Source organism: Paraburkholderia bannensis NBRC 103871 (assembly GCF_000685015.1).
Classification (GTDB): Bacteria; Pseudomonadota; Gammaproteobacteria; order Burkholderiales; family Burkholderiaceae; genus Paraburkholderia; species Paraburkholderia bannensis.
In genome coordinates this window covers 1-56,027 of record NZ_BAYA01000003.1, presented here as the reverse complement: position 1 = coordinate 56,027, position 56,027 = coordinate 1, and the positions used below count along the sequence as shown (strand labels likewise).

At 65.6% G+C, this 56,027-nt stretch carries 56 protein-coding genes (1 of these 56 running past the window's edge); 33 read left to right on the top strand and 23 right to left on the bottom strand.

Annotated features, from left to right (window positions below; translation table 11 throughout):
* The 16 genes from BBA01S_RS03360 to BBA01S_RS45710 all read left to right on the top strand — a co-directional run.
* A protein-coding gene (locus BBA01S_RS03360) for a hypothetical protein (RefSeq protein WP_042295857.1) crosses the window boundary here: on the top strand, window positions 1–59 show its end. Its footprint begins 742 nt before the window's first position; only the last 59 of its 801 coding nucleotides appear in the window; its start codon lies off the left edge, out of view; it ends in the stop codon at window positions 57–59.
* Window positions 56–241 (top strand): hypothetical protein, encoded by a 186-nt coding sequence (locus tag BBA01S_RS03355; protein ID WP_027815188.1) that lies wholly within the window; start codon window positions 56–58, stop codon window positions 239–241. Before BBA01S_RS03360 ends, BBA01S_RS03355 begins: the two co-directional genes overlap by 4 nt.
* Before the next feature lie 15 nt (window positions 242–256).
* On the top strand, window positions 257–1,018 hold the full coding sequence (locus tag BBA01S_RS03350) for a hypothetical protein (RefSeq protein ID WP_027815187.1): 762 nt from the start codon (window positions 257–259) through the stop codon (window positions 1,016–1,018).
* A 44-nt stretch (window positions 1,019–1,062) separates the two neighbouring features.
* Entirely contained in the window at window positions 1,063–1,293 is a 231-nt protein-coding gene (locus tag BBA01S_RS03345; RefSeq protein WP_027815186.1) for a hypothetical protein, read from the top strand.
* Entirely contained in the window at window positions 1,290–1,865 is a 576-nt protein-coding gene (locus BBA01S_RS03340) for a hypothetical protein (RefSeq protein WP_156965849.1), read from the top strand. Before BBA01S_RS03345 ends, BBA01S_RS03340 begins: the two co-directional genes overlap by 4 nt.
* Window positions 1,866–2,008: 143 nt before the next feature.
* Entirely contained in the window at window positions 2,009–2,455 is a 447-nt protein-coding gene (locus BBA01S_RS03335) for a J domain-containing protein (RefSeq protein ID WP_174479157.1), read from the top strand.
* Complete coding sequence (locus BBA01S_RS03330; protein WP_027815183.1) at window positions 2,449–2,889, top strand: hypothetical protein; 441 nt, start codon at window positions 2,449–2,451, stop codon at window positions 2,887–2,889. The genes BBA01S_RS03335 and BBA01S_RS03330 overlap by 7 nt, the downstream gene beginning before the upstream one ends.
* Window positions 2,886–3,245, top strand: coding sequence for a hypothetical protein (locus tag BBA01S_RS03325; protein ID WP_027815182.1), 360 nt, complete (start codon window positions 2,886–2,888; stop codon window positions 3,243–3,245). The genes BBA01S_RS03330 and BBA01S_RS03325 overlap by 4 nt, the downstream gene beginning before the upstream one ends.
* Complete coding sequence (locus tag BBA01S_RS03320) at window positions 3,242–3,793, top strand: hypothetical protein (protein WP_027815181.1); 552 nt, start codon at window positions 3,242–3,244, stop codon at window positions 3,791–3,793. Before BBA01S_RS03325 ends, BBA01S_RS03320 begins: the two co-directional genes overlap by 4 nt.
* Entirely contained in the window at window positions 3,790–4,113 is a 324-nt protein-coding gene (locus BBA01S_RS47980) for a MerR family transcriptional regulator (RefSeq protein ID WP_245641409.1), read from the top strand. The genes BBA01S_RS03320 and BBA01S_RS47980 overlap by 4 nt, the downstream gene beginning before the upstream one ends.
* A 17-nt stretch (window positions 4,114–4,130) precedes the next feature.
* Complete coding sequence (locus BBA01S_RS03315) at window positions 4,131–5,021, top strand: tyrosine-type recombinase/integrase (protein ID WP_062863694.1); 891 nt, start codon at window positions 4,131–4,133, stop codon at window positions 5,019–5,021.
* A gap of 146 nt (window positions 5,022–5,167) precedes the next feature.
* Window positions 5,168–8,521, top strand: coding sequence for an ATP-binding protein (locus BBA01S_RS03310; protein ID WP_027815179.1), 3,354 nt, complete (start codon window positions 5,168–5,170; stop codon window positions 8,519–8,521).
* A 567-nt stretch (window positions 8,522–9,088) separates the two neighbouring features.
* Window positions 9,089–9,454, top strand: a complete 366-nt coding sequence (locus BBA01S_RS03300) for a DUF2946 domain-containing protein (RefSeq protein ID WP_027815177.1) — start codon at window positions 9,089–9,091, stop codon at window positions 9,452–9,454.
* Between the two features lie 225 nt (window positions 9,455–9,679).
* A complete protein-coding gene (locus BBA01S_RS03295; RefSeq protein ID WP_084161778.1) occupies window positions 9,680–12,055 on the top strand; it encodes a TonB-dependent receptor in 2,376 nt (791 codons plus the stop codon).
* A 50-nt stretch (window positions 12,056–12,105) separates the two neighbouring features.
* Window positions 12,106–13,629 (top strand): PepSY-associated TM helix domain-containing protein, encoded by a 1,524-nt coding sequence (locus BBA01S_RS03290; protein ID WP_027815175.1) that lies wholly within the window; start codon window positions 12,106–12,108, stop codon window positions 13,627–13,629.
* A 96-nt stretch (window positions 13,630–13,725) separates the two neighbouring features.
* Window positions 13,726–14,040, top strand: a complete 315-nt coding sequence (locus BBA01S_RS45710; RefSeq protein ID WP_176569464.1) for a hypothetical protein — start codon at window positions 13,726–13,728, stop codon at window positions 14,038–14,040.
* Between the two features lie 41 nt (window positions 14,041–14,081).
* Here BBA01S_RS45710 and BBA01S_RS03280 read toward each other — a convergent pair whose 3' ends face one another.
* Both BBA01S_RS03280 and BBA01S_RS03275 read right to left on the bottom strand, forming a co-directional pair.
* On the bottom strand, window positions 14,082–14,792 hold the full coding sequence (locus tag BBA01S_RS03280) for an SDR family NAD(P)-dependent oxidoreductase (protein WP_027815173.1): 711 nt from the start codon (window positions 14,790–14,792) through the stop codon (window positions 14,082–14,084).
* A 155-nt stretch (window positions 14,793–14,947) separates the two neighbouring features.
* Window positions 14,948–15,856, bottom strand: coding sequence for a sterol desaturase family protein (locus BBA01S_RS03275; protein ID WP_027815172.1), 909 nt, complete (start codon window positions 15,854–15,856; stop codon window positions 14,948–14,950).
* Window positions 15,857–16,215: 359 nt separating this feature from the next.
* Between BBA01S_RS03275 and BBA01S_RS03270 the strand changes: the two genes are divergently transcribed.
* The 5 genes from BBA01S_RS03270 (at window position 16,216) to BBA01S_RS03250 (ending at window position 20,781) form a co-directional block, all read left to right on the top strand.
* Entirely contained in the window at window positions 16,216–17,214 is a 999-nt protein-coding gene (locus BBA01S_RS03270) for a hypothetical protein (RefSeq protein ID WP_027815171.1), read from the top strand.
* Window positions 17,215–17,319: 105 nt separating this feature from the next.
* Window positions 17,320–17,646, top strand: a complete 327-nt coding sequence (locus BBA01S_RS03265) for an EF-hand domain-containing protein (RefSeq protein ID WP_027815170.1) — start codon at window positions 17,320–17,322, stop codon at window positions 17,644–17,646.
* A 70-nt stretch (window positions 17,647–17,716) separates the two neighbouring features.
* A complete protein-coding gene (locus tag BBA01S_RS03260) occupies window positions 17,717–18,430 on the top strand; it encodes a response regulator (RefSeq protein WP_027815169.1) in 714 nt (237 codons plus the stop codon).
* Complete coding sequence (locus BBA01S_RS03255; RefSeq protein ID WP_042295850.1) at window positions 18,430–19,839, top strand: ATP-binding protein; 1,410 nt, start codon at window positions 18,430–18,432, stop codon at window positions 19,837–19,839. Before BBA01S_RS03260 ends, BBA01S_RS03255 begins: the two co-directional genes overlap by 1 nt.
* Before the next feature lie 177 nt (window positions 19,840–20,016).
* Window positions 20,017–20,781: a DUF4410 domain-containing protein gene (locus BBA01S_RS03250; RefSeq protein WP_027815167.1), complete on the top strand. Its 765-nt coding sequence runs from the start codon at window positions 20,017–20,019 to the stop codon at window positions 20,779–20,781.
* A 66-nt stretch (window positions 20,782–20,847) separates the two neighbouring features.
* On the opposite strand, the gene dld is transcribed toward BBA01S_RS03250, so the two are convergent.
* The 3 genes from dld to BBA01S_RS03235 form a co-directional block, all read right to left on the bottom strand.
* Complete coding sequence (gene dld, locus BBA01S_RS03245) at window positions 20,848–22,596, bottom strand: D-lactate dehydrogenase (protein WP_027815166.1); 1,749 nt, start codon at window positions 22,594–22,596, stop codon at window positions 20,848–20,850.
* Between the two features lie 126 nt (window positions 22,597–22,722).
* Complete coding sequence (locus tag BBA01S_RS03240; protein WP_027815165.1) at window positions 22,723–23,622, bottom strand: LysR family transcriptional regulator; 900 nt, start codon at window positions 23,620–23,622, stop codon at window positions 22,723–22,725.
* Window positions 23,623–23,715: 93 nt separating this feature from the next.
* Complete coding sequence (locus BBA01S_RS03235; protein WP_027815164.1) at window positions 23,716–25,206, bottom strand: GntP family permease; 1,491 nt, start codon at window positions 25,204–25,206, stop codon at window positions 23,716–23,718.
* Between the two features lie 261 nt (window positions 25,207–25,467).
* On the opposite strand from BBA01S_RS03235, the gene BBA01S_RS03230 reads away from it, so the two are divergent.
* Complete coding sequence (locus BBA01S_RS03230) at window positions 25,468–26,082, top strand: uracil-DNA glycosylase family protein (RefSeq protein WP_322787807.1); 615 nt, start codon at window positions 25,468–25,470, stop codon at window positions 26,080–26,082.
* The gene (locus tag BBA01S_RS03225) at window positions 26,079–26,456 is read left to right on the top strand and encodes a DUF488 domain-containing protein (protein ID WP_027815162.1); all 378 of its coding nucleotides are present in this window, start codon (window positions 26,079–26,081) and stop codon (window positions 26,454–26,456) included. Before BBA01S_RS03230 ends, BBA01S_RS03225 begins: the two co-directional genes overlap by 4 nt.
* An 18-nt stretch (window positions 26,457–26,474) precedes the next feature.
* On the opposite strand, the gene BBA01S_RS03220 is transcribed toward BBA01S_RS03225, so the two are convergent.
* On the bottom strand, window positions 26,475–27,797 hold the full coding sequence (locus BBA01S_RS03220) for a TIGR00366 family protein (RefSeq protein WP_027815161.1): 1,323 nt from the start codon (window positions 27,795–27,797) through the stop codon (window positions 26,475–26,477).
* A gap of 296 nt (window positions 27,798–28,093) precedes the next feature.
* Between BBA01S_RS03220 and BBA01S_RS39890 the strand changes: the two genes are divergently transcribed.
* Window positions 28,094–28,816, top strand: coding sequence for an SH3 domain-containing protein (locus BBA01S_RS39890; protein WP_042295847.1), 723 nt, complete (start codon window positions 28,094–28,096; stop codon window positions 28,814–28,816).
* 163 nt (window positions 28,817–28,979) lie between these two features.
* On the opposite strand, the gene BBA01S_RS47490 is transcribed toward BBA01S_RS39890, so the two are convergent.
* From BBA01S_RS47490 to BBA01S_RS39885, 8 genes are all read right to left on the bottom strand, one after another.
* A complete protein-coding gene (locus tag BBA01S_RS47490; RefSeq protein ID WP_167335999.1) occupies window positions 28,980–29,141 on the bottom strand; it encodes a hypothetical protein in 162 nt (53 codons plus the stop codon).
* A 154-nt stretch (window positions 29,142–29,295) separates the two neighbouring features.
* Entirely contained in the window at window positions 29,296–29,520 is a 225-nt protein-coding gene (locus tag BBA01S_RS03205; protein WP_027815160.1) for a hypothetical protein, read from the bottom strand.
* 273 nt (window positions 29,521–29,793) lie between these two features.
* Window positions 29,794–30,540, bottom strand: a complete 747-nt coding sequence (gene phbB / locus BBA01S_RS03200; protein WP_027815159.1) for an acetoacetyl-CoA reductase — start codon at window positions 30,538–30,540, stop codon at window positions 29,794–29,796.
* Window positions 30,530–31,021, bottom strand: a complete 492-nt coding sequence (locus tag BBA01S_RS03195) for a hypothetical protein (RefSeq protein WP_027815158.1) — start codon at window positions 31,019–31,021, stop codon at window positions 30,530–30,532. The genes phbB and BBA01S_RS03195 overlap by 11 nt, the downstream gene beginning before the upstream one ends.
* Before the next feature lie 378 nt (window positions 31,022–31,399).
* Entirely contained in the window at window positions 31,400–31,864 is a 465-nt protein-coding gene (locus BBA01S_RS03190; protein WP_027815157.1) for a universal stress protein, read from the bottom strand.
* A gap of 128 nt (window positions 31,865–31,992) precedes the next feature.
* Window positions 31,993–32,979: a zinc-dependent alcohol dehydrogenase family protein gene (locus BBA01S_RS03185; protein WP_027815156.1), complete on the bottom strand. Its 987-nt coding sequence runs from the start codon at window positions 32,977–32,979 to the stop codon at window positions 31,993–31,995.
* A gap of 95 nt (window positions 32,980–33,074) precedes the next feature.
* On the bottom strand, window positions 33,075–34,046 hold the full coding sequence (locus BBA01S_RS03180; protein ID WP_027815155.1) for a hypothetical protein: 972 nt from the start codon (window positions 34,044–34,046) through the stop codon (window positions 33,075–33,077).
* 176 nt (window positions 34,047–34,222) lie between these two features.
* Complete coding sequence (locus BBA01S_RS39885) at window positions 34,223–34,618, bottom strand: transposase (protein WP_052391660.1); 396 nt, start codon at window positions 34,616–34,618, stop codon at window positions 34,223–34,225.
* Between the two features lie 154 nt (window positions 34,619–34,772).
* Here BBA01S_RS39885 and BBA01S_RS03170 point away from each other — a divergent pair, with 154 nt between their 5' ends.
* On the top strand, window positions 34,773–35,621 hold the full coding sequence (locus BBA01S_RS03170) for a DUF72 domain-containing protein (RefSeq protein ID WP_042295844.1): 849 nt from the start codon (window positions 34,773–34,775) through the stop codon (window positions 35,619–35,621).
* Window positions 35,622–35,652: 31 nt separating this feature from the next.
* On the opposite strand, the gene BBA01S_RS39880 is transcribed toward BBA01S_RS03170, so the two are convergent.
* Entirely contained in the window at window positions 35,653–36,228 is a 576-nt protein-coding gene (locus BBA01S_RS39880) for a TetR/AcrR family transcriptional regulator (protein WP_245641408.1), read from the bottom strand.
* Window positions 36,229–36,365: 137 nt separating this feature from the next.
* Here BBA01S_RS39880 and BBA01S_RS03160 point away from each other — a divergent pair, with 137 nt between their 5' ends.
* The gene (locus BBA01S_RS03160) at window positions 36,366–36,689 is read left to right on the top strand and encodes a darcynin family protein (RefSeq protein ID WP_042295840.1); all 324 of its coding nucleotides are present in this window, start codon (window positions 36,366–36,368) and stop codon (window positions 36,687–36,689) included.
* Window positions 36,690–36,761: 72 nt separating this feature from the next.
* Here BBA01S_RS03160 and BBA01S_RS03155 read toward each other — a convergent pair whose 3' ends face one another.
* Window positions 36,762–38,306 (bottom strand): RNA polymerase factor sigma-54, encoded by a 1,545-nt coding sequence (locus tag BBA01S_RS03155; RefSeq protein ID WP_027815152.1) that lies wholly within the window; start codon window positions 38,304–38,306, stop codon window positions 36,762–36,764.
* A 332-nt stretch (window positions 38,307–38,638) separates the two neighbouring features.
* Between BBA01S_RS03155 and BBA01S_RS03150 the strand changes: the two genes are divergently transcribed.
* Window positions 38,639–38,983 (top strand): BON domain-containing protein, encoded by a 345-nt coding sequence (locus BBA01S_RS03150; protein WP_027815151.1) that lies wholly within the window; start codon window positions 38,639–38,641, stop codon window positions 38,981–38,983.
* 128 nt (window positions 38,984–39,111) lie between these two features.
* Here the strand turns inward: BBA01S_RS03150 and BBA01S_RS03145 are convergent, their stop codons facing one another.
* Window positions 39,112–40,155 carry an aldo/keto reductase gene (locus tag BBA01S_RS03145; protein ID WP_027815150.1) on the bottom strand — a complete coding sequence of 348 codons (1,044 nt, stop codon included), beginning with the start codon at window positions 40,153–40,155 and terminating at the stop codon, window positions 39,112–39,114.
* 269 nt (window positions 40,156–40,424) lie between these two features.
* On the opposite strand from BBA01S_RS03145, the gene BBA01S_RS39875 reads away from it, so the two are divergent.
* The gene (locus BBA01S_RS39875) at window positions 40,425–44,849 is read left to right on the top strand and encodes a DEAD/DEAH box helicase (RefSeq protein WP_084161772.1); all 4,425 of its coding nucleotides are present in this window, start codon (window positions 40,425–40,427) and stop codon (window positions 44,847–44,849) included.
* A 143-nt stretch (window positions 44,850–44,992) separates the two neighbouring features.
* Here BBA01S_RS39875 and BBA01S_RS39870 read toward each other — a convergent pair whose 3' ends face one another.
* Window positions 44,993–47,134, bottom strand: coding sequence for a heavy metal translocating P-type ATPase (locus tag BBA01S_RS39870; RefSeq protein ID WP_407668286.1), 2,142 nt, complete (start codon window positions 47,132–47,134; stop codon window positions 44,993–44,995).
* A 129-nt stretch (window positions 47,135–47,263) separates the two neighbouring features.
* On the opposite strand from BBA01S_RS39870, the gene BBA01S_RS48605 reads away from it, so the two are divergent.
* Window positions 47,264–47,596: a hypothetical protein gene (locus BBA01S_RS48605; RefSeq protein ID WP_407668285.1), complete on the top strand. Its 333-nt coding sequence runs from the start codon at window positions 47,264–47,266 to the stop codon at window positions 47,594–47,596.
* Between the two features lie 37 nt (window positions 47,597–47,633).
* Complete coding sequence (gene cadR / locus BBA01S_RS39865) at window positions 47,634–48,149, top strand: Cd(II)/Pb(II)-responsive transcriptional regulator (RefSeq protein WP_063750518.1); 516 nt, start codon at window positions 47,634–47,636, stop codon at window positions 48,147–48,149.
* Between the two features lie 72 nt (window positions 48,150–48,221).
* Here cadR and BBA01S_RS03125 read toward each other — a convergent pair whose 3' ends face one another.
* Window positions 48,222–49,682: a M20 family metallopeptidase gene (locus tag BBA01S_RS03125; RefSeq protein WP_027815149.1), complete on the bottom strand. Its 1,461-nt coding sequence runs from the start codon at window positions 49,680–49,682 to the stop codon at window positions 48,222–48,224.
* Window positions 49,683–49,893: 211 nt separating this feature from the next.
* On the opposite strand from BBA01S_RS03125, the gene BBA01S_RS03120 reads away from it, so the two are divergent.
* Window positions 49,894–50,214 carry a superinfection immunity protein gene (locus tag BBA01S_RS03120; RefSeq protein WP_027815148.1) on the top strand — a complete coding sequence of 107 codons (321 nt, stop codon included), beginning with the start codon at window positions 49,894–49,896 and terminating at the stop codon, window positions 50,212–50,214.
* Window positions 50,215–50,377: 163 nt separating this feature from the next.
* Window positions 50,378–51,010 (top strand): LysE family translocator, encoded by a 633-nt coding sequence (locus BBA01S_RS03115; protein ID WP_027815147.1) that lies wholly within the window; start codon window positions 50,378–50,380, stop codon window positions 51,008–51,010.
* Between the two features lie 50 nt (window positions 51,011–51,060).
* On the opposite strand, the gene BBA01S_RS39860 is transcribed toward BBA01S_RS03115, so the two are convergent.
* The 4 genes from BBA01S_RS39860 to BBA01S_RS03095 all read right to left on the bottom strand — a co-directional run bounded on the left by BBA01S_RS39860 (window position 51,061) and on the right by BBA01S_RS03095 (window position 55,044).
* The gene (locus tag BBA01S_RS39860; protein ID WP_042295836.1) at window positions 51,061–51,333 is read right to left on the bottom strand and encodes a YodC family protein; all 273 of its coding nucleotides are present in this window, start codon (window positions 51,331–51,333) and stop codon (window positions 51,061–51,063) included.
* Between the two features lie 602 nt (window positions 51,334–51,935).
* The gene (locus BBA01S_RS03105) at window positions 51,936–52,502 is read right to left on the bottom strand and encodes a carboxymuconolactone decarboxylase family protein (protein WP_027815145.1); all 567 of its coding nucleotides are present in this window, start codon (window positions 52,500–52,502) and stop codon (window positions 51,936–51,938) included.
* 53 nt (window positions 52,503–52,555) lie between these two features.
* Window positions 52,556–53,905: an aspartate aminotransferase family protein gene (locus BBA01S_RS03100; protein WP_027815144.1), complete on the bottom strand. Its 1,350-nt coding sequence runs from the start codon at window positions 53,903–53,905 to the stop codon at window positions 52,556–52,558.
* 95 nt (window positions 53,906–54,000) lie between these two features.
* Complete coding sequence (locus tag BBA01S_RS03095) at window positions 54,001–55,044, bottom strand: C45 family autoproteolytic acyltransferase/hydolase (protein WP_027815143.1); 1,044 nt, start codon at window positions 55,042–55,044, stop codon at window positions 54,001–54,003.
* Window positions 55,045–55,294: 250 nt separating this feature from the next.
* Here BBA01S_RS03095 and BBA01S_RS39855 point away from each other — a divergent pair.
* Window positions 55,295–56,027: ABC transporter ATP-binding protein (locus BBA01S_RS39855; protein ID WP_042295833.1), on the top strand; the 733-nt coding region annotated here is incomplete at its 3' end.

Genomic DNA, 56,027 nt, shown 5'->3' with positions numbered 1-56,027 from the left:
GCCCGATCGCTGGCGTTCGCGTGTTCGAGGACGACGTGATTGCTGCGAGGGCTGCATGACCGGCAGCAACGACCTCTGGCGCCTCGTCGAGCGCATCCGCCACGCCAACCTGTCCGTCGTTGATCGCGAACTGCTGCGCCCTGTCTTCGTCTCGTTCGACGCTGGCCAGACGCGCGCCATTCCTCCCATCGTCGAGTCGCGCATCCGCTTCTACGCCGCGCGCCAACCCGCAACCCGCTGAACCATTGGAGCCGTCATGAGCAAAATGCTGCAGTACGAAAACATCACCGCGAAACTCACGTCCGTCACGCCGCTGAGCGAGAAGCACGGCAACAAGCGCGTGCCCGCGCAGTCGCTGATCATGGAAGTGATTCTGCCGAATCGCCGCCTCGACGTGTTCGACGACGGCCTGCGTCACGCCTTCTGGAAGATCCCGGACGGCACCGAGCCACAGCCGACGCTCGGCATGGATCCGGACGACCTGGAAGGTCTCACCGAGCGCCGCTTCCCGTGGTTCCAGCAGGACATCGAGATCGAACGCGAGCTCGCTGGATACACGCTCATCATCGACTTCGGCATCAGCGACGACTCAGCGATCGAACTCGAAGCCAAGAAGATCGACGGCTTCAAGATCGGCGTTCGCGATCACGGCCTGTTTGCCCTGCGCCACCGCTTCATCGTGCACCCGACCACGATCGAGAAAGGCCAGATCGAAGAAATGCTCCAGCAGGAAATCAAGGTCACGCTGCGCGCGCCGAAGGTGCCGGAGCAAGGCGACCTGCTCGAACAGCCCAAGCGCGGGCGCGGCCGCCCGAAGAAGACGGCGGCAGAGAAGATCGGCGGCAGCGACGACCCGTTCGCGAACAGCGATATCGCCCAGGACGGCACGCGCATCGACGGCGCGCCCGAGGGTGAGCAGCAATCGCGCGACGGCGTGCACTGGCCGTTCCCGGGCCAAGGCGTCGAACCTGAAGGCGATCCGGCCGACGGCGTCGAGGCTGAAGAAGAAGCCGAGTAACCGGAATGCGGCGCTGCGTGCGCCGCTCAATCACGAGACCGATCATGCCGATCAAACCTGAGAACCGCGGGCGCTACCCGTCGAACTGGAAACAGATCCGCGCGCAGATCCTGGAGCGCGCGGGCAACTGCTGCGAGCAGTGCAAGGTGCGCAACCACGCGATCATCCAGCGCGGCTGGCTCGGCGACAAAGGCACGTACCGAAACATCGACGACGTACTTTGCCCGTGGTGCAGGCCAGATTCAGCGCCATGGATTAATGGGAGAGGGTTATGAGTGAAATTGTCACAGCCATGACCCCCAGTCCCGAAGGATTGAATATGACAGACGACACGATTGACGCGATATCGAAGGCGCTTCGCAAAGCATGGCAGCTTGGACAGACCTACTGGCAACAGGCCGACAGCGACTCGTATAAGCAGCAGGACAAGTCGTACGAAACGCAGCAGAAGTTCGAAACGCTTGTCGATGAGACGCGCGCCCTGCTATCTGCCAGCAAGCCTGCCGGGACGATGGATGGAACTTTCGCCTGCCCAATCTGCGGTAGAACCTCGCCGCACGAGCACACAAGCGAAGACGTTGCGCGTCATCGCGGCGCTGTGGTCAAACACAAGCCGGGACGATGGTCCATTAGCCCTCGGCCGACCAACCTTGACCGTTTCGACAGCGGCGCGATACTGGACCCAGACGGCAACAAGATTGCAACGATGAATCGCGGGAACGTGGAGAGAATTGTTACCGAACACAACCGTTGCATTGACGAATACGCACAGCAATCCAATTCCGCTCCCGCTCCTGCCACCGCCGCCCGCAAAGCCGAGATCGAGCGCAGCGGAGGTGATGCGTGACGACTGCATATCCGCTCCAATGGCCTGATGGCCGGTCGCGCACGCCTTCATATAAGCGCGCACGCGCATCGTTCTCGACAACGTTCGCTGCCGCCCGCGACAACCTGATCGCGGAAGTGCGACGCCTCGGCGGCCGCCACCTCGTGATCTCCACGAACGTTCCGCTGCGCCAAGACGGACTGCCATATGCGCGCTATGCGACGCTGGACGATGAGGGCGTGGCCGTCTATTTCACCATCGACGGCCGCCAGATGTGCTTCGCGTGCGACCGATGGAACAAGGTCGAGCACAACATGCACGCGATCGTGAAGACGATCGACGCGTTGCGCGGCATCGCGCGCTGGGGAACCGGCGACATGATGGCTGCGGCATTCACTGGCTTTTCAGCGCTGCCAGCGCCCGGCGCTCCGCGCACATGGCGCGAGGTACTGGGCCTGCACTCCGGCGAGCGCAACATGGACATCGTCCGCGCAGCATATCGTCTCCTTGCGCAGAAGCACCACCCGGATCGACCGGGCGGCTCCCACGACGCCATGACCGATCTCAATGCGGCATTGGCCGCCGCCGAGAAGGAGCTGAAAGCATGCTGACCTACGAAGAGATCCGCGCGTTCTCGGAGAGCGCATGCCAGACCGAAGGATGCCTCGCACCGCCCGAAGGTTTTGTCGCGACGCGTGAGCAGGTCGAGGAAGCCATTCGCGCTGCGCTCACGCATGCTCAAGAAAAAGGTAACCGCCCCACCATAGACGGCGACCAACCCGACGAATATCCCTTCCCCACGTCGCTGACGCCGCCGCTGCGCCGCGTGCTCAGCATGATGATGTGGGAGACCGAGCCCATCGCACACGCGCTGCGCGCCACCGGCCAAGACATCGCGCGCAAGGCCGAAGACGAACAGGCGGTCGTCCTGCACTGGCTCGTCGGCTTCGTGCTCAAGCACGGCGACGACTGGCATAAGCACGCGGCAATCGCGCTGCGCGCCATGACCGATTCGATGGGCAACGCCGGAGGCACACGGCCATGAACAGACCGCGCCTGAACGACTCGCTCGCGCCGGACAACGTCCTGTCTCGCATGCTGCCGGGCAAGACGTATGGCGCGTACGCGCTCGCCGCCAAGTTCCACGTACGAACGGCCACGATCCGCCCGGTGCTCGAACAGATGGTCGAGCGCGGCCAGCTCGAACTCAGCAGCGCGCAGCCGGGCACGGTCGGCTTTCGCCGCTCGAAGGCGTCGCTGGAGGCCGCCGACGTGCCGACCATCGCCACGAGCGTGGCCACGCCGCTGCGGCACGTGCAGCTCGAAGGCGAGCTGAAGGGCTATTCCACTGAAATCGCGCAGCGCATCGCGCTGTGCATGCTCGCGAGACCGAAAGCATGAGCAATCCTCGTCGCAAGCCGCACAACACGTTCACCAATCACGAAGTCGCGCTGATTCGCGAGCATTGGCCCACGCGTATGCCGATGACCGATCTGCTCGCACTGCTTCCGCGCCACACCGAGAACTCGATCACCGGATACGCGAACAAGAAGCTCGGGCTGAAGCGCCCGAGCGTGAGAACGATCAGGCCGGCATGGGAGCGCGTGCGCGCGATGCTTGAGCAGGAGCCTATGACGCAGGTCGAGATCGCCAGCGCGATGGGCTTCTCACGCACGCGGGCCTGCGAAATCCTGAAGTTGAATCGCGAGTCGGTTCACATCGTGGCGTGGCGCTGGCCAGAGGCGTTTGGGCGCGCTGAAGCGCTTTGGGCGCTCGTCAGCGCTCCCGATGCGCCGGAACCGATGGGTGCGAAGCGCCTGCGGCGCGGCGCATTACGGCGCGCGAATCCGTTTCTAGCAGCTGCCGGTCTCGTGCAGGCGCCCGCTGGCAGACCGGGCCGCGTCTACAAGCAATCCATGAGCGTCAACGATGAGGAGCAGGCAGCGTGACCGACAAAGCCCTCACCCTCAAGGAAGCTGCCGCGCTGCTCGGCGTCTCCTACTCGTGTCTCTATGCCCACCGGCTTGAAATGGGGTTTTTCCAGGTGGGCGCGAGCTGGCGCATCTGGCCAGACCGGCTGAAGAATCCAACGGAGTACAATCCGAGCCGACCGGCGCGGACGGAAAAAAGGAGTGAAAAATGTCAATCCGTAGGCGCAAAGGCTCCGACGTCTGGCACATCGATTTCCGCACGCCAGGCGGCGGCCGAGTTCGACAAACTAGTGGAACAACTGACAGGAAGGAAGCGCAAGAGCTGCACGACAAGCTGAAGCACGAGGCCTGGCGGGTGGCGAAGTTTGGCGAGAAGCCCCGCCATTACTTCGAGGAAGCGGCTACCCGGTTTCTGCGGGAGCGGCTGACGAAGACGACGCTCAAGAGCATGACCGCGCATCTGGAATACTTCTGCGGGATCTTCGGCGGCCGCGAACTGGCATCGATCACGCGCGTGGAGATCATGGACGCAATCCCGATACAGGCGGTTCGCAAGGGGCGCCACGCACCGCTGACGGCCGGCACGCGTAACCGTTACCTCTCGACGATCCGCGCCCTTTTCTACGACGCTGCGAAGGAATGGGAGTGGATCGACAAGGCGCCCAGCCTGCCGGAGCTGGAGGAGCCGACTGGCCGTATCCGCTGGATCACGCGGGACGAAGCCAAGCGGCTGCTGCGCGCGCTGACGGACGAGTGCATGCGGGACTGCACGGCGTTCGGGTTCCAGACCGGGCTGCGGCAGGGCAACATCCTGAAGCTGGAATGGTCACAGGTCGATCTGGTCGCGAAGCGCGCGTGGATTCACCCGGATCAGGCCAAGGCGCGCAAGCCGATCGGTGTGCCGCTGAACGAGGAAGCCGTCGCCATCCTGCGGCGCCAGATCGGCAGGAGCGACGAGTTCGTGTTCGTCAGCGCTGGCGAGCCGCTGGATAGCTGGGATGCGTGGGCGTGGAAGACGGCGTGCAGGCGCGCCGGCATCAAGAGCTTTCGCTTCCACGACGTGCGGCACACCTGGGCAAGTTGGCACGTTCAGGGCGGCACGCCGCTGCAGGTACTGAAGGAGCTGGGTGGGTGGGCGTCGTTCGAGATGGTGCTTCGGTATGCCCACCTGGCCCCTGACCATCTTGCGCAGCACGCGGGCGCGGTACTGATGCACGAACCGGCGAAGCTCGTGGCCGTGAAGTGACCCAGAGACGCATTCTGGGCGCAAAGCTGATGCGGCCTCCACGGAGAAAGCCGTGAAAGCCGCGCCAGACAAGGGTTTCAGGCAACGATCAGAATTCCCCTGAACGCCGACCTCATCCGCTACGCGAGCGAACACGGATTCGCATAATGGAACGGCGTATCGCCTCGCTCGCTTCGCCGCTCAATGCGCTCAAGACGCTTGAACGCAACCTGAAGCGCGAGCGGCGCGTGTTCGGCATGCTGATCGCGCTGCTGGCGTTCGCGGGGCTTTGCGCGGCGAGCGTGGCGGTGTTCAGCATCGGCGCGGCGTCGCTCGCGACTCAGGCCACGCAGATGGGAACCCTGACCGCGCAGACCAACGAACTCCTGGTGCGGCGCTTCAATATGCTCGAAGGGGTGCGCCTGCTGCTGGAACTGCACGAACTCGAACTGTTGCCGCTGGCGCAGCCCGTCCAGCCCCTGCCGCCGCCCGTCTGCACGCCGGCCTTCGAGGGGCTCGCCGCGTCGCCCGAGCTGCGCACGCTGTGCGACCGCGCGGTGCAGATGGCCTCAGCGGTCGGGCCGCATTCGGGGATGCTGTTCGTGCTGCTCGACGGCAGCGCGGCCTGGAGCTACCGGCTCATGCCCAGTGCGCGCAGTTCGGGCGACACGAGCCGCCAAAGCGGCTCCGATCAGGCGCGCATGCTGGCGGACGCCGTGCTGCTGCGCATGAGCGCACGCGGCATCGATCCGCTCGGTGCGGCGCGCTGGGACAAGGTGACCTGGTTCAAGCCGCCTGCCGCGCTGGGCTTTGCGCCGACGATCGTGCTGGGCGCGGCCACGGTGCTTAAGGACGGCAAGCCGTCGGCGATCGCGCTCACCGCCGTCGATCTCGGCGAGTTGCCACGCACGCCCGACGCTGGCAACGCCGGCGGTAGCGATGACGACGTCGATGCCGCGCCCATGCTGTTCGATCGTGACGGCACGCTGCTCGCTGGCCCGCTGCCCGCAGACGCCGCGCAGTTCATCGATCGCGAAGCAGCCGCTCTGGCGCGAGGCCACTTCCATCTGTTGCCGCGCTTTGGCTGGGTGATGCGCGGGCCGCCGCTCGAATCGGAATTCGGTCACTACACGCTGGCGATTTCGTGGCGCACGCAGCTCGAACTGATGCGCGTGCCGCTTGCGGTGATCGCGTTGATGACGCTCGCGCTGCTGGCGCTGCTCGCCGCGCTCGCGCGCTACTGGAATCGCCACGTGCTGGAGCGCACCTATGCCGAAGCGTCGCGCGCGCTCGAAGGCGAACTGCTCAACCACCTGCTCGTGCATGCGACGCCGGTTGGCCTGTGCATCGTGCGCCAGCGCAACTTCGAGATCGTCATTGCGAACCAGATCGTGCGCAACGTGCTGGGCCTCGACGCACACGCCACTCGCCTGCCCAGCGCGCTGTGCGTCGAATTCGAGAAGCGCATGCCCTATGCGCCGCCCGCCGGCGACGACATGCCGATCTACGACCTGCCCTTCTCGCTCACGCGCGAGGATGGCCAGAGCGTGCACCTGGATATCACCTTCGCGCCAGCGACCATGCGGCGCGAGGACGTGATGTTTTGCGCCTTCGCCGATATGTCGAAACACTACGAAGCCGAACGCCTGCTGCGCGAAGCCAAGCGCACCAGCGACGAAGCCGCGCGCAGCAAGGTCAGCTTCTTTGCCGCGATGAGCCATGAAATTCGCACGCCGCTCGCCTCGCTCACCGGCAACATCGAACTGCTGGCGCGTGGCGCGCTCGTGCCGGAGCAGGAGGCACGCGTCCAGGCGATGCAGGTTTCGGCGTCCGAGTTGTTGCAGATCGTGAGCGACGTGCTCGATTTTTCGAAGATCGATGTCGGCGCCATGACGCTTTCAGAGGAATCCGAATCGATTGCCGCGCTGCTGGTTCGCATCGCCCTGGCGCACGCGCCGCTCGCCGTGCGGCAGCAACTGCCCTTGTACCTGGTGATCGATCGCGCGATTCCCGCGCGCCTGCAATTTGATCCCGTGCGGCTCGCGCAGATCGTCAACAACCTGCTGAGCAATGCGTTCAAGTTCACGCAGTCGGGCAAGATCGTGCTGCGCGCCAAGTGGTTCGACGATGCACTGGAAATCAGCGTGGCCGATTCGGGCGTCGGCATGCCGGACTCGCTCAAGGCGCGGCTTTTTCAGCCGTTCACGCAAGGCGACGCCCATCGCCTCACCGAGGCGCGCGGCACCGGTCTCGGGCTGTCGATCTGCGGGCGTCTCGCGAGACTCATGCACGGGCGCTGCGAGGTAGAGAGCACACTGGGCGTGGGCACGCGCGTGATCGTCACCCTGCCGCTCCAGCCCGACGCGGGCAAAACGGCCGGTGAGGAGTGGACGCTGCCTGCTATGCGCCCGGCGATCCTGTGCCGCGCGCCCGAAAATCGCGAGTGGCTCACGAATCTCTTCGACAGCAAAGCCAGTACGTTGACGGATCTGTCTGCGGCGCAAATATCGCCCGGCGAGAGCGCGCTCGATTATCTGCTGGTGACGGGCGAATATTCGATCGACGATGTCCGGCGGCTGTGGGGCGGCACGGCGAACGTCGTGTGGTTGCGCCAGGATGGCCCGCTCGTGCCGCTCGCGCGTGAGGACGGCAGCGTGGAAGTGAGCCTGTATAACCTCGCGGGGATTCGCACCGCCACGCAGATGCTGCACGGGCAGCCCGATGCCGATATTGACGCGCCGACCGTGGCCGCCGCCCCGGCAGCGCAGCCACCGCAGCAAGCCAGCGAATTCCAGCGCCTGAAAATCCTGATCGCCGAAGACAACCTCCTCAATCGCAGTTTGCTGCGCGACCAGTTGCGCACGCTAGGCGCGAATGTGATCGAAGCGAAAGATGGCGAAGAAGCCCTCACACGGCTCGACGAAACGCGCGTCGATGCCGTCATTACCGATCTCAACATGCCCCGCATGAATGGCCTGGAACTGCTGCATGCCGCGCGCGCGAAACACGGTGCGCTGCCGGTCTACGCCGTGAGCGGCAATGCCTTGCCCGAGCAGATCGCCCAGGGTCGCCAATCCGGCTTCACCGACTATCTGAGCAAGCCCGTGCCGCTGGCCGCACTCGCGCGCGTGCTGGCCGATATTTCGGCGCAGATTCAGGCTGAGCGACCGCCGCTCGCCCACTCCGATGCCGTAGCGGGCGACGAGGCCGAAGTGCCCCGCTTTCCCGCGCTTGCGCCGCCGATTGCACCGCTATTCATCGAGCAGGCCGATCACGATATCGCCGACTACGCGCGCATCGCGTCCACGCGCGATATCGAGCGGCTGCGCGACTGGGCGCATCGCGTGTCGGGTGGCCTTGCCGTGCTGGGCCCTTCGATGCTCTACGAGGCCACCCTCGAATTGCGCGCGACGCTGCGCGAAAGCGACGCGTGGACAGAGGACGTAGCAGAACTGTCGCAAGCCGTCGCAGAGGAACTGGAAGTGTTGCGCGAGCAGGCCGCGAGTCAATCTTCCGTGTGAGCGTCCGCGCAGCCGTCGGCACGCGTGGGGCACGCATCGTTTTGCAGACGCACGCACCACTGACGCAACGCACTGTCCGCTAACGGACACAGCACGGGATTGCGCGGCGTGGCATGCGTTCGCGCGCCGAGTTTCAGCGCGAACGCATCGGGCAATTCCAGTCCACAGCGCGTCGTATCGATACCGCTGCCGCGTGCGAGCGGCACATGTGCGTGCGGCGTACTGTCACACGCGCGATGCGCAAGGCGCTGCTCACAAGGTTCGGCGGTGCGTGTCAGCCAGCGCAGGCTGGGCGACGGACGTAAAGGAAAAACGGACATAATCGCGTGCCGCGACTTGAGCGGCCCTCACTGTTGTTCGGTTTCACACGTCCGTTATGATCGCGCGCGTATTCCCGACGAACCATCGGAATAGTTCGAAAGCCCCTGTTTCAAGCGTCTTTCGTGTCCCGCGCATCGTGCGAGGGATTCAATATGGGACTGCTTATGACCACCTTCAGCATGCGGGGCCGGGTGCGCAATGCGCGCGCAACATGGTAGACTGCGCCGCGCAATCGCTCATTCCAATATGAAACTACGCAAGCACATTCTGTTGACCGCATGGCTTGGCCTCGTTGCCATGTGGCTCATCGTGCTTGCGCCGCTCGCGAGTCAGTTGATTGCCGCGCATCACGCGCACGAACCGACCGCCGCGCTCTGCTCGGCGCTCCAGCCTGCCTCCCCGGCCCAGCATCTTTCGCACGACGATGCGTTTGGTGCCTGCGGTTACTGCAACCTGCTCGAACACCATGTTGCGATGCCCGGCGTCGCGGTGCCTGAGCCGCAACGCGCGCTCGTGGCTGCCGTCGATCGCATCGCGCCGCTTTCCACCCGCCATACGCCTTTCGGGGCCTTCCCTTCGGGCCGTCCACGCGCCCCTCCCGTCGTTGCCTGACGTCGCTTGACGTTGCTTGATAGCAGCTTCATCGGCCGCACGTTTGCGTCTTGTCTGCCTGTATCGCCTGATCGCCTGCGATCGCGCCTTGCCGTGCCTTCGATGGCGCGCGTGTGCGCTCGTCTTTTCAAAGGCTCAGGCGGATAAAGACGCACGCGAGTAACGCGCTCGCCTGCCCGGCAGGCGCGTGCGGCCGCATCTCTATCGCTCTGGGAAACCCTCTACATGTTCACGCCCGCCCCGCGCGGCGCGCGCTTGCGCTCGTCCCTGCTTGCCGCTCTTGCAACTCCTGTTGCAGCCGCTTTCGCAACCCCTATCGCAGCCGCCGTCGCTGCGGCATTCGCCACCGCATCGGCCCACGCCGCCGATGCCGATACGACCACGACAACGCTGCCCACGGTCAGCGTCAGCGCGTCGAATAGCGGCTCAAAAGGCGCGCCCACGCCCGCCGTCGACCCGAACCTGCCCGCCACGGTCGAGACCGTGACGCCCGCGCAATTCAACAACTGGAACGTCGTCAACACCGAGGACGTGCTCAAGTACCTGCCGAATCTCGCGGTGCGCAAGCGCTTCGTCGGCGACCTGAACTCGATCATCGCCGTGCGCGGCACGAGCAATACGCAGAGCGCGCGCGGACTCGTGTATTCCGATGGCCTGCTGCTCTCGAATCTGCTCGGCAACAGCTATGCGTTTCCGCCGCGCTGGTCGATGGTGTTCCCCGATCAGATCCAGCAGGTTGACGTGATTTACGGGCCCTATTCAGCGCTCTATCCGGGCAATTCGCTGGGCGCGACGGTGCTCATCACCACGCGCATGCCCTCGAAATTCGAGGCCAACGCCGACGTGAAAGCGTTCACGCAGCATTTCAGCCTTTATGGCGTGAACCAGAATTTCAACGGCAGCGAAATGAGCGCGTCGATTGGCGACCGCATCGGCAAGTTCTCCTGGCTGCTGGGCGTCAATCATCTGGAAAACACGAGTCAACCGCTGCAATTCGCGACGCTTGCGCAATCCACTACGCCAGCAAAAGCGGGCGACACGCCCGTGCATGGCGGGTACTTCTACAACAACCAGACAAACGCGCGCACCGTCGTGCTGGGCGTGAATGGCGAAGGCATCGAGCACACGGTGCAGGATCAGTTCAAGCTGCGCACGCAATACGACTTCACGCCTACCGTACAGGGCGGCTTCACGCTCGGCTACTGGCACCAGACCTACGATAGCCAGACTTCGACGTTCCTCTACGACGACAACGGCAACCCCGTCTACAGCGGCAAGGTCAACATCGGCGGATACGAATACACCGTTCCCGCTGCTGCAATGGCGCCAAGCCGTGGCTGGAGCGAGAACTGGCTCTACGGCGTGAACCTGCGCACGCACCAGGCGACCGGCTGGAACGGCGAGGCCATTGCTTCGTACTACGATGTGAGCAACAGCGTCGCGCGCACCGCGAGTTCGGGCGGCCCTGGCAATGGCGCGGGGACGATGACGCTTGGCGACGGCACCGCATGGAAGACGCTCGATCTCAAGGCCACATGGACGCCCGCGCGCCCCGATGCGGGCCTCGGCGCGCACTGGCTGACCTTCGGCTATCACTACGACAACTACACCGTCGATAACCGCACGTACAACACGCTCGCATGGCGCGACGGCCCCGCTGGCAGTTTCGCCAACGCGTTCGCGGGAAAGACCGAAACGCAGGGCTTCTACGCCCAGGACGCGTGGCGTTTCCTGCCGCGCTGGAAGCTCGTCTATGGCGTGCGCTACGAAGACTGGCACGCCTACGACGGCTACCAGGCGCTCGGCGCATCGACCGTGCCGTATGCAGGCGTGGGCGACCGCCACTTCTCGCCAAAGGCTTCGCTTTCCTTCGACGTCACCGACGATCTCACGCTGCGCGCCTCCGTGGCGCGCGCGTACCGTTTTCCGACCGTCGGCGAATTGTTCCAGGGGCAGATTAACGGTTCGTCGATCGTCAACAACAACCCCAACCTGAAGGCCGAAGACGATCTCTCGAAGGAACTCACGGCGGAATGGGCGCACTGGAACGGCATCTTCCGCTTTACGCTGTTCCAGGACGACGTCAAAAACACGATCTTCAGCCAGACCGATACCACGGTCATCCCGAACGTCACCAACTTCCAGAACATCGGCAAGGTGCGGTCGCGTGGCGTGGAAACGAGCTATCAAGGCGAAGACGTGATGCTGCGCGGCCTCGATCTCACGGCGAGCGTGGCCTACACGCAATCGAAGATCCTGGAAAACGCGCAGAACCCGGCCAGCGTCGGCAAGTACTTTTATCGCATTCCGTTGTGGCGCGTGAATGCGGTCGCGACCTATCGCTTCGATGCACACAACGCGCTCACGCTCGCGGCACGCTATTCGGGACGCCAGTACAACACGCTCACCAACACCGACACGAATCCCAACGTGTTCGGCGGCACCAGCACCTATACGGTCGCCGATGTGAAGTACACCTACCGGCCCACGAAAAAGAGCGAAATCGGCGTGGGTGTCGACAACCTGTTCGACGCGCGTTACTTCGTCTATCACCCCTATCCGGGCCGCACGTTCTATGTCGAAGCGAAGATCGGCATATGAGCGATCGCTCGCATTTTCATTTCAAGCAGACTGACCCTCAGGAGCCTCCGATGTCCGCTACGCTGCCTGCTTCCGGCACGCGCACCGCACGCGCTGCCGGCGCCGTCCATCCCGGCTATCGCACGCTTTGGCGCTGGCATTTCTACGCCGGCCTTTTCGTCATGCCGTTTCTGGTCGTGCTGGCGATTACGGGAACGATCTACTGTTTTCAGCCGCAGATCGAGCCATTGCTTTATCCGCATCGTCTTGTCGTGACGCCGCAGGATGCGCCGCGCCTGCCTGCCGACACGCTGCTCGCGCGCGCACGAGCGTCCCTGCCAACCGATGCCAAAGCGATCCGCGCGCATATCGAAGCGAATCCCGCGCGCAGCGCCGAATTCGTGTTCGCGCTCGCGAATGGCAGCAAGGAAAGCGTCTATCTGAATCCGTATTCCGGCGAGGTGCTAGGCACGCTCGACGTCGATGGGCGCTTCATGCAGGTGGATCGCATGCTCCATCGCAAGTTGCTGCTCGGCAAGCCCGGCGAGTTGCTGATGGAGCTCGCGGCTTGCTGGACGCTCGTGATGATCGGCACGGGCGTGGCGCTCTGGTGGCCGCGTTCCACGCCCGGCAACAAGGGGGCGTTGCTGCGCGCGGCGCTCTGGCCGCGCCTGGGCGTGCAGGGCCGGCCCTTCTGGAAGAGCCTGCACAGCGTCATCGGCATCTGGCTCGCGGTGGGCGCGCTCGCGTTTGTCGTCAGTGGATTGCCGTGGACGGGTTCGTGGGGCAAGCAGTTCAAGGCGCTGGCAACGCGCGTGAATGCAGGCGCGCCGCGCGGCGCATGGGGCGGCGGCCTGCCGCTGAAATCGGCGCTGCCTGGTTCACAGCCTGGGTCACAGCCAGATTCGCAGCCTGGCGCGCAGACCGCGAGCCCGGATCGCTCCGAGCACGCGGGCCACGATATGTCGTCGATGCCCGGCATGGTGATGGACGACCTGCCCTTGCCTAACGTGCCGTGGGCGGTTGGCGCGATGCACGTGCCGCAATCGCCCGATGCGGCGAAACCCGCGCCCGCGCGCTTCACGCTCGATCAAGTGGTCGCGAGCATGCGTGCGCTCGGCGTGGAAAGCGGCTACGACATCGCCTTGCCCGCGACGCCTACCGGCGTCTATACGGTGTCGTATTTCCCATCGGATCCGCAAAAGGAGCGCACGGTTTATATCGACCAATACAGCGGCAAGGTGCTAAAGGATATTCGCTATGGCGATTACGGCGCGGTTTCGCAGGTCATTTCGTATGGCACGTCGTTGCACATGGGCCGCTATTTCGGGCTCGCGAACCAGTTGATCTGCACGGCGATTTCGCTGGGCCTGGCCGCCCTCGCCGTGACCGGTTTTGTAATGTGGTGGTTGCGCCGTCCCACGCGCACGGTGGGCGCGCCGTCGCGCGAGCGCGCGGCCCCGCCGATGCGCGCATGGAAAACCGGACTTGCAGTCCTGGCCGTGATTTTTCCGCTGATGGGTGCAACGATTGTCGCGGTGCTGGTGCTCGACCGGCTGTTTTTTGGCAGCCCAAGAAATCTTTCGCCTTCCTGACAATCAGGTCGTGAAAGACAGTAATTCGCGGACACAATTCCTCGTGAACCCGACCCCGCCCCGCGTTGCCAAAGGAGTATCGAAGGGGAGAATATCGTGTTCCGTTTCGTCTGCGCATTAGGGGCGGCCGCCGCGCTTGCGGGCTGCGCCGTCGCCCCTTACCCCGGTTATCCGGGCTATTACGGTTCCGCCTACGACTATCCCTATGCTTATGGATACCCGTACGGCTATGGCTATTATCCTGACTATTATTACGGGCCGAGTTTCGGCTTTGCGTACTGGGGCGGTGGATGCTGCTACCGTGGCTGGCGTGGCGGCGGGTGGCATGGCGGCCACGGTGGCTGGCACGGCGGCGGCGGCACCTGGCAAAGTGCGGGAGGCCACGGCAGCAGTGGCGGGCACGGGCGCTAGACCCGAGCTCCCGCTTTAAAGCAACGCTTTAGATAGACCACTCAAACGCGGCCGTTCACCGCAATCGCGGCTCCTGTCACAGCGCGTGCGTCCGATGAAATCAGGAATGCAATCACCGAGGCGATTTCATCGCCCTGCACCCAGCGCGTGAAGTCGGCGTCGGGCATATCGGCGCGATTCTGCGGGGTGTCGATGATGCTCGGCAGAATCGCGTTAACCGTCACGCCCTTGTCCTTGAGTTCTTCGGCCAGCGCTTCGGTGAGGCGGGCCACGCCCGCCTTCGACGCCGAATACGCGCCCATCCCCAGCCCCGCCTTCTGACCGGCGCCCGCGCCGATGTTGACGATGCGGCCCGCGCCGCGTGCGACGAGTGCGGGCAACGCCGCCTTCGACGCATTCAGCGCCGTCTTCACGTTCAGGTCGAACATCAAGTCCCAGGTGCGTGCGTCGCCGTCGGCGATCGTTTCCCAGCGGAATGCCCCCGCAATATTGACCAGTGCGTCAAGGCCGCCGAGCGCTTCGGCGGCACTTGCCAGCGCGGCGCGTGCTGCATCGGCGTCCACCAGGTCGATGCCGCCCAGGCACACCGCGTCCTTGAGCGTCGCGGGCAACGCATCGGCGGCGGGCGCGACGCCGCGGCCGATCAGCGCCACGCGTGCCCCGCGCGATACGAGAAACTGCGCCGTCGCCAGTCCCAGGCTGCCGAAGCCGCCGGTGATCGCCACCGTCTTGCCGTTCACTGAGTTATCCATCCTGTTTGCCTGCTGTGTGCGAGTAAGTCGTCCGGATCGGACGGAAAGTTCGAAAACGTCGCGGCGGCTTCAGTCCAGCTAGCCGCCGCAGGCCGCCACGTTAGCCGAGGCCGCGATTTACGGCAATCCTCACGGCAATCTTTGCGGCAATCGATTCAAGCATCGGTTCGCACCGCCGCGAGACTGCGTTTGCGCAGTTCCTCGGTGGTCTCGCCGTTGCCGTCGGCTGTCCAGCCCGGCGGCAGGATCACGTGGCGCACGGCCGTCCACACATTCGGCGCCGCGGCGACGTCGCGCACGAGGCTCACCCAATGCTCGAATTCGACGACGAGCGGATTGCGCGATCGCGTCGGCGTAACGAGACCGTAGCGGCACGGTTCGTCGGCGCGCTCGGCCACATAGGTGCCAAACAGCCGGTCGAACACGATCAGCACGCCGCCGTAGTTCGCATCGAGGTAATCGACGTTCGACGCATGATGCACGCGATGCGCGGACGGCGTATTGAACACGTACTCCAGCCAGCCGAGCTTTGGCATCCACGTGTTGTGCAGCCAGAACTGATAGAGCAGGTTGAACGAGAGGATCGCGAGCATCACTTCCGGACGCACGCCGAGCCAGACGAGCGGCGCGAAGAACATCGCGGGGCCGGCGATTTTGCCCGTCCAGCCGAGCCGATACGCGGAAGACAACGTGAGCTGGTTAGGCGAATGATGCACCGCGTGCGTCGCCCAGAAGACACGCATGCGGTGCGAGGCGCGGTGATACCAGTAGTAGCAGAACTCCTGGCCGAGAAAGACGAAGAACGCCAGCGTGAGATTGTCGATCGAGAGCGTGAAAAGACGGTGTTCCCACGCGAAATGGAAGATCGGCGCGGCGAGCGAGATCGGCAGGAGGGCGAACAGTTTTCGTCCGGCGAGATCGGCGAGCGAAAGCCAGACTTCGTACCAGTCGAATTTCGCTTCGCCGGCGCGGCGTTGCTTGAACGTGAGCCAGGCCGCTTCGACCAGCGAGGCCGCGACGATGAAGAGCGTGACGTAGTACGCGAGTTTTCCAGTAGTGAGCATGATGACGATGAGCGTTGGAGGCGCCGTTGTGCTGTCGGGAGGGGACGCGTCGTCGTAATCAAGCGGCCGTCGCGTCGGATGAACGGCACTGTAGAGCCGCATCGCGCGCAACACCACGCGCAAAGTATGTCGCGATGTGTCATGTGCGCCGCTGCCGTGCAAACCGCACGCGCCGCGAGCCTTTTAAACACGGGCCAGACGCACAAACCGGCCGCCCGTATGTAACACCGCGACATGGTTTTGAGCGCGACTCGCGCCGGGGGCCGCCCTATAGTTCGTTCCGCTGACACGCCAGACCAAGCCCTGCAACGTGCCCTGAACCGAACCGCCCGCTCTCACCCGACTCGCAAGGATCTCTGATGAAATCGCTCCATCTCGTCGCCGCCACGCTCATCGCGCTCGCCAGCGCTCCTGCTTTCGCGGGCTGGTCTGGACACGGCACCGCCTACACGCCGCACGGCACTTATAACGGCGCACATGCCGGTTCGTGCGGCGGCGGCAGCTGCTCGCATGCCGGTGGCGTAGTGGGCCCCTGGGGCGGCGTCGCCACCAACACCGGCACGGTCACACGCACCGCGCCGGGCCAGTTCTCGAACAGCGGCACGGCAGTCGGCCCGAACGGACGCTCGGTCGAGCACTCGGGCGACACGAGTTGCGCGGGCGGCACCTGCTCGCACACCGGCACGATGACCGGCGAGGACGGCCGCAGCGCTTCCACCTCGGGCAGCGTGACGCGCACCGCGCCGGGGCAGTACAACTCGACCGGCACGGTTACGGCGGCCAACGGCAACAGCGTGAGCCACAACGCTTCGACGAATTGCGCTGGTTCGACCTGCTCGCGCTCCGGCACGGTCACGGGGACGGATGGGGGCACCTACACGCACTCGGGCAGCGCCACGCGTGTCGCGCCGGGCGTCGTGACGACTTCGGGCGGCAGCACGGTTGTGCACGGCACGACGGTGGTGGCCGGTGGCTCGACGGGCGGCACGACGGTCGTGGCAGGCGGCAGCACGGTGGCCGTCGGCGCGACGGTAGCGGTTGGCGCAGTTCCTGCCCCGGCGCCCGCGCCGGTCGTGGTCACGCCGCCCCCGCCGCCGCCCGCCACGGCCACCGTCTATGTCGCGCCCGCGCCCAAAGCCGTCTACGTGCCGCCCCCGCCGCCGAAAACGGTATACGTCGCGCCCGCGCCCAAGGTCGTCTACGTCGCCCCGCCCGCGCCCAAAGTCGTGTATGTCGCGCGCCCGCTGCCGCGTGCGGTCTATATTGCGCCGCGCCCTGTGTATGTCGCTCCGCGCGCCGCCGTCTACGTGCCCGGCCATTGGATGGGCCGCGTGTGGGTGCCCGCGCATTGGGCCTGACGCGGCCCACGATCCGCTCACGTTTTAACCCTGAAAACCCAGTCGATTCGATTCGTTTCCCCTACCCGGCCGGCGCCCTATGCCGGCCACCCTACGGAGCACACCATGAAGAAGATGATCGTCCCCCTGATTTTGTGTATCGTTTCAGCAGCGGCTTCGGCGCAAGGCCTTCCCGCCGCGCCGAACGGCGCGCCGGTGCTGTCCGCCTCGCCTGCCGCGAACGAACGCATGACACGGGCCCTCGCGCAATTGCAGTCGCGTTTTGCGCAGGCCAACACGACGCACGACGGCAAGCTCACGCGCGAACAGGCGCAGGCCGGCATGCCGATGGTGGCGCAGCACTTCGACGCCATCGACAGCCAGCGCGCCGGTTATGTGACGCTCGCGCAGATCGAGGACTTCATGCGCGAGCGCGCCGCCGCGAGCCGATGATCGCGCAATGCGCAACGACAATGACGGATGGGGCCCGCCCCATCTGCATCGACCACCACTGGAGGCGGCCATGGAGCAGGCGAACCGCATCATCGTCCTGGACGACGAAGCCGAACTGCGCAACATGCTGCAACGCTTCCTGAGCGGCCACGGCTTCGAGGTGCGCGCCGTCGCGGACGGCAAGCGCCTCGATCGCATGTTGCAGCGCGAGCCTTACGACCTGCTCGTGCTCGACCTGATGATGGAGCCCGAAGACGGCCTGAGCGTGTGCCGCCGCCTGCGCGCCGAAGGCCACACGTTGCCTATCCTCATGCTCACCGCCAAGGGCGATGCGGCGGACAAGGTCATCGGCCTCGAAACCGGCGCCGACGATTACCTCGCCAAGCCTTTTCTGCCCGACGAACTGGTCGCGCGCGTCAAGGCGCTGCTGCGCCGCCAGAAAATGGCCTCGGGCGATCCGACCGTGACCTCGCAGCGGCTGCGTTTCGGCGATTTTGTTTTCGACGTCGGCCAGCAGACGCTCATGCGCGACGGCGCGGCCATCGACGTGCATTCGGCGCAAATGCTGTTGCTGCATGCGCTGGGCTCGTCGCCCAATCGCGCCGTGAGCCGCGAAAACCTGCTCGCGCGCGCGCGTGGACGCGACCACAACGCACTCGACCGCAGCGTCGATGTGCAGATCCTGCGCCTGCGCCAGATCGTCGAAGACGACCCGGCCAAGCCGCGTTTCATCAAGACCGTCTGGGGCATCGGCTACATGCTGGTGGCCGGCGTCGATTCCTGATGGCGACGCCAGCGCCTTCGTCAGCCGGTTCGGCACTGCGGCCCGCGCGCAGCTGGCTGCCGCGCTCGCTGCTTTCGCGCAATATCGCGCTGCTGGTGGCGCTCGTCGCGCTCACGCAGATCTGCTCGATCAGCGCGCTGCTGCATTTCGTGCAGCGCCCGCGCATCGATCGCGCCTCGATCATCTTTTCCGACTACGTCAAAGTGCTCGACGACATGCTGGTCTCCATGCCGCCCGCCGAAAGCCGCGCCGCCGCCGCGCGCCTGAACGCACAGCATGATGCCCCGGCGTCGAGCGTCATCGCGCCCGCGATGAATCCGCTGCGCTTTTTCCGCACCTGGCAGCGCGATGTTTTCCTTGAGGCGCTGCGGCGCCACCTGCCCGCCGACATGCCGGTGCGCTGGGAAATCGCCGCCGACGAGAGCGAAGACCAGGCGCGGCTCTGGATTCGCCTGCATGCGGCGGGCGAGCCCGTCTGGATCGCCCTGCCGATGACCGCCGATGCGCAGGCGAGCGGCATCACCACGGCCATCGTGCTGTCGATTGGCCTCGCCCTGCTCGCGGCGCTCACGGGCTGGCTGATCCAGCGGCACCTGAACCGGCCGCTCGCCGAGCTCGCCCACGCGGCGCGCGGGGTGAGCGCGGGCGACACGCCCGCACCGCTGCCCACCGACGGCCCCACCGAAATCGCCGAAGTCAGCCGCGCCTTCAACCAGATGACCGACGCGCTGCGCCAGGCCGAGGCGACGCGCGCGTTGATGCTCGCGGGCGTCTCGCACGATATCCGCACGCCGCTCACGAAGCTGCGCCTGGCGATCGCGATGGCCTTGCCGCGCGGCACCAACGACAGCCTCGTAGCCTCGACCGAGAGCTACCTCGACACCATCGACACGATTCTTCAGCAGTTCATGGACTACGCGGGCAGCGGCGAGCGCGAAGCGCCGCAGCCCGGCGACCTCAACGCGCTCGCGGGCCAGCTGGTCGCCGATTTTGCGGGGCTCGGGCACGAATTCGATTTCGAGGAAAACGCACTGCCCGTGTTCGCGTTCCGGCCGGTGGCCGTGATGCGCCTGCTGATGAACCTGATGCAGAACGCCGTGGTGTACGGACGCACCGGACTGTCGATCCGCACGTGGCAGGAGGACGGCTTCGCCTGCGTGGCGGTGCGCGATCGCGGCCACGGCATACGCGCCGAAGAACTCGAACGCCTCAAGTCGCCGTTCAGCCGCGGCAGCAACGCGCGCGGACATTCGGGCGGCACCGGCCTGGGCCTTGCTATCGTCGACAGAATCGCGCGTCAGCAAGGAGGTTCGCTAACCTTCCTCGACCGGGAAGGCGGTGGCCTGGAAGCCGTGGTGAAGCTCTCGCTCGACCCTGCCCCGTTTCCTGGCGCGGCCCCGCGGCCGTGACATAGATCGACATACTTTGCGTGTGGCATAAGCGCGCGCCAGATCCCATACTGACGCCTGTGCTGAAGGACGCACGCAGCCGAAAGGCGCAGCGCCCTGCCAGCTTTCATGAACCCCCTTCGATATTTCGGCATCCTGATTGATGCGAACGTGTCGAAGACAGTCAGGCGATTCGACATGACCACGCTCCTTCACGCTTTCATCAACAAGACCAAACGCTTCGCAGGCGCTGTGCTGCTTGCGGGTTCGATGCTGACTTCGGGTTGTGCATCGGCGGCGGTCGACGGGCTGCAAGCCGCAGGCCCGCTGCCGCACGTTCAAGCCGATGTGATCTACGTTTCCGCATTCGACATCTCGCCCGAGCTGGTGCAGCTCGATAGCGGCATGGCGCAAAAGCTCAAGTCGATGGCAAGCGGCGAATCGACGGCGCAACAACAGCAGCAAGCCGCGCTGGCCGCACGCGAAAAACTCGCGGGCGATATCGTCGCGCAGCTTCAGAAACAGGGCCTGCCCGCCGTGCGTGTGGATGGCCCGGTTCCCGCAGGCCGCGCCGCCATCGTCGTGGAAGGCCGCATCGACAAGATCGACGCGGGCAGCCGTCGCCGCCGCATGCTGATCGGCCTGGGTGCTGGCAAGAGCGAAGTGGGCGCGACCATCGCTGTGTCGTATGTGCCGGTCAACGGCGCGCCGCAAACGCTCGTCACTTTCCAGGCGAGCGCGGATAGCGGCCATATGCCCGGCGTCGCCGAAACGGCGGGCGTGGGCGCGGTAGCGGGTCATGTGGCGATGTCGGCGGCTGCCGGTGCAGGCGTGCACGGCGCTTCGGAAGCGAAGCACGACACGGTTTCCGCCGATGCAGGCAAGCTCGCGAAATCGATCGCCAAACAGCTTGCGCAAGCCGTCACGCAAAATGGCTGGGTGCCGGTGAGCAACGCGGGTTAAGTCGGATGGCAAAGCAAAACGGCGGTGCATTTCGATGCACCGCCGTTTTGCGTTTTAGCCCTGCTTTTACTGCGCAGTCTCGCGATAATGCGCGAATTTCGAAGTCTGCCCAATCCCCGGATTGAAACAGTTGCACGGATCGAGCTGCTCGTAAAACTGCTTCAACGCAGGCTTCGCGTGATAGAGATGGCCGACGTTGTGCTCGGCGGGATATTCGGCGCCGCGCGCGTCCAGCAGTTTCCACATCTCGTGTTCAAGGGCGAGGCAATCGTTGCCCTTGCGCACGATGTAGTCCTGATGGAACACGTGGCAAAGGAAATGCCCGTAGTAAAGCTTGATCGCGATGGGCCGCTCGACGGCTTCGGGCAGCGTCTCGAACCAGTCGCGATCGTTACGCCGCAGCGCGATATCGAGTGCGACGATATCCTCGACGGCATCGCCGTGCACCGCGCGGTAGCGCACTGCCGCACCGGCAGCGGCAAAACGATGCAGAAAGGCTTTCGTGCCCTCTTCCGCCGTACATTCGAAAAAGTCGCCACTGGCCTGCGCGAAATAGCGCTTGAGATAGTCGCGCGTTTCGTCGGCGGTATCGGCGGATACCTTGAGCATCAGATGATGCTCGTAGCGCTCGCGATAGTCCTTGAGCCGTGGCGGCAGATGGCTCGGAAACAGATGGCTCACCGCCTGCATCACGCGGTCGGTCAGGTGCGCCGGAAGGAAAGAAAAGCGCTCGAAAAAGGCATCGAAACGGCTCTTGAGCGCAAAGAGGCCAGGAAGACGCTGCGTGCCCAGATGCTGGATCAGCAGGAACATGTCCTTGCCATAGCGCTCGGCGATATCGAAAGCGTCTCGATGCAGGTATTCGCCCGCGATGGGCAGGCTCGACAGTTCGCCTAGCAGGTAACGGCGCACGTCGGTGAGTTCAGACGTGGAGTTGGTGCCGATGTAGAACACCTTCGCGCCCTGCTCGATGGGAAACGTGTCGAGCCGCACCGCGAACACCATCACCTTGCCCGCCGATCCCGACGCTTCGTGCAGGCGCAGCGGATCGGCGTTGTAGCGCGCGGGCGTGGCGGCGTCCACGTCGCGCACGTGGTCGGCGTAATGGCGGTCGGAGGCCGCGCCCGCATCGTGACGGATATCGGCTACGGGCAATTCGCCGCGATCCAGGCTCGCCAGAATCTGCTCGGGCGTCTCGCCCAGCGCGATCCCCAGATGATTGACGAGGCTGAGTTCGCCTTGCGCATTCACCTGCGCGTAGACGGTCATCTCCGTATAAGCCGGGCCGCGTCGCACCAGCGCGCCGCCCGAGTTATTGCAGATGCCGCCCACCACCGACGCGCCGATGCACGACGAGCCGATCACCGAATGCGGCTCGCGCCCGAGCGGCTTGAGCGTCTGCTCCAGTTGGTCGAGCGTCGCGCCCGGCAGGCAGACGACCTGCTTGCCCTCGTCGATCACATAGACCGTACGCATGCGCGTCATGCTCACGATCACGACATCGCGGTCGTAGTCGTCGCCATCGGGCGTGGAGCCGCCGGTCAGGCCCGTATTGGAAGCCTGCGATATCACGATGGCGTTCGCGGCGACGCAAGCCTGCAAGACCTTCCATTGCTCGACCAGCGAGCCGGGGCGCACCACGGCGGCCACCTTGCCTTCGCCGAAGCGAAAGCCCTTGCGATACCGGCGCGTGGCCTCGTCGCCGGTGAGCACATATTGACGACCGACGATGGATTGCAGCGAGGCGACGAGCGGGGCTCGCCCTTCGCGCCGTGCCGTGCTGGCGGGGACGGGGCGCTGGGGGACGGTGGACATGCGAACGGCTCCAGGAGATAGCAGATGCGAATGCAGCTAGGATAATTTGTCGCACCGTCACGCGTCCAATACCGCGTTTGCGCCAATCAAGACGAAAAAGATATCAATTGGCGAAGTCCGCTGCGCTTAGTCCTGTTGGGCGTGGCGTGCCGTATCGCGCAGGATCCGCACGAAGTTCTGCACCGTCGGCGCGCGTTCGCGTGGCCGATGCACGAGCGCAATGGTCGTATGCAGCGAGCCGCCCTTGAGCGCGTGATACGTGACGCCTTTGGCCTGGATCTGCCGCATCGACGAAGGAATCAGCGTGACGCCGAAGCCCGCCGCCGCCATATTGACGGTCGATGAAATCTGCGGCGACTCCATGCTGATGACGGGATTGAAGCCCGACGCGCGGCACGCGCTGATGATCGAATCGTAGAGATCGGGGCCGATCGGGCGCGGGAACAGGATCAGCGGATCGCCCGCGAGATCGGCCAGGTCGAGGCTGCGGCGGCGCGCGAGCCGATGACGCGGCGGCAGCACGGCCAGCACGTCCTCCTCGACGAGCGGTTGCGTTTCCAGCCCACGGCAATCGAGCGGCAGGCGCACGAATGCCGCATCCACGCGGGCCTCGCTTACGCGTTCGAGCAGCACGGAACTATTGCTCTCCTCGCAGCCGATCGCTACGCCCGGATACGCCGTGCGATAGCGTTGCAGCAGCGTGGCCACGAGCGGGTGAAACACCGTCGAACCCGCAAAGCCCAGGTTGAGCCGCCCGGTTTCGCCGCGTCCGGCGTTCTGTGCCTCGGCGAGCGCAAGATCGGCGTCTTCGACGATACGCAGTGCGCGTTCGCGAAAGAGCCTGCCCGTTTCGGTCAGTTCGACATGACGCGAATGGCGCACGAACAGGCGCGTGCCCACTTCTTTTTCGAGCTTGAGGATCTGCTGGCTCAGGGGCGGCTGTGCAATGCCGAGTACGCGCGCGGCCTCGCTGAAATGCAGATGTTCCGCCACGGCCAGAAAATAGCGAAGCTGGCGCAGTTCCATATGTTTTTCGTCTTGATGCGATGCGCGCAGTGTGAACCGGATCGGCACGCGCGTCTATCGGCCGAATGGGGAACGCACCGTGCCAAACGCACGTCAGAAACTGCCGAACAGCGTTCCCAGCACGATCACGACGGCGAGCGCGAGGATCGCGCCCAGGATGCTCACGACGACGAGATCGCGGTAGCTCTCGCGATGCGTCGATCCGCACACGGCCAGCAGCGTCACGACCGCGCCGTTGTGCGGCAGGCTGTCGAGCGTGCCCGACGACATCACGGCCACGCGGTGCAGCAGCGCGGGATCGATGTGATGTTGCGCAGCCAGTTGCATATAGGTGCCCCCCAGCGCGTCGAGCGCGATCGTGAGGCCGCCCGACGCCGAACCCGTAAGTCCCGCGAGCAGGTTGGTCGCCACCGCGAGCGAGACGAGCGGCCCGCCGCCGATGCCGAGCACCCAGTCGCGCACGGCTTCGAACGCGGGCAGCGCGGCAATCACCGCGCCGTAGCCCACGAGGCTGCCGACGCTCAGCACCGGCAAGACGGCGGCGTTCGCGCCCGCATCGACGCTCTCGCGCAGCGCGCCCAGGCGAGCGCGGTTGAGCGCGACGAGCACGGCAATGCCCAGCGCCAGCGCCACCGAAACGCCCCACACGCCCGAGACCGCGTGCAGCGTCGTCGCGCCCCAGCGCGGTTCGGCGAGATAGGTGGCGTCGATGCGCGGAAACACCACGACGTTCATCACGAAGTTCATCGCCACCACGACCGCGAGTGGCGCGAGCGCGACCCAGGGCGGCGGCGCGCCCGCGTAATCCGTTGCGTCCGCACCGTTGTCGATTTCAGCGGGATCGAAGGTCTGTGCCACGTTCGCGCGTTCGCGCACGAGCGGGGACTTGCCGCGCGTGTCGTCGTCGGCGCCGCCGCCTGCGGGCTCGACGAAACCTTCGCCGTTGCGGCGCGCCGCCGCCGCTGCGCGGCCGAGCCACCACAGGCCGAAGCCCGCCATCACGATTGTCGCGACAATGCCGAGGCCCGGCGCGGCAAACGGCGTGGTGCCGAAGAACGGCATGGGGATGGCGTTTTGCAGCGCGGGCGTGCCGGGCAGCGCCGACATCGTGAACGTCGCGGTGCCCAGCATGATCGCAGCGGGCATCAGGCGGCGCGGGATATCGGCAGAACGGAACAGCGCCTGCGCCATCGGCGCGAGCACGAAAAACGCCACGAACAGGCTCACGCCGCCGTAGGTCACGAGCGCGCCGCCGAGCACGACAGCGGCCAGCGCGTGACGCGTGCCCAGGCGATCGATCATGAACTGCGCGACGGCATCCACCGAGCCGCTGTCCTCCATCAGCTTGCCGAACAGCGAGCCGAGCAGAAACAGCGGGAAAAACTGCGCGAGAAAGCGGCCCGTCGCGGGCATGAAAGTCTGCGTCCAGTGCGCGAGCGTCGGCTCGCCGGAGATCAGCGCGGCCAGCATTGCGCACAGCGGCGCGAGCAGCAGCACGCTCCAGCCCCGGTACGCGAGCCAGATCAGCAGCGCGAGGCTCGCCAGCATGCCCATGAGGCCGAGCGCCAGCGCACCCCCGCTCATCGCTGCACCTCGGCCGATGTCGATGGCGATGGCGAGGCAAGACGGATTGCGCAAGACGTCGTGTCGCGTGCGGCGGGCATGGCGGCTCCGTGGGCGAGTGAGCGGGTGTGCCTTAGACCAGCCGCGAGGTTACAGGAAAACCCGAATACGGCTCGCGCGCGTGGCATCGCTGCGCTGCGCGCCGCGTTTGATAGACTGGGCCTCCCGCCTTCGCCTCGCCGCCATCGCGGCCAATCGTCCGCTGCTGTGTCGACCGCCCGCTTGCTCCCTCGTCTGCTCACCGAAATCCGCGCCTGCCGGGCGTGTGCGGACGCGCTGCCGCTTGGCCCGCGCCCGGTGCTGCAGGCCAGTGCGAGTTCGCGCCTCCTGATCGTCGGCCAAGCGCCGGGCGCGAAAGTGCATGCGAGCGGCATTGCGTGGGACGACGCCAGCGGCAAGCGGCTGCGTTCGTGGCTGGGCATCGACGCGGACGTCTTCTACGACGCCGCGCGCGTCGCCCTCGTGCCGATGGGTTTCTGCTATCCCGGCCGCGGCGGCAGCGGCGACAACCCGCCGCGCCCCGAATGCGCGGCCCTCTGGCACACGCGCCTTTTCGCGCTGCTGCCCAACGTGCAATTGACGCTGCTGGTCGGCCTGTACGCGCAGCGCTACGTGCTGGGCGAGCGGCGCAAAGCCACGCTCACCGGAACCGTCGCGGCGTGGCGGGAATACGGGCCGGCCATCGTGCCGCTGCCGCATCCCTCGCCGCGCAACCAGGGCTGGTTCAAGCATCATCCGTGGTTCGAGCAGGACGTGCTGCCCGCGCTGCGCGAGCGCGTGGCCGCAGCGATGGTCGTTGCGCCCGCAAGCATTCAAAAAAGGAGACTTCGAACATGAGCGAAGCGAAGATCGCGCTTCAGCGCGTCTACGAGCCGTTGCCCGAAGATGGCCAAAGGTGCTTTCTGGTGGATCGGTTATGGCCGCGCGGGATCAGCAAGGAAAAGCTCGCGGGCGTGACGTGGGCCAAGGACGTCGCGCCGGGCACGGCGCTGCGTCAGTGGTTTCACGCCAGCGAGAACGATCCGGCGCACTGGGAAGAATTCGAGCGGCGCTATCTGGCCGAACTGGACGCCAGGCACGATGCGTGGGCGCCGCTCGTCGAGGCCAGTCGCGCCGGGCCGATCACGCTGCTCTACGGCTCGCGCGACGCCGAACGCAATCACGCGATCGTATTGCGCGACTATCTGCTGAAAAAGCGGCGTCATCGATAGCGCCGCTATGGCACCTGGTCAGAACAGATAAAGCCCGGCGATGAACACCACACCCGAAAACAGCAACGTGGTCACGCAATAACCCATGATGTCGCGCACGCCAAGGCCCGCGATCGCAAGTGCGGGCAGCGCCCAGAACGGCTGCGCCATGTTCGTCCACGCCTCGCCGTAGGCAATCGCCATCGCCGACTTGCCAAGATCCGCGCCCAGCGCCTGCGCGGCGGGCATGACGAACGGCCCCTGCACGACCCAGTGGCCGCCGCCCGAAGGCACGGCGAAGTTGATGACCGCGGAACTCAGGAACGCGAGCAGCGGGAACGTATGCACATTGGCGATATCGACGAACCATTTCGTGATGACGCCCGCAAGGCCCGAGTGATCCATCAGCGCCTGGATGCCCGCATAGAACGGGAACTGGATCATGATGCCCGACGCACCCCGGGCCGCGCCCGCGACGGCGCGCGCATAGGCCATCGGCGTCTTGTGGAGCACCAGGCCCGCCGCGAGGAACACCAGGTTCACGGTGTCGATGTCGAGCGCGAAACCCTTGGTGTGAAAGCGAATGCCGAGAAACACCGCGCACAGCGCCGCGACCAGCAGCGAGAGCGCACGGCTTTCTTCGATGCGCTCGGCGAAGGTCGCGTCGGGGCCGAGCTTGCGCTCGACGGTGGGCGGATCTTCGAGCAACGCGGGATCGACCGACACCACGTCTTCGGGTTTGGGCATCATCAGGCGCACGAGAATCGGCAGCAGCACGATCAGCGCGATGGTGATGAACGCGTTATAGCCCGTAAAAATGGTGTGCGAAACGGGAATCAGGCCGATGGTCTTTTCCATCGGGTTGCCTTTGGTGGCCGCGACCAGCGGCACCGATCCCGACAGTCCGCCGTGCCACGTCAGAAAGCCCATATACGCGGCCGCGACCAGCAGCCGGTAGTCGGCGCCGCGCACGCGACGCGCCACTTCGCGCGAGAACATGGCGCCCAGCACAAGGCCGAAGCCCCAGTTGATGGCGCACGCGACCGCGCCCACGAAGGCCACCAGCATCACGCCCTGCCCCGGCGTGCGCGCACAGCTTGCGAGCGCCACGAGAAGGCGCTTGACCGGCGCCGAACTGGCCAGCGCGTGACCGGTGACGAGAATCAGCACCATCTGCATCGCGAACGCAAGCAGGTTCCAGAAACCCGAACCCCACATCATGATGAGCGCTTCGGGAGGCTGCGGCGTCAGCGCGAACGCCAGCACGAAGGTCACGACGGTCAAGAGAATGGCGAAGATGAGCGGATCCGGCAAAAACCGGTGCACCACGCCCGTGAAGAATCCCGCGATACGTTGAATCAATTGTCTGCTCCTGGTCTTTCTGTCTTTCTTTCTGATCTTTCTCGTTCCATTCGACGCTGTCATGCGATACGTCGCGCATGAACGCCGAGCCGCGATTCTTGCACAACAAGCTTTTTCGCGTGTGACACGGCTTCGCGCGCCTGTCGATTCTCCAATCCTGAAATATCCCGTGCTCCGTCGAGATTCGGCGAAATGATCCGTAACATGCGCAGCCGCGGCGAAAAACACTTATCTGCTACCTTACGGTTGATATCGCAATAATAATCACCAGGCAGTTCAACCACGGAGGAGCAGCGATGCGCAAGCAGCTCGTCGGTGCGGTGTTCGCCGGTCTGGCCGCGATGCTCGCGGCGCCGGTGCCAGCGCTCGCACAAAGCCAGGCGTTCACCAGCACGACCGTCAATCTCTACGCGGGGCCAGCGGGCGACTATCCCGTCGTGGCCCAGGTGCCAGGCGGCGTCTCGCTGTCCGTGATGGGCTGCGTGGCCGGCTATAGCTGGTGCGACGTGAGCCTGCCCGGCCTGCGCGGCTGGGTTTATGGCGGCTATCTTTCGTATCCGTACCAGGGCGCACGCGTGCCGCTGATGAACTACGGCGCGACCATCGGCCTGCCGATCCTCACGTTCTCGCTGGGCGCTTATTGGGGCAGCTACTACCGCGACCGGCCCTGGTACGGCAATCAAAGCCGCTGGAACCGCCATCCCGGGCCACGGCCTGGGCCGCCGCCCGCGCTCAGGCCGCCTTCGCATGGCGCGCGTCCGCCCGGCGGCAATCATGGCAACCACGGCAATCGCCCGGGCGCAGGCAACGGCAACCAGCACCGCCCGCCTGGCAACAATGGCGCGCGTCCGCCCGGCCAGGGCGGCGCAAGGCCGCCGGGCCAAGGTGGCGCGCGACCGCCTGGCAATAGCGGAGCGCGGCCACCGGGCCAGGGTGGCCGACCAGGCGGCGGAGGGGGTGGCGGTGGCGGAAATCGCCCGCCTGGCGGCGGTGGCGGCGGCGGACGTCCTGGCAACTGAGTCGCGCATGGCGCTGAGGCTGGCGGCTGTAGCGTGAGGCCCTGCTCACGCCGCCCAGGATCGCAATGACGCCTGGAAAACGTATGGATGACTAACTATTGAGTCAATAAAAAATGCCGCATCAAAATGCGGCATTTTTTATTGTTGCGCCAATCAGCGCATATCAATGCGCGCGGTGGCAAACGCGCACAGCGTGATGATTGTGATGCTCGACGTGGCAGACTTCGTGGTGATACGGCGCGGCGACCGCGACCAGCGGTGCGGCCAGTGCGGCGCAAAGCATCAGGGCGGACAGACGGGCGAACGGCTTGACAACGGCTTTCATGGACAGGCTCTCGGACAAAACAGCAGTGGATTAAAACCAGAGCCGGAACTGTATCGCAGAGTGCTCGACAATTAGTTACACGTTTGTAACGAGCGTAGCGCTGAATGTCGGGTACTTGACAGGAAAACAAACGCGCGCTGCCTTGCAACCCCGGTCAGTTCGCGCCCTGCCCCGACCGGCCGTACGGACTGTCGTGCGTAAGCCGCCGCAATAATTCCTGGCCGCGCGTCGTCAGGCGCAGCGCACGGCCGCTATCGTCGGCATCCATTTCGACGAGCTGGTAGCGCGCGAGCGCCATGAAATCGGCGTCGAATGTCTGGAGCGGCGCGTTAGCGTCGCGAATCAGCAGCAGCGCCGCCAGTTCGTGATGACTGAGCATCGTTTCTCTCCTGTTCGGATCTCACCGTACTGCCCAGCATAGCGGGCAAAACGTACAGTTTCGCTACAGTCGTGTTTCATCGCGTTACCACAGCATCATTGCGCCAACGGGAATGGTGAGTTGCGTGAAATCGACGTGACTCGACACGAAGATTTCGTGTCGATGGGATACCCGGAAATGGGCGCGAGCGCGCGATTGTTGCGCGCAGATATAAAGATCGGATTCCTGATGAATTGCGTCAGGCTTGCAGCCACTGCGCCGCAAGCCCCGCAATTAGTGCATATGCATACCACCGTTGACCGCGATATCCGCGCCGGTGATGAAACCCGCGTCGTCCGAGCACAGGAATGCGACCAGCGCGGCCACTTCCTCAGGCTTGCCCAAACGCCCCACGGGAATCTGCGGCAGGATACGCTGCTGCATCACGTCGGCAGGAACGGCCTCGACCATCTGCGTGGCCAGGTAGCCGGGCGACACGGTGTTCACCGTCACGCCCTTCTTCGCCACTTCGAGCGCCAGCGCCTTCGTGAAACCATGCAGCCCGGCTTTGGCCGCCGAGTAATTCGCCTGCCCGTAAGCGCCACGCGAGCCATTGACCGAGCCGATATTCACGACGCGCCCGAAGCCGCGTTCGATCATGCCGGCCACAAAGGGCTTGGTCACGTTGAAGATCGAGTCGAGGTTGGTGCGCATCACACTGTCCCAATCGGCCTTCGACATCTTGACGAAGCTGCGGTCGCAGGTAATGCCCGCGTTGTTCACCAGCACGTCGACACGGCCCAGGTCGGCCAGCACGCGCGTGGCGACATCCTGGCAGGCGTCGAAGTCGGCCACGTCCATCGCATACGCGCTGAAATGCCGCCCCGCCGCGCGCTCCGCTTCGAGCCACGCGGCCATGCGGTCGTTGCCCTTCGAGCAGGACAGCACCACGGTCATGCCTGCATCGGCCAGGCGCCGGCTGATCGCCGCGCCCAGGCCACCCATGCCGCCGGTGATAAAGGCGATCCGTTCAGCGGCCATGCTGGCCTCCCTGCGCGTGGGCTTGCGTGTCGAATGCTCCGCTGGCCGCCGACATCGCGCGCTGGAAGGCTGCCATCCACTCGCGCATGGGCTGCGCGGCGCCGACCTCGCCCGTTGCGGCCGCCGCCCCAGGTTGCAGGCTGGCCAACGTGTCCTGCCATTGCTGCATCAGGTCGCGCGCGGCATTGGCCCAGACGCCCGTCGCCTGCACGGTGGCAGCGGTATTTTCCTGCCATAGCGCCGCGCTTGCGACCAGATAGTCGCGCCAGACCGTCTGGCTTGCGGCGCCAAAATCGCTCCAGCTCTGCGCACTACGCAGCGATTCAAGCGTGGCCTCCAGCGCAACACGGTCGCGCGCCATGCGGCGTTGCAGCAGGCTGGCCGCCTGCTCGCGCCATTGCTGCTGTTGGACGAGCCATTGCAACGCAGCCGATGTGCCGTTGCGGTACGCATTGAACGCAGGATGGGAAGCATTGGTCATGGCGGATTTTCCTCTCGTCAGAGCTTGGCCAGACGCGCGACAGGGAGGCTGCCACGCAAATGCAACAGGGTTGCGTGGGTGTCGGCGTCAGGCGTTGAGCGGCTATAGGAATGCTGGATTCTGCGGCACCGCACAATCGCGCGGTGCGCAAATTGCAGCGCAGCAAATCGCGGTACATTGCGCGAATATTTCGGACTCCAGCGCAATTAATGGCCGCGAGTCCAAAGACACATCATAGGCACGATGGACGGCCTGTGCGCGCAGATCGCACCATCGCGCTTGATAAAAGTCCAATATCGAGATATTTAACCGGCACAAAATGCGCGTTGAATCTGACAGTGCCGTATATTTCTGATTAAACGGTGTAATTGGCGGCGCCTATTGCGTGGCTTTGGGTTCTTCCTCGCGCACGAGCATGACGGGGCGGTCGGCCATGCGCAGGAACGACTCGGCCACGCTGCCGATCAACAGCCGTTTGACACCTGACAAGCCGCGCGTGCCCAGCACGACGAGATCCACCTCCTCTTCGGCGGCAATGCGATGGATCACGGCGGCGACCTCCTCGCCGCTCGAATCGACGGCGCGCGTCGTGCCGGAAATGCCGGCTTGCGCGAACACGCTCTTCGCTTCGTCGAGCGCCGCGGTCGCGGCATCGACCTCGGCGGACTGGCGCGTCTGCTCTTCGGCAAAACCCGTGCTGATATCGACGAGGCGTGAAGGATGCTGCACCACGCACAGCGCCTGCACCGTGCCACCCGTGGCTTTGGCGACCTTGACGGCTTCGTCGAGCGCGCGGTGCGAGCTGCGGCTGCCGTCGATCGCCACCAGAATCTGCTTGTACATGCTGACCTCCCGGGCTTAGCCCATGATCGAAATGCCTGCGATTCCTGAATTCGTGACTGCGCTTTTATAGATAAGGCCAAATTCGGGCGCCACGGTGCGGCGTGGAGTCGCCGTGCGCCGGAAGGTCTTCATCGCATCGTCAGCACGGCTGCACCGGTCAGGCGGCCCGCGCGCAGATCGGCGAGCGCGTCGTTGGCGCGTGAAAGCGGATAGGCCGTGGTCTCGATTTCGAGCGTGTGGCGCGCGGCGATGGCCATGAAAGTCGCGCCGTCTTCGCGCGTGAGATTCGCCACCGAGACGAGGCGACGCTCCTCCCAGAGCCACGCATAGGGAAACGAAGGGATGTCGCTCATGTGAATGCCGCCGCAGACGACGATACCGCCCTTCGTCACCGCGCGTAGCGCCGCAGGCACGAGTGCACCAACCGGCGCGAACAGCAGGGCCGCGTCGAGCGGCTCGGGTGGCGTCTGGTCGCTGCCGCCCGCCCATGCGGCGCCAAGCCGCCGCGCAAAGCGCTGGGCGTCGTCGTCGCCGGGACGGGTGAACGCGTAGACCGTGCGTCCCTGATGGCGCGCGACCTGCGCGACGATATGCGCGGCCGCGCCAAATCCATAAATGCCGATGCGAGCCGCATCGCCCGCGAGCACAAGCGTGCGATAGCCGATCAGCCCTGCGCACAGCAGCGGCGCGGCCTGAACGTCGCTGTACTGGCGCGGCAGGTGAAAGCAGTAATGCGCATCGGCGACCACGCGCTCGGCATAGCCGCCATCACGCGTGTAGCCCGTGAAAGCGGGCGCATCGCAAAGGTTCTCGCGGCCCGCGAGGCAGAAGCGGCAATGCCCGCAGGTGTGGCCAAGCCACGGCACGCCCACGCGGTCGCCCGGCGCGAAACCGGTCACGCCCGCGCCCAGCGCGGCCACGACGCCAACGATTTCGTGACCGGGAATCACCGGGCGCTTCGGCTCGCTCAAGTCGCCGTCGACGATATGCAGGTCGGTGCGGCACACGCCGCAGGCATGCACGTCGATCAGCAGTTCGCCCGCCCGGGGAGCCGGATCGGGCCGCTGCGTCTCGTGCAATACCGGACTCGATCCGTCGAACAGCATCGCTCGCATCGTCGGCCTCCTCGCGTTGCGCATCGGAAATTCAGCGCGCTTTTCATGTTACGCGGTCGGCTGGCGTGGCGCAGCGACGTGGGCAGACGGGGCAATCAGCGCGACGCAGCCCGCCCGAACACGCGTGCAAACGCAGAGACAAACTGGTCGAGCCGCGTCGAATCGAGACAGTCGATGCCGGCTGCGCCCACCCGGCCGTTGCCGCCGGGGAACCCACGGCAGAGCTCGTCCGCGCCGCGCGGGCTTTCGAGCGGTGCGCGCACGCTGACGGCGTAGTTGCCGTCGGCGTTGACGCTGAGTACGGCATGAGCGTGGCCCGGTTCGCCGATCGCAAGCGCGTTGGCGAACACGCCGCGCACCCGGCGCGCCCAGGGTTCGTCGGGCAGCACGCAGACGCTGCCGTATTGCAGCGCGATCAGCGGCGTGATTTCGTGGGCCCGCGCGAGGTCGTCGTCGCGGCAGGAAGCCAGGCGCTCCAGCAAGGGTTCGCCGGCGATGAAATCGAACGGATTGGCGTAGGGCTTGATCGCCTCGTAGAGCGCAGCAGGCGCAATGAACAGGTCATCGACGCTATCGCCATAGGCGTTGTAGTTGATCGATTCGCCGAGTTCGCACAGCTGCTCGATCTGCTCTTCCGGCAGCCCCTCCTTTTCCGCGAGCTCGCGCGCGGTTTTCGGCAGGTTGTCGCCGAACGCCGCCGCGATGGCCCAAAGGCGATACTTGCCCTGCAAATGGCGATCGACCAGCACGCTCGTGCAGACCTGCGCCGTGGTGTCGATGTGCGCCATGAGGTTGACGTTCATCGGCAGGTCGCCGGCGTGATGGTGGTCGAAGTATTCGACGTGAATGTCCTGCTCAAGCAGCGCACAGACTGCGGCGCGATTGGTGTCGAAGGAGATGTCGAGCACCGTGAGCGAGTCGCCGGCCTTGGCCTGCACGCGCTTGACGAGCGCGATGTCGCGTTTCGCGCCCGTGATCAACGTGGCCTCGCGCGGCCGGGCGAGGCGAAGCTGGTGGAGCGCGCAGATGCCGTCCGCGTCGCCATTGAATACGTCGAAATGCGCCATGTCCACTTGGTTCCGTTGCGTTGAGCCTCACAGTATCGCGCACCGGTGGCCATTCCCACAAAGGTCGAATGAGATCGCCACGCATTTCAGAATGCAAAAACAATGCAAAACGGGCAGCGGACTTATGATCCGCTGCCCGTCCGGTGTGTCAGACAGTTCCGCTAGTCAGCCGGCGCTCAGGTGCGCGCGAGCGGCCAGCGCAACGAGAACGCGACCGGGAAACGCGGCGCACGGCGGCCGGCGGGGGCGCGCCACGGCTGCATGCGCGCATTCATGGCCGCACACATCGCCAGGCCTTCGTCACCATAGAGGCGTTCCATGGCCTGTTGCACGAGGCCCGCATCGAACCACACCTTGAAGCGGCGATGGCAGGTGCGGAAGTCAGGGTAGCGCTCGGGCAGCTTGGCCCAGACCGAACCGGTCGAAAGCACCCACAGGATCGCTTCGAACACGGCGCGCGGGCAATGGGCCGGACGGCCGCGGCGCGGGCCGCTGGAGCGAATGTCGTTAAAGAGCGGTTCGACGCTGCGCCATTGCGCGTCGTTCAGCTCGCGAGGAGGACGAGACTGCATCTGATATCCCAAGTGAGGTTGTCTTACACACAACGACTAAATTAGCCTCACGTCACTGCGAAAAATATCGGACTATGCCTAAAACGCTCTCAAAATCCGCTGCCGCACGGGCCGCGCTAAACTGCCGCATCTCCGGATCGATGGCGCATAACCGATGACTCGCTCCCCTGCTTCGTCCTCCGCATCGCCCAGCAAAACCGGCCGCATCCGTGTCGGCATAGGCGGCTGGATCTACGCGCCGTGGCGCGGCACGTTCTATCCCGAAGGCCTCGCGCAACGCCTCGAACTCGAATACGCGAGCCGTCACTTGAGCACGCTGGAAATCAACAGCACTTATTACGGCGCGCAAAAGCCCGCGAGCTTCCAGCGCTGGCACGACGAAACACCGGATGATTTCGTTTTCTCGCTGAAAGGCCCGCGCTTCGCCATGAATCGCCGCGTGCTGGCCGAGGCAGGCGCATCGATCGAGCGCTTCCTCACGGGCGGCCTGCTGAATCTGGGCCACAAGCTCGGCCCGATCAACTGGCAACTGATGCCCGGCAAGCAGTTCGATCCCGAGGACTACGCACGATTTCTCGAACTATTGCCCGATGAAGTCGAGGGACGTGCGCTGCGTCATGCGCTGGAAGTGCGTCATGAGAGCTTCCGCACGCCGGAGTTCGTCGCGCTGGCGCGCAAGCGCGGAGCGGCAATCGTGGTGTCGGGCGATTCCGATTATCCGCAGATCGCGGACGCTTCTGCCCCATTCGTCTACGCCCGCATCATGGGCACGGCCGCCAGTCGCAAGGCGGGCTATGGCCCCGCCGATCTCGACCGCTGGGTCGAACGCGCGCTCGCATGGGCGCAAGGCGGCACGCCCGATGACCTCGACACCTTCGGCAAGCCGCTTGCGGCGAAGGCGGGCCGCGACGTCTATCTCTACGTGATCAGCGGTCACAAGGCCCACAATCCCGCCGCCGCGATGGCGCTGATCGAGCGCCTGCGCAAGCGCGGCGCGCACTAACGCTCATGCCCGCGGACGCGCGCCGATACGCTCAGCGCGGCATTTCGCTGCGCCAGAGATAGCCGACCACGGCGCGCGTCGCCCGTTCTTCCAGCGCGGCCGCATCGGTTTCTCCACGCGCGCCGGCCATGTCCACCATGCCGCGTACCATCGCGAACACATCGAAGGCCGCCGTCGACGGATCGTCGAGCCGCGGGGCATCGGCCTGCGCGAACGCGCGCATGAGCGTCGCGTGAATGCGATCGCCGATGCGCGCTTCCCGATCGCCGAGCGGCAAGCGCTCCTCCTCGAAATCGAGCAGGCGTGCGAGCGCGGGCCGCTGCATCTGATGTGCCACCGACGCCCGGATCAAACCGAGCAACGCCGCTTCGCAACTCTGCGCCGCGCCCGCCTGTTCCAGCGCGGCGAGCAGCGGCGCGCTCTCGCGTTCGATCAGCGCGGCCGTGAGCGCATCGCGATTCGGGAAGTACTGATAGAGCGAGCCGACGCTCACGCCGGCACGCTCGGCGATGGCGTTGGTCGTGTAGTGAGCGAAGCCACTGTGCTCCAGAATGCGAGCCGCCGCTTCGAGAATGGCATCGACGGTGGCCGTCGAGCGGCGCTGCATCGGCTGTTTGCGCGCGTCTAGCGGGGCTGGGCGGCGACGGGCGCGAGGGGTGGGCGTCATAGTCGGAATGCGAGTATCGAATGTGAGCAAACGCTCGTATTCTAACCACACGTTCAACCGACCAGGAAATCGCCGAAATGAATGCCACTTTCCAACCCGCCCTGACCGTTTTCATGCTCGTGAAGAGCCTGCCCGTGTGGCTCGAATTGTCCGCTGACGCACGGCAAAACGCATTGCGCGAACATGTCATGCCCCTGCTCGAACGCCATCGCGAGCACGTTCGCCTGCGCTTGTACGATGTGGAGTTTTACGCCGCGCGTGTCACCGACGTCTGGATGTGGGAGGCGGAAAGTCATCAGGCCTACGAACAATTAGTCGAGGCGTTGCGCGACACGCCCTTCTGGGAGCGCTATTTCCAGATCGTCGAGATCTTGCCGGGCGTGGAGGCTAACCACCTCTGACGCAACGGATGCAAAAAAGCGCACGGGATCGCACCCGTGCGCTTATTCCGGGAGGGCTACGCGTAACGCTCTTTAAATCTGCCGACGCATTTCCGCCGCAGGCAGCTTCATCATCTGCCGATACTTCGTGACCGTGCGACGCGCGACGCGCACGCCCTGCTTTTCCAGTTCCTGCGTGAGCACGACGTCCGAAAGCGGGTCGCGCGGATTTTCAGCGTCGATCATTTCCTTGATCAACGCGCGCACCGCCGCCGCCGAGCACGTACCGCCCGTACGCGTTTCCAGTTCACGCGGGAAGAAACGCTTGAATTCGAAGATGCCGCGCGGCGTGGCCATGTACTTGTTGCCCGTCGCGCGCGAGACCGTCGATTCGTGCAGGCCGAGTTCGTCGGCGACATCGCGCAGCAGCATCGGGCGCAACGCGATTTCACCGTACTGGAAGAACGCCTTCTGACGCGCGACGATGCATTCGCCCACGCGCAGAATCGTTTCGCAACGCTTGTGTGCATTGCGGATCAGCCAGCGTGCTTCCTGCAACTGCTGCGCGAGCGGCGAGCGGCTGGTTTGATCGGAGCGCGCGAACATTTCGGCGTAAAGCTTGTGGATGCGCGCACGCGGCTCGATGGCCGGATTCACGGTCACGACCCACTTGCCGCGCACCTGACGCACGATCACATCGGGGATCACATAGCCGCCGTCGGCGCGGCCATAGTGGTTGCCCGGCTTCGGATCGAGCTTGCGCACGAGCGCGGTCGCCGCCTGCAACGCGGTCGCATCGCAGCCCAACTGGCGTTGCAGTTCGCCGTTTTCGCGGCGCGCAAGACGCTCCAGATGATGCGTGACGATCTGGAGCGCCAGCTCGCGATGCGGCGTGTCGGCGGACATGGCTTCCAGCTGCAGCGCGAGACACTCGGACAGCGAGCGGGCGCCAATGCCCGGACGATCGAGCATCTGCACGACGCGCAGCGCCACGCGCAGATGGTCTTCGTCGAGGATATCGGCGACGCCTTCGAGTTCGACCAGATCGGCCAGTTCCTGGCGCAGGTAGCCATCGTCGTCGAGCGCCTCGATCACGATTTGCGCAGCGGCGCGATCGAGCTCGGCGAGCGGCGAAAGACGCAGCGCTTCGTGCAACTGGTCGCGCAGCGAGACCGGCACGCGCACCCAGTCGGACGCTTCGGAATCACCGTCATCCGAGCCGCGATAGGTCGACGAGCGCAACGTGCCCGACGACGGCATATCGGCCGTATAGCCGCCGCCGTCGTCCTGGTAGCCCGAGCTTTCGTCGCCATAGTTACCCGGCTCGTCGCTGTAGCTCGACGTTTCCTGCGCCACGCCGCCGTCCATGGCCCCTTCGATGCCGCCGCCCGGCACGTCGGCGAGCGCCGCCGGCGCTTCGTTGGCCGCCGCGCCGATGCCTGCCGCGCCTTCAGCGGCCTCGGCCGCTTCGCCCGTCTCCGAGGCAGGCGGCACGTATTCAAGGAACGGATTGGTGTCGAGCGCTTCGCGCAGTTCCTGCTGGAATTCGAGCGACGAGAGCTGCAACAGGCGTACGGCCTGCTGGAGACGCGGCGTCAGCGCCAGATGCTGGCGCGTTTGTAACGCGATGGAAGGCATGGCAGTCCCGTTCTTGAGAATGTGGAGTAATGCGACCTTCTATGCAACACCCATGCCAGTTTTTACAAACGCTTGTTTTGTAACGGGATCGAGGCTTGCGGCAGCGTAAATCACCTCCTGTCGATCGAACTATCGACAGACGTTTTTACAATCACGCGGAAAAATTGCGTGCCCGATGATCGGCGCGGCGGGTGGCTCGCGTTGTTTCGGATCTGATGGAGTGTTCGCGTTCGATCCCTGTGCTGTCGGGGCATGAGCGACATGAACACCCAGCGCGGCACGCACCTTGCGGTATCGCAGCTCGATCATCAACTCACACAAGGAGAACCCTCATGAAGCGCACTCTGATGCTCAAGACCGCCGCCGGTGTGGCCTGCATGACCTTCGCGCTGATGGCTGGCGCACAGACGAACTCTGCTGCGCCCGCCGCGGGCAGCTCGGAAAGCGTGGGCCAACACGTGGACGACGCAACCATCACCACCAAGGTGAAGGCTGAACTGCTCGGCGCGAAAAACGTGAAGTCCGAGCACATTCACGTGAAGACCCGCAAGGGCATCGTCTCGCTGACCGGCACGGTGCCGAGCGCCGAGGATCGCGACAACGCCAAGCAGGTGGTGGAAGGCGTGTCGGGCGTCGACTCGGTCAAGAACCACCTGAAGGTGGTGGCGGCGCAATAACACGCGCGGCTTATTTATTCGGTTTAGTTCTGCGGTGTAGTTCTGTAGCACTTCTCGCTCAGGAAACGCGCGGCTCAACAACCGCGCGTTTTCTTTTGTCGTTTCTTTTTGTCGCTTTTTTTTGCCGCTCAGCGCTCTGCCTGCTTCAACTGCTCGCGCCGCGCGTCGCCCTGACGTGCCAGCATCCAGCCCGGATACTCCGCGGGCAGGCCGCTCACATCGTCCAGAATCGCCAGTTCCTCGGTCGTCAGCTTGACCTTGGTGGCGGCGATGTTGTCGTCGAGCTGGTCGACGCGTTTGGCGCCCACGATCACCGTCGTCACCGCGCGCTGGTGCAGCAGCCACGCAAGCGCAATCTGCGCCACCGACACGCCCTTTTTCTCCGCAATCGGCCGCATCGCGTCGATGCAGTCCCACGCGCGCTCGCGCTCCACCGGCGGGAAATCGAAGGTCGTGCGGCGGCTGCCCGCCTCGCCCTGCTGGTCGCGGCCATACTTGCCGCTCAGCAAGCCGCCGGCAAGCGGGCTCCACACCATCAGGCCCACGCCTTCGCTCGCGAGCATCGGCACGATCTCGCGCTCCAGGTCGCGGCCCGCGATCGTGTAATAGGCCTGCAGCGACTCGAAGCGCGCGAGGCCATGATGATGCGCAATGCCGAGCGCCTTCATGATCTGCCACGCGGCCCAGTTCGACACGCCCACGTAGCGCACGTGGCCCTGCTGCACGAGCGTATCGAACGCGCGCACCGTTTCCTCGATCGGCGTGGCCGGGTCGAAGCCGTGGATCTGGTAGAGGTCGATATGGTCGAGTTGCAGGCGCTTGAGGCTCGCCTTGACGCCTTCCATGATGTGATAGCGCGTCGCGCCGCGCTGATTGGGCGACGGCCCCATTTCGCCGAGCACCTTGGTCGCGACCACGACCTGGTCGCGCACGACCTTGAGGTTCTTGAGCGCCTGGCCGGTGATCTGTTCGGAGACGCCCTGGGAATAGACGTCGGCGGTATCGATGAAATTGATGCCGGCGTCGAGCGCGCGGCCAACGAGGCGTTCGGCGTCGGCCTGCTGCAGGTCGCCGATCTGGTTCCAGATGCCGGCGCCGCCGCCGAACGTCATGGTGCCGAGACACAGCTCGGAAACGAACAGGCCGGTGCGGCCGAGTGGGTTGTATCGCATGGGGCAACTCCGTCGAGGATCGAGGGAACATCGAAGGGACATCCAGCGGGGCGAGCATACTGCGTTCGGGCGCGGCTTGCTTTCCGTCAAACCGGCGCGGGCGCACGGGCACCGCATCGTGAAACGCGGCGCGGGCGTGCCCCATGCCGTCGCGGGGCACGCGAGCGCGAAATTTGCGAGACTCCTTCCATGCGCGTCAGGACTGCGCTCTGGAATCGACTTGAAAGCGCGACTTGAAGCGCACGTCGCGCCCCCACCCCCTTGAGCCTATGGCCTCGCTCCCCACCCCGCCCGACGATCCGCTTGCCCTCTTCCATCCGGCCGTGGCCGCCTGGTTCCGGCGCAGCTTCGACGCGCCGACGCCCGCGCAGCGCGCCGCCTGGCCGCTGATCGAAAGCCGCCGCGCCACCCTCGTCGCCGCGCCGACGGGCTCGGGCAAGACGCTCACCGCCTTTCTCATCGCCATCGACGCACTGGTGCGCGAAGGGCTCGACAACGGCGGCGCGCTGCCCGACGCGACGCTCGTGGTCTACGTCTCGCCGCTCAAGGCGCTGTCGAACGATATCCGCCTGAATCTCGAACGCCCGCTCGAAGGCATTGCGGCGGAACTCGCGCACCTGGGCCTGCCGCCGGTCGAGATCCGCGCCGCCGTGCGCACCGGCGACACGCCGCAGCCCGAACGCGCCGCGCTGCGCCGCCGGGCGCCGCATATTCTCGTGACCACGCCGGAATCGCTCTACGTGCTGCTCGGCTCGGAATCGGGCCGCCGCATGCTGTCGAGCACGCGCACGGTGATCGTCGATGAAATCCACGCCGTGGCGGGCAACAAGCGCGGCGTGCATCTGGCCTTGAGCCTTGAACGGCTCGATGCACTGTGCGCGGAAAAGCCGCTGCGCATCGGCCTTTCGGCGACGCAAAAGCCCATCGAAACCGTCGCGCATTTCCTGGTCGGCATGGGCGACGATCCGGCTGCGCCGCCGCCCTGCGAAATCGTCGATGCGGGCCACGTGCGCAAACGCGATCTTGCGCTCGAAGTGCCGCCCGTGCCGCTCGAAGCGATCATGGCGAACGACGTGTGGGAGCGCGTCTACGACCGCATCGCCGAGCTCGTCGCGATGCATCGCACCACGCTGGTCTTCGTCAACACGCGGCGCATGGCCGAGCGCGTCGCGCGCCATCTCACCGACCGCCTCGGCAACGAGGCCGTGGCCGCGCATCACGGCAGCCTCGCGCGCGAGCATCGTTTCGAGGCCGAGCAGCGCTTGAAGCGCGGCGATCTGCGCGTGCTGGTGGCGACGGCGTCGCTTGAACTCGGTATCGATATCGGCGACGTGGATCTGGTCGTGCAGATCGGTTCGCCGCGCTCGATTGCAGCGTTCCTGCAGCGCGTCGGGCGCTCGGGGCACCAGGTCGGCGGCACGCCCAAGGGGCGGCTGTTTCCCACTTCGCGCGACGACCTGATCGAATGCACGGCCTTGCTCGACTGCGTGCGGCGCGGCGAACTCGACCGCATCACGCTGCCGCACCAGCCGATCGACGTGCTCGCGCAGCAGGTCGTCGCCGAAGTGGCCTGCCAGGAATGGAGCGAGGACGCGCTCTATGCGCTCGTGCGCCGCAGCGCGCCTTTTGCGCAGCTCGAACGCGCGCGCTTCGATGCCGTGTTGCGCATGCTCGCCGACGGCTACACGAGCCGTCACGGCCCGCGCGCCGCTTATCTCCATCGCGATGTCGTGAGCCAGACGCTGCGCGCGCGACGTGGCGCGCGCCTCGTCGCGCTGACTTCGGGCGGCACGATCCCCGATAACGCCGACTACGCCGTGCTGCTCGAACCGCAAAGCGTGCAGATTGGCACCGTGAACGAGGATTTCGCGGTCGAGAGCCTGGCCGGCGATGTGTTCCAGCTCGGCAATGCGTCCTATCGCATCCTGCGCATCGAGGCAGGCCGCGTGCGCGTGGAGGACGCGCAGGGCCAGCCGCCCAACATCCCGTTCTGGCTCGGCGAAGCGCCGGGCCGCAGCGACGAGCTGTCGTTCGCGATTTCGCGCCTGCGCACGCAGATCGAGGGAAAACTGGCCGAATTGCCAATTAATTCGGATGCCGAATCGTCAGCCGCGATCGAACACGCCACGGCCTGGCTCTGCGATGTGCTCGGGCTGGATGATGCCGCCGCGCGCCAGATCGTCGACTATCTGGCGCGCGCGCGCCAGGCGCTCACCGTTCTGCCGACGCACGATACGCTCGTGATGGAGCGTTTCTTCGACGAATCCGGCGGCACGCAACTGGTCATCCACTCGCCCTACGGCAGCCGCATGAATCGCGCTTGGGGCCTGGCGCTACGCAAGCGCTTTTGCCGCCAGTTCAATTTCGAGCTTCAGGCCGCGGCCACCGAAGACGCTATCATCCTCTCGCTGACGGGCGCGCACAGCTTCGCGCTCGACGAAGTCTGGCGCTATCTGCACTCGAACTCGGCGCAGCATCTGCTGGTGCAGGCGCTGCTGGACGCGCCGCTCTTCGGGGTGCGCTGGCGCTGGAACGCGACCGCCGCGCTCGCGCTGCCGCGTCAATCGGGCGGCCGCAAGACGCCGCCGCAGATCCAGCGCATGCGCAGCGAAGACCTGCTCGCCGCCGTGTTCCCCGATCAGGTGGCCTGCGTCGAAAACCTTGCCGGTGAGCGCGAGATTCCGTCGCATCCTCTCGTCGACCAGACGCTTGACGACTGCCTGCACGATGCGATGGACACCGAAACCTGGCTCGCGCTGCTGCGCCGCATGGAGTCGGGCGTTGTGCGGCTGGTGACGCGCGAGCTGCCCGCGCCCTCGCCGCTCGCGGCCGAGATCCTTACGGCGCGCCCGTACGCGTTTCTCGACGACGCGCCCATCGAGGAGCGGCGCACCCAGGCCGTGCTGTCGCGGCGCTGGAGCGACCCCGAATCCGCCGACGATCTGGGCGCGCTCGATCCCGATGCCATCGCAAGCGTGCGCGAAGAAGCCTGGCCGCAGGCGCGCAACGCCGACGAGATGCACGACGTGCTCAATACGCTCGGCGCGCTCGCGCACAGCGAGGCGCAGGCGCCTGGCTGGGCCGGATGGCTTGCGGAACTGGCCGCGAGTGGCCGCGCGACGCGCCTGCCGGTCGCGGATCACGAGGCGCTGTGGGTCGCCATCGAACGGCTCGCCTGTGTCCGCGCGATCTATCCGCAGGCGCGCTGCGAGCCGCCGCTCGCCGTTCCCGACGATCTTCAAGCCGACCCGCGCGGCGAAGCATGGAGCGAAGATTCGGCGCTGGTCGAGCTGATCCGTGCGCGGCTTTCGGGCTTCGGGCCGCTGAGCGTCGCGCAGGTCGCGCGGCCACTCGCGCTGGAAGCGAGCGTGGCCGCGCTCGCCCTCACGCGCCTCGAAGCCGAAGGCGCCGTCATGCGCGGGCGCTTCACGCCGGGCGCGCACGACGAAGAGTGGTGCGAGCGCCATCTGCTCGCGCGCATCCATCGCTACACCGTGCGCAAACTGCGCCGCGAGATCGAACCCGTCGAGCGCCACGATTTCATGCGCTTCCTGTTCGAATGGCAGCATGTCGCGCCAGGCTCGCGCGGCTCGGGCCGCGATGCGCTCGCGGCGATGCTCGACCAGCTCGAAGGCTGGGAGGCGTCGGCGCTCGAATGGGAGGACGAGATCCTGCCCGCGCGCATCGACGATTACTCGCCGCTGCTGCTCGACGAGCTGTGCCGCTCGGGCCGCCTCACATGGGCGCGGCTGCCTGCGCGCGCCGCTGCGTCGACGACCGTGCGCAGCACGCCGGTCGTGCTGCTGCCGCGCCGCGAGCTGCCGCGCTGGGCCGCGTTGCTCGAAGCGCCCGAGGCGCGACCGGAGGCACGCGCGCAGCGTGTGTACGACGCGCTGTTGCGCCACGGCGCGATGTTCTTCGACGAACTGGCCGCCGACGCGCATCTGCTGGGTGTCGAACTGGAAAACGCGCTCGGCGAGCTGGTGGCGGCGGGCCTCGTGAACGCCGATAGCTTCGCGGGCTTGCGCGCGCTGGTGCGGCCTGCGGCGAAGCGTTCGGCGTATCACGGCAAGCGGCGGCCGCGCGGCTTCGGGCCGCTCGTCGGATCGATGGCCGAAGCGGGGCGCTGGGCCGTGCTGCGGCGCGTGGCGTTGCCGCCCGAATCGCCTGACGAAGCCCCCGCGCGCGTTACACAGACGCGCCGCCTGCCCGCCGATGTCGAACTGCTGGAGCACGTCGCCCACGTTCTGCTGCGCCGTTACGGCGTGATCTGCTGGCAATTGCTGGCGCGCGAAGCGCCCTGGCTGCCGCCGTGGCGCGACCTGCTGCGCGTGCTGCATCGCATGGAGGCGCGCGGCCATGTGCGCGGCGGGCGCTTCGTGACAGGTCTCTCCGGCGAGCAGTTCGCCTTGCCCGAAGCGATCCCGCTGTTGCGCGAGGTGCGTCGCCGTGGCGCGCAAGCGGGTCAGGCCGACGATGAGGCGGCGCTGGTCTGCATCGCCGCGTCGGATCCGCTTAATCTGCTCGGCACCGTGCTGCCCGGCGAGAAAGTGCCCGCGGTCGCGGGCAATCGCATCGCCTTCCTGGACGGCTTGGCCGTCGCCACGCTGATCGCCGCGCGCGTAGCGTTTTGCGGCGATTTCGACGTCACTACCCAGGCTAAGCTGCGAACTGCCTTGATACGCTCAGGCTGACTTGCGGCGCGCCCTTCACGTTCGCAGTCGCGTTGCCGTTATGCGGTGCCACCGGAACCGGTCATTCAGTGGGGCTGTTGAGACTGGCTGTTAGTTGCATAACAGCGTCAAAAAACAGCGAGCCGTAAAGGCTCGCCGCTTCCTTAAGCCGCCAGCGTCGCCGGACGATTGGCGAAATGCCTGCGCACCCGCAGCCCGTTCGCAACGACCAGCAGGCTCGCGCCCACGTCGGCGAACACGGCCATCCAGAGCGTCGCCTCGCCCGCCAGTGCGAGCACCAGGAACACCACCTTGATGGCCAGCGCGAGCGCGATGTTCTGCATCAGCACCGCCGACACCTTCCGGCTGAGCCCGATAAACGCCGCGATCTTGCGCGGATCGTCGTCCATGATCGCGACGTCGGCGGTTTCGAGCGCCGTCGCGGTGCCCGCCGCCCCCATCGCGAAGCCGATGTCGGCGCGCGCCAGTGCGGGCGCGTCGTTGACGCCGTCGCCGACCATCGCCGTCATGCCGCGCTGCGTCGATAGTTCGGCGATGGCGTCCTGCTTGTCCTGCGGCAGCAGGTTGCCACGCGCATCCTCGATACCGAGCGGCCCGGCAATCGCGCGCGCCGTAGTCGGGTTGTCGCCGGTCAGCATGACGGGCGTCACGCCCAGCTTCTTGAGCGCACGCATGGCAGGCGCACTCTCGGGCCGCACGGCGTCGGCGACCGCGAACAGCGCCACCGCCTCGCTCGCCGAGCACAGCACGATCGCGGTCTTGCCCGCCGCTTCGAGGCGCGCAAGCTGCGTTTCCAGCTCCGGCGAGCACAGGCCCAGCGACTCGACGAGCCGATGGTTGCCCAGATGCCACGCCTCGCCGCCGATACGCCCCGTCACGCCCTGCCCGTTGAGCACCGCGAAGCCGTCGACTTTTGCCAGCGGCGACTGCGCTTCGAGCGCGCGCCATCCTGCCACGACGGCGCGGGCAACCGGGTGCGTGCTCGCATCGTCGAGACTGGCAGCCAGACGCAGCGCTTCGGATTTGGGCAACGCGTTCAGCGCGAGCACGTCCGTCAGTTGCGGCGCGCCGAGCGTGAGCGTGCCCGTCTTGTCGAGCGCCACCGCCTTGAGCAGACGGCCGCGTTCAAGCCACACGCCGCCCTTCACGAGAATGCCGTTGCGCGCCGCCGCCGCAAGGCCGCTCACCACCGTCACCGGCGTCGCCACGACCAGCGCGCACGGGCAGGCGATCACGAGCAGCACGAGCGCCTTGTAAAGCCAGGCGCTCCAGGCGCCGCCGATGACGAGCGGGCCGCCCACCGCGATCAGCACGGCGAACGCCACCACGGCCGGCGTGTAGTAACGGGCGAACTGATCGACGAAGCGCTGCGTCGGCGCGCGTTGAGCCTGCGCGTCCTGCACCGCCGCCGCGATGCGCGCGAGCGTGCTGTCACGCGCGGTCGCGGTGACCGTCGCTTCCACCACGCCATCGACGACGATGCTGCCCGCGTACAGCGCATCGCCCACGGCCTTGTCGACGGGCAGGCTTTCGCCGGTGATGGGCGCCTGGTCGAGCGCCGCGCGCCCGCTGGCGACCTCGGCATCGACCGGCACGCGCTCGCCGGTACGCACGCGAATGCGCGCGCCGACCGCGACTTCAGCGACCGCGCTGGTGCGCCATTCGCCTTGCGCAGCATTGGCGGCGGCGGCGAACCAGACCTCGGCGGTCTCGGGCGCGAGCGCCGTCAGCGAACGGATCGCGTGGCGCGCTCGCTCCAGCGACAGCGCCTCGATTTCCTCGGCCAGCGCGAACAGGAACACGACCATGGCCGCTTCAGGCCACTTGCCGATCACGATGGCGCCCGCCACCGCCAGCGACATCAGGAAATAAATGTTGATCGTGAAGTTCTTGAGCGCGATCCAGCCTTTCTTCAGCGTCGGCAGGCCCGCGCACAGCAGGGAGACCGCCGCGCAGACCAGCACCGGCACGCCCGCTTCCTGGCCGGTCGTCCAGGCGAGCACTTCGGCGCCTGCTGCCGCGACGCCGCTCGCTGCGAGCAGCAGCTTCTGGCGCATCGCGAGGCCGGGCGCGACGGCGGGTTCGCTGGTGCTCGCCCCATCGCCGTCGGCGAGCACGCGCGGCGCCATGTCGAGCGCGCGCAGCGCGGTTTCGAGCGGCTGCGCGTCCGTCAGCGTGTGATACACGGTCAGCTCGCGAGCCAGCAGGTCGAAGTCGAGCCGCGCCACGCCGGGCATGGGTTCGAGACGGTTGCGGATCAGCCGTTCTTCAGTCGGGCAGTCCATGTTCTCGATGCGGTAGCGCGCGCGCTGCGTGCCTGCGGGCGCGGGTGCCGCCGCACGGCTGCGCGTGGCCTGCGGCGCCGCGCCGTGACAGCAGGACGCGCCTGCGTGACTCGCGTGGTCATGGTGACCATGGCTACCGTGATCGTGGTCGTGGGTGTGCGAGTGATCGTGCGAATGGTCGTGTGCGGGATTCTCGTCGTGGCCGTGGCTGCATGCGTGCCCGTGGCCGTCATGGTCATGCTCATGGGCGTGGTCGTGAGCATGACCACCTTCGGCGCCTTGGCATGCGTGATCATGCCCCGCTTCGATTGCATCGCGCGTCGCCGCGCACGCGCCAGGCGCCGCCGTGTCCAGCTCACCGGCACGCGCCCGAAAACGCTGCGTCAACGCGCCCCGCGACAAGAAAACATGAACCATGGCCGAATTCTCCCAAAAGTGACAGAATCATTGGACAGCCTGTAGCCGCTACAGGGTCAAGCGCTTTTTGGGAATCGTAACGATGAGAATTGGAGAACTGGCACGCCACGCGCATTGCGACGTCGAGACGGTGCGCTTCTACGAGCGCGAGGGGCTGCTGGACGAGCCCGCGCGCGAAACCAACGGATACCGCAGCTACACGGCAGCGCACGCCGCGCAGCTCAACTTCATCCGCCATTGCCGCTCGCTTGGCATCGGCTTGTCGGATATCCGTATGCTGCGGCGCTATCAGGCCGACCCTGACCAGCCCTGCGACGAGGTGAACGAGTTGATCGATTGCCAGATCGCGCGCATCCACGAACAGATCGAAACGATGCGCGTGCTGGAGCAGCAGCTGCGCACGCTGCGCGACAGCTGCAACGCGCGCCATAGCAGCGCGGAGTGCGGGATCATGAAAAACCTGGAGCAGCCCGTCGACGAGGAAAACTGCTCCTGCCACGCGGACGCGGCACATGCGGAACATGCCGATCACGGCGGCGATCGCGATCCGGTCGCCGAAGACTCGCCGCATAAAAACGCGGCCCACGCGCACCGCTGACACGGCCGCACGCATCGTCGTGCGGCCCGAGCCCGTGTGGCGGCGCGCTCCGGCCATCAGGCCGGAGCTGGATCAAGGCGCCGAGGCAATCACCTCGGCGACCGTGGCCGTGAGCTTCTTCGCGTAAGGCACGTGCAGGAACTCGTTAGGGCCGTGCGCGTTCGACTTCGGGCCGAGCACACCGCACACCATGAACTGCGACTTCGGGAAGCCTGCTTGCAGCACGTTCATCAGCGGGATCGTGCCGCCCTGGCCGAGGTACGCGCAATCCGCGCCGAAGTGGTTGCGCGAGGCCGTATCGAGCGCCTGTGAGAGCCACGGTGCGAGATCGGGCGCGCTCCAGCCATTGGCCGCGCCGACGTCCGGCTTGAAGGTGACGCGCGCGTTGTACGGCGGATCGACTTCGAGCAGCGCCTTGAGGTCAGCAACGGCCCGGGCCGCATCCAGCAGCGGCGGCAGGCGCAGCGACAGCTTGAACGCCGTGCGCGGACGCAGCACATTGCCCGCGTTCTCCAGCGCCGGCAGCCCGGCCGCGCCGGTCACCGACAGCGACGGCCGCCACGTGGAATCGAGCAGCGCCTGTTGCGGATCGGTCGTGGTCGGCAGCACGCGACGGCCATCGAGACCGCACGCCCACGGCATGCTCTTCCAGACGTTTTCGCCGAGAATCTTCGCGGTGACTTCCGCTTCGGCCAGCCGCTTCGACGGAATCGGAATATGGAAGCCTTCCGGCAGCAGCGTGCCGGTGCGCGCATCCTCAAGGCGCTCGAACAACTGGCGCATCACGCGGAAGCTAGACGGCGCGATGCCGCCGTATGAGCCCGAGTGAATGCCCTCTTCGAGCACTTCCACTTCCAGGTCGCCCGTCACGAGACCGCGCAGCGACGTCGTGAGCCAGAGCTGATCGTAATTGCCCGCGCCGGAGTCGAGGCAGACCACGAGACCCACTTCACCCAGACGGTCGCGCAGCGCGTCGACGTAAGGCAGCAGATCATAACTGCCCGACTCCTCGCAGGTTTCGATCAGGCCCACGCAGCGCGGACGCTCAACGCCCTGGGCGTCGAGCGCGGCCAGCGCCGTGACGCTTGCGTAGATCGCGTAGCCATCGTCGGCGCCGCCGCGGCCATAGAGGCGGCCGTCTTCGAACTTGGGCGTCCACGGGCCGAGGTCGTTACGCCAGCCGTCGAATTCAGGCTGCTTGTCGAGGTGGCCGTAGAGCAGCACGGTTTCCGTGCTGCCCGAGCGCGTGGCAGGTGCTTCGAAAAAGATCACCGGGGTGCGGCCCGGCAGGCGCACGACTTCGAGCTTCAGGCCGCGCACGGGCTGCGTTTCGGCCCACTTCGCGGCCTCCAGCACCACGCGCTCCAGATAGCCGTGCTTCGCCCAGTTGGCGTCGAAGGCGGGACTCTTCGCGGGCACTGCGATGTAATCCGTGAGCGCCGGAACGATTTCGTCGTTCCATTTGCGCTCCACGAACGCGCGCAGGTCGTCGTGATTGAGTTGGCGGGTGACCTCTGTCGTGTCTGAGCTCATGGTGTGGGGAGTCTTTGCCGGAAAAACCCCGATCATAGACCCGAACGTGCGTTCACCCAAAGGCCCCACGCGCACGTTAGCCATCCGGCCAGGACTTGTCAGATTCTCTTCAGACTTTTGCCATTCATTTGAAAGGCCATTCTTACGCACGAGTGCGATCCGCGCGACAATGAACCTTCGGGGGGCGACACCCTGTCGCGGAGGAATCGTTATGGCAAGTCATTCGATATTCGAGATGGTGGTGCTGCTGATAGCCGTCATGCTGTACTTCCTGCCCGCGGTACTGGCCGACCGCCGCAAGCGCCACGACCTGCTGATCATCGCGCTCTTCAACGCCGTGGTCGGCTGGACAGTGCTGGGCTGGTTCCTCGCGCTCTTCTGGGCCTTGCAGCCGAATCCGCCCAAGGATATCGGCGACAACGTGCAGAAGAAGAAAAAGATCATCGGCATGCAGTTGTTCTCGCGCCGCCTGGACGCTCGCGCCCAGGCCCGCCAGTCGCGCAATTCCGAGCGGGAAGGCCCCTCGCGCTAAAGCGTCCGCCAGCCCCTGGCCAAACGGCCAGCGATGCACACCAGGCCGGGCGCAGACCCGCCAGCCATGAAATAATTACGAAAAACCCCGCTGCGCCCACCGCCACCTGCGCGCGTGCCGCATCTCTCCCAGCAGTCTGACCCGCCGCATCACGGAGCCCGCTATGCCCCATGTCGCCCCGCTGTTCGCCTTTGCCGCCGTTGCCCTCGGCATGGCGCTCACACCCGGCCCCAACATGATCTACCTGATCTCGCGTTCGATCTGTCAGGGACGCAAAGCCGGTCTGATTTCGCTGGGCGGCGTCGCGCTAGGTTTCGTCTTCTACATGCTGTGCGCGGCGTTCGGCATTACCGCGCTGCTGATGGCGGTGCCGTTTGCGTACGATGCGCTGCGTCTGGGCGGCGCGCTGTATCTCGCCTGGCTCGCCTGGCAGACGCTCAAGCCGGGTGGCCGCTCCCCGTTCCAGGTGCGTGAACTCACGCCCGACCGGCCGGGCAAGCTGTTCCTGATGGGCTTCGTCACCAACCTGCTGAATCCGAAGGTGGCGATTCTGTATCTGTCGCTGTTGCCGCAGTTCATCGACCCGAGCCAGGGCAGCGTGCTCGCACAGTCGATCGAACTGGGCACGGTGCAGATTCTGCTGTCGATTACGGTCAACGCCACGGCGGCGATCACGGCGGGCACGATCGCGTCGTTTCTCGCGGGCCGGCCGAAGTGGCTCACGATCCAGCGTTATCTGATGGGTACGGTGCTGGCTGGCCTCGCCATGCGGATTGCCGCGGAAGGTCAGCGCTAAGTCACTGAGTCAAACGGAAGACAGGAAACGGGCGCCGCGCGGGCGCCCGCTCACACGCCCCGCAGGGGCATGCGCATCCTGACGAGGCCCGCCGAAATCAGGCGCGGCTCCATCTTCACCATGTCCTGCGCGAACATGTCCTGGCGCAGTTCGCCGTGTTCGTCGAACCATTGGCAGATCAGCCAATGGCCGCTCGCGAAGCCCACCGGCCCCGCGTACATGACGGTCATGCGTGGCCCACCCGATTTGAGGGTGACCACGTCACCAATACCCGCATCGGCGCTATGCGGGCTTTCGGCAACCTCTTCGGTCGTATCAAGCATGGAATTCCCCGAGTAAAAAGCTCGTGCCTCGAATAGTCCCCGGAGCGGGCTCTTACCCGCCTGATGTCACATAAGCCGCCATTTCGATAATGTTATTGCGGCGGCTTTCAAGAAGTCTGGCAAGACTAACAATGCGAATTAATTCGCGCAAGCGATTTTACCCCACCTGCGGGAAAGCCGTATTCAAGCCGAAAATATCCATCCGGCTAATTGCCCTGGCGAGGCGCGGCTACCCACGCTTTAGCGCGCGGCCTCCAGCAGTGCACTGCGCAAACAGTCTTATTATTTCAATTATCGACGGCATAATGCCGCAACAATCAATCGCGCGAAACACATCAATAAGCGTTACCGGGCGCGCCATTAACCATATAGTTCAAATCAACCGACGATGACGGATACGCGCGAAAACGTTTACTGTCAAAAAACGTTCACTCGTTTTATTTTTTACTCATCACACGATCAGATATTGAGATTTTTGCGGTAAATCCATTAACCGACCGACGGGTTAATCAGTGCACTGAAATATGGCTGTCACGTCATTTATAAAAAAACGCCCCATCCGGCGATAACCGGATGGGGCGCTGGTTCAGCGTGATGCGGGCTTACTCGGGAAACGGCAGCGTCGTCTGGCCTTGCGCACGCATGCCGAAGACGTTGAGCGTCATCGCCACCAGCGCGTAGTAGCCCAGCAAGCCGACCAGGTTGATCGTCGTCTGATGACCGAAACGCTCCACGGCGCGCGCATAAGTGGCGTCCGAGACGCGCTTCGTGTCGTAAAGCTCGCTTGCGAAGGCGTAGATCAGCGCGTCGTCGGCTTCCTCGAAAACCGGTTCGGCGCCCGTGCGGATCTGCTCGGCGAGCGCCTCGGGCACGCCCGCTTCAATCGCGATCGGATAGTGGATGTACCACTCCGCCTGCGCCTGCCAGCGCACTGCCGTGACCAGAATGGCCAGTTCGGAAAGGCGCAGCGGCAAGCCGGTGCTGTACCGGCAGAACGCGCCCAGGCGCTGGGCGTGCTGGGCCAGCTCGGGGCTATGGATCCAGCCGAGGAACGGCCCGTTCAGGTTGCCGCGCGGGCCGGACAGGATTTCAGCGAGCACGGCCTGCTGCTCGGGCGTCGCACTGGCCGCCTCGAAGGCGGGCAGGCGCGGGTTCTGGGATTGCGTCATCGATTCGCTCCTAAGAAATAGGCTGGAGGAGGCTGAAACAGGCTGGCCGCGGCTCAAGCAGCCTTCGTCACACCGGTCGCCTCAAGCGCCGCGCCAATCGCTGCCGCCAGGCGATCCTCGATCGTGTCGATATCCTGCGCCGTGCAGATGAACGGCGGCGCAAGCAGGATGTGGTCGCCGTTCTGGCCGTCCACCGTCCCGCCCATCGGATACACCATCAGCCCGCGTGCGAAGGCTTCGCGCTTGATGGCCGCGTGCAGTTTGAGCGAAGGATCGAAGCTCGCCTTGCTCGCGCGATCCTTGACCAGCTCCACGCCCACGAACAAGCCGCGACCGCGCACATCGCCGACGTACGGGTGCTGCGCATAGCGCTCGCGCAGACGCGAGCGCAGTTGCTCGCCGCGCGCCTGCACGTTGTCGAGCAGCCTGTCTTCGGCGATCACGTGCTGCACGGCGAGCGCCCCCGCGCAGGCCGTCGCGTGGCCAATATACGTGTGGCCGTGCTGGAAGTAGCCGCTGCCGCCCACGATGGTGTCGTAAATCCGCTGGCTCACGAGCGTCGCACCGATCGGCTGATAGCCCGCGCCGAGACCCTTGGCGATCGTCAGCAAGTCGGGCGCCACGCCGTCTTCCTCGCAGGCGAACAGATGACCGGTGCGGCCCATGCCCGACATGATTTCGTCGAGAATCAGCAGCACGCCGTAGCGGTCGCATACCGCGCGGATCTTGCGGAAGTACTCGCGCACGGGCGGCACCGCACCAGCGGTCGCGCCGACCACCGTCTCGGCGACAAAAGCCGCGACGTTTTCCGCGCCCAGTTCGAGGATTTTCTGCTCCAGCTCGTCGGCAAGGCGCTGTGCGTAGACTTCATCGGTTTCGCCGTCCAGGCGCTCGCGGTACGCGTAGCACGGGCTGACGTGGTGCGATTCAATCAGGATCGGCAGGAACGGCTCGCGACGCCACGCATTGCCGCCAATCGCCAGCGCGCCCAGCGTGTTGCCGTGATAGCTCTGGCGGCGCGCGATGAAATGGCGGCGCGAGCGCTCGCCCTTCTCGACGAAATACTGGCGCGCGAGCTTGAGTGCGGCCTCGATCGCCTCGGAACCGCCCGAGACGAAATACACGTGATCGAGCCCGGCGGGCGCGCGCTCGATCAGGTAATCAGCGAGTTGCTCCGACGCTTCGGTCGTGAAGAACGAGGTGTGCGCGTAAGGCAGCGTCTGGGCCTGCTGCTTGATCGCGTCGATCACGCGCTGGTTGCTGTGGCCAAGGCACGAGACGGCCGCGCCGCCGCTCGCGTCGATGTAGCGCTTGCCGGTGGAATCGATGATCTCGATGCCCTCGCCCGCCACCGCGACGGGCAGCGTTTGCTTGGGCATGCGATGGAAAACTTTGCTGGACATAGTGGTTCTCGCTTGTTCCCGCTGGTTCTCGTTTTAAGCGGGTATCTGTGTCGAAATTCGTTGAATTCAGTAAAAACCTGCGGCGCCTGAAATGCTCAGGCCGCGCGCGCAATCTGCATCGCCAGCGTGCGGGCGCCGTCCTGCCAGACGTCGAAGCTCACGCCATCGGACGCAATCCGCATGCAGGCGGTCGCGAGCGTGTTTTCGTCGTCGGGATCGCGCGGGTCGTCGCGGAAGATCGGCAGGCCCGCGCCGCCACGGTCTTGCAGCGTGCGTACGAAGGCCGCGCCGTCAGGTTGCGCGCCGAGTGCGGGCAGCAACTGCGCGAGGCGCGCCTGGCGGTCGCGCGACGAATCGGTGACGATCTGCGCTTCGTTCTCGCAACCGGCGTGAATCAGGTGGTTGGCATGGCCGCAAGGCGCGCCCACTTCGACGACCGAGGCGCGCTGCGCCGTGGCTTCCACGCTATAGACGCGCACCGCGCCCGCTGCGTCGATGCCGCCGACCGTATGGTGAAAGCCGCTCGCGCGCGGCGTGTCGCGCAGCAGCGTGAGCGCGTCGTCCAGCGTCGCGGCGTCGAGCACCGCGCGCGCCAGAATCATGCGCGGCACCCCGGCGCGCGGCTCGCGAATGCGCACGTTGTTGATCGCCTGCGCCACGCCCGCGCGGGACGCCGCGAACGTGTGCCCCGGCAGCGAGCCCGGATAGTAGAAGCTCACGAAGCCCGGCTTGCCTTGCGGCGCGACATCCACCACGGCGCAGCGGCCGCGCAGATACGGGTCGCCGTCTTCGTTATGAGCAATCAGACCACCCGCAGCCCCCGCGCGCACGGCGAGCGTCGTGCAGCCGTCGGGCGCGTTATGGATCAGCTCGCCGCGGCAGTTCCACAGGAACAGGTCGTCAGCCGGCCAGCCGAGCGCCGCCGCCATCGCATCCAGTTCAGCCACATAAGTGGGGAAATGCTGCTCAGCCGCCGCGCGCAGCTGCTGCACGAACGCGTGGCCGCGCCAGCGGCTCACCGCCGCCCAGGCGCCGCTTTGCGCCATATAGGCGCCGAAAACCGGCTTCGCGAGTTCGCCGAGCTGCCGCCCGATCGCCTCGGGCGTGCCGCCCATCCGGAAAGTGTTGAGTGCCTGCATCGTGGTGACTTGCCTGTCTATCCGCATAACAGCCAGCATGAATGCCAGCCTGAATTAGTCGATGCCGGATTTATACGCCTCACAACAAACGTTGTCAAATTAGCGGTGAATCACAACGAATGAACAGGAGGCGCTGCCCAAACATAAAGGGTGCGTACGCCAGGCGCGGCTCGCCAGGCCTGAAGCGGGCCTCATGCGGCCCTGAAGCGGCCCCCGATGCCCTGCCCCCGATTCTGGTAATGTCACGCACATGCAAACGATCCTCTCCATCGAGAATCTCTCGAAAGTCTATGCATCGGGGTTCCGCGCGCTTTCGGGCGTCAACCTGGACATCGACCGCGGCGAAATTTTCGCGCTGCTCGGCCCGAACGGCGCCGGCAAGACGACGCTCATCAGCATCATCTGCGGCATCGTCAACGCGAGCGAAGGCCACGTGCGTGTTGCGGGCCACGATATCGTCGCCGACTACCGCGCCGCGCGCTCGCTGATCGGCCTCGTGCCGCAGGAGCTGACCACCGATTCGTTCGAAACCGTCTGGGCCACCGTCTCGTTCAGCCGCGGCCTGTTTGGCAAGCCGCCCAATCCGGCCTATGTCGAGCGCGTGCTGCGCGACCTCTCGCTGTGGGAAAAGCGCAATAACAAGATCCTGACGCTGTCGGGCGGCATGAAGCGCCGCGTGCTGATCGCGAAAGCGCTGGCGCACGAGCCGCAAGTGCTGTTTCTGGACGAGCCGACCGCGGGTGTCGACGTCGAACTGCGCCGCGACATGTGGGAACTCGTGCGGGGCCTGAAGGCGAGCGGCGTGACGATCATCCTCACGACCCACTACATCGACGAAGCGGAAGAGATGGCCGACCGCATCGGCGTCATCAATGCGGGCGAGATCATGCTGGTCGAGCGCAAGGACGCACTGATGCGCAAGCTCGGCCGCAAGCAGCTGACGCTGCAACTCGACGCGCCGCTGGGCGCGATTCCGCCCGCGC

Coding starts and splice junctions, on each gene's coding strand:
- BBA01S_RS03355 (WP_027815188.1), top strand. CDS start 56: ATGACCGGCAGCAACGACCTCTGGCGCCTCGTCGAGCGCATCCGCCAC.
- BBA01S_RS03350 (WP_027815187.1), top strand. CDS start 257: ATGAGCAAAATGCTGCAGTACGAAAACATCACCGCGAAACTCACGTCC.
- BBA01S_RS03345 (WP_027815186.1), top strand. CDS start 1,063: ATGCCGATCAAACCTGAGAACCGCGGGCGCTACCCGTCGAACTGGAAA.
- BBA01S_RS03340 (WP_156965849.1), top strand. CDS start 1,290: ATGAGTGAAATTGTCACAGCCATGACCCCCAGTCCCGAAGGATTGAAT.
- BBA01S_RS03330 (WP_027815183.1), top strand. CDS start 2,449: ATGCTGACCTACGAAGAGATCCGCGCGTTCTCGGAGAGCGCATGCCAG.
- BBA01S_RS03325 (WP_027815182.1), top strand. CDS start 2,886: ATGAACAGACCGCGCCTGAACGACTCGCTCGCGCCGGACAACGTCCTG.
- BBA01S_RS03320 (WP_027815181.1), top strand. CDS start 3,242: ATGAGCAATCCTCGTCGCAAGCCGCACAACACGTTCACCAATCACGAA.
- BBA01S_RS03310 (WP_027815179.1), top strand. CDS start 5,168: ATGGAACGGCGTATCGCCTCGCTCGCTTCGCCGCTCAATGCGCTCAAG.
- BBA01S_RS03300 (WP_027815177.1), top strand. CDS start 9,089: ATGAAACTACGCAAGCACATTCTGTTGACCGCATGGCTTGGCCTCGTT.
- BBA01S_RS03295 (WP_084161778.1), top strand. CDS start 9,680: ATGTTCACGCCCGCCCCGCGCGGCGCGCGCTTGCGCTCGTCCCTGCTT.
- BBA01S_RS03290 (WP_027815175.1), top strand. CDS start 12,106: ATGTCCGCTACGCTGCCTGCTTCCGGCACGCGCACCGCACGCGCTGCC.
- BBA01S_RS03280 (WP_027815173.1), bottom strand. CDS start 14,792: ATGGATAACTCAGTGAACGGCAAGACGGTGGCGATCACCGGCGGCTTC.
- BBA01S_RS03275 (WP_027815172.1), bottom strand. CDS start 15,856: ATGCTCACTACTGGAAAACTCGCGTACTACGTCACGCTCTTCATCGTC.
- BBA01S_RS03270 (WP_027815171.1), top strand. CDS start 16,216: ATGAAATCGCTCCATCTCGTCGCCGCCACGCTCATCGCGCTCGCCAGC.
- BBA01S_RS03265 (WP_027815170.1), top strand. CDS start 17,320: ATGAAGAAGATGATCGTCCCCCTGATTTTGTGTATCGTTTCAGCAGCG.
- BBA01S_RS03260 (WP_027815169.1), top strand. CDS start 17,717: ATGGAGCAGGCGAACCGCATCATCGTCCTGGACGACGAAGCCGAACTG.
- BBA01S_RS03255 (WP_042295850.1), top strand. CDS start 18,430: ATGGCGACGCCAGCGCCTTCGTCAGCCGGTTCGGCACTGCGGCCCGCG.
- BBA01S_RS03250 (WP_027815167.1), top strand. CDS start 20,017: ATGACCACGCTCCTTCACGCTTTCATCAACAAGACCAAACGCTTCGCA.
- dld (WP_027815166.1), bottom strand. CDS start 22,596: ATGTCCACCGTCCCCCAGCGCCCCGTCCCCGCCAGCACGGCACGGCGC.
- BBA01S_RS03240 (WP_027815165.1), bottom strand. CDS start 23,622: ATGGAACTGCGCCAGCTTCGCTATTTTCTGGCCGTGGCGGAACATCTG.
- BBA01S_RS03235 (WP_027815164.1), bottom strand. CDS start 25,206: ATGAGCGGGGGTGCGCTGGCGCTCGGCCTCATGGGCATGCTGGCGAGC.
- BBA01S_RS03225 (WP_027815162.1), top strand. CDS start 26,079: ATGAGCGAAGCGAAGATCGCGCTTCAGCGCGTCTACGAGCCGTTGCCC.
- BBA01S_RS39890 (WP_042295847.1), top strand. CDS start 28,094: ATGCGCAAGCAGCTCGTCGGTGCGGTGTTCGCCGGTCTGGCCGCGATG.
- BBA01S_RS47490 (WP_167335999.1), bottom strand. CDS start 29,141: ATGAAAGCCGTTGTCAAGCCGTTCGCCCGTCTGTCCGCCCTGATGCTT.
- BBA01S_RS03205 (WP_027815160.1), bottom strand. CDS start 29,520: ATGCTCAGTCATCACGAACTGGCGGCGCTGCTGCTGATTCGCGACGCT.
- phbB (WP_027815159.1), bottom strand. CDS start 30,540: ATGGCCGCTGAACGGATCGCCTTTATCACCGGCGGCATGGGTGGCCTG.
- BBA01S_RS03195 (WP_027815158.1), bottom strand. CDS start 31,021: ATGACCAATGCTTCCCATCCTGCGTTCAATGCGTACCGCAACGGCACA.
- BBA01S_RS03190 (WP_027815157.1), bottom strand. CDS start 31,864: ATGTACAAGCAGATTCTGGTGGCGATCGACGGCAGCCGCAGCTCGCAC.
- BBA01S_RS03185 (WP_027815156.1), bottom strand. CDS start 32,979: ATGCGAGCGATGCTGTTCGACGGATCGAGTCCGGTATTGCACGAGACG.
- BBA01S_RS03180 (WP_027815155.1), bottom strand. CDS start 34,046: ATGGCGCATTTCGACGTATTCAATGGCGACGCGGACGGCATCTGCGCG.
- BBA01S_RS39885 (WP_052391660.1), bottom strand. CDS start 34,618: ATGCAGTCTCGTCCTCCTCGCGAGCTGAACGACGCGCAATGGCGCAGC.
- BBA01S_RS03170 (WP_042295844.1), top strand. CDS start 34,773: ATGACTCGCTCCCCTGCTTCGTCCTCCGCATCGCCCAGCAAAACCGGC.
- BBA01S_RS39880 (WP_245641408.1), bottom strand. CDS start 36,228: ATGCAGCGCCGCTCGACGGCCACCGTCGATGCCATTCTCGAAGCGGCG.
- BBA01S_RS03160 (WP_042295840.1), top strand. CDS start 36,366: ATGAATGCCACTTTCCAACCCGCCCTGACCGTTTTCATGCTCGTGAAG.
- BBA01S_RS03155 (WP_027815152.1), bottom strand. CDS start 38,306: ATGCCTTCCATCGCGTTACAAACGCGCCAGCATCTGGCGCTGACGCCG.
- BBA01S_RS03150 (WP_027815151.1), top strand. CDS start 38,639: ATGAAGCGCACTCTGATGCTCAAGACCGCCGCCGGTGTGGCCTGCATG.
- BBA01S_RS03145 (WP_027815150.1), bottom strand. CDS start 40,155: ATGCGATACAACCCACTCGGCCGCACCGGCCTGTTCGTTTCCGAGCTG.
- BBA01S_RS39875 (WP_084161772.1), top strand. CDS start 40,425: ATGGCCTCGCTCCCCACCCCGCCCGACGATCCGCTTGCCCTCTTCCAT.
- BBA01S_RS39870 (WP_407668286.1), bottom strand. CDS start 47,134: ATGGACTGCCCGACTGAAGAACGGCTGATCCGCAACCGTCTCGAACCC.
- BBA01S_RS48605 (WP_407668285.1), top strand. CDS start 47,264: ATGGCTACCGTGATCGTGGTCGTGGGTGTGCGAGTGATCGTGCGAATG.
- cadR (WP_063750518.1), top strand. CDS start 47,634: ATGAGAATTGGAGAACTGGCACGCCACGCGCATTGCGACGTCGAGACG.
- BBA01S_RS03125 (WP_027815149.1), bottom strand. CDS start 49,682: ATGAGCTCAGACACGACAGAGGTCACCCGCCAACTCAATCACGACGAC.
- BBA01S_RS03120 (WP_027815148.1), top strand. CDS start 49,894: ATGGCAAGTCATTCGATATTCGAGATGGTGGTGCTGCTGATAGCCGTC.
- BBA01S_RS03115 (WP_027815147.1), top strand. CDS start 50,378: ATGCCCCATGTCGCCCCGCTGTTCGCCTTTGCCGCCGTTGCCCTCGGC.
- BBA01S_RS39860 (WP_042295836.1), bottom strand. CDS start 51,333: ATGCTTGATACGACCGAAGAGGTTGCCGAAAGCCCGCATAGCGCCGAT.
- BBA01S_RS03105 (WP_027815145.1), bottom strand. CDS start 52,502: ATGACGCAATCCCAGAACCCGCGCCTGCCCGCCTTCGAGGCGGCCAGT.
- BBA01S_RS03100 (WP_027815144.1), bottom strand. CDS start 53,905: ATGTCCAGCAAAGTTTTCCATCGCATGCCCAAGCAAACGCTGCCCGTC.
- BBA01S_RS03095 (WP_027815143.1), bottom strand. CDS start 55,044: ATGCAGGCACTCAACACTTTCCGGATGGGCGGCACGCCCGAGGCGATC.